At 35.0% G+C, this 56,719-nt stretch carries 73 protein-coding genes and 1 riboswitch (2 of these 74 only partly in view); of the genes, 14 read left to right on the plus strand and 59 right to left on the minus strand.

Translation table 11 applies throughout. The features are described from left to right. From Q2T76_RS00330 to Q2T76_RS00400, 15 genes are all read right to left on the minus strand, one after another. Window positions 1-467: the start of a glycoside hydrolase family 38 C-terminal domain-containing protein gene (locus Q2T76_RS00330; protein WP_302083013.1), read on the minus strand. The gene continues 2,161 nt to the left of window position 1, outside the view; 467 of the gene's 2,628 nt are visible here — the first part of the coding sequence; the start codon lies at window positions 465-467; its stop codon lies beyond the left edge, outside the window. A gap of 54 nt (window positions 468-521) precedes the next feature. Further along, entirely contained in the window at window positions 522-968 is a 447-nt protein-coding gene (locus Q2T76_RS00335) for a PTS sugar transporter subunit IIA (protein ID WP_302083015.1), read from the minus strand. Window positions 969-985: 17 nt separating this feature from the next. Then, window positions 986-2,479: a PTS fructose transporter subunit IIC gene (locus tag Q2T76_RS00340; protein WP_302083017.1), complete on the minus strand. Its 1,494-nt coding sequence runs from the start codon at window positions 2,477-2,479 to the stop codon at window positions 986-988. A 142-nt stretch (window positions 2,480-2,621) separates the two neighbouring features. After that, complete coding sequence (locus Q2T76_RS00345; RefSeq protein WP_302083019.1) at window positions 2,622-3,554, minus strand: LacI family DNA-binding transcriptional regulator; 933 nt, start codon at window positions 3,552-3,554, stop codon at window positions 2,622-2,624. A 16-nt stretch (window positions 3,555-3,570) separates the two neighbouring features. Next, on the minus strand, window positions 3,571-4,383 hold the full coding sequence (locus Q2T76_RS00350; protein WP_302083021.1) for a Cof-type HAD-IIB family hydrolase: 813 nt from the start codon (window positions 4,381-4,383) through the stop codon (window positions 3,571-3,573). A gap of 89 nt (window positions 4,384-4,472) precedes the next feature. Continuing rightward, entirely contained in the window at window positions 4,473-6,386 is a 1,914-nt protein-coding gene (locus tag Q2T76_RS00355; RefSeq protein ID WP_302083023.1) for a copper-translocating P-type ATPase, read from the minus strand. Beyond that, window positions 6,386-6,757: a cupredoxin domain-containing protein gene (locus Q2T76_RS00360; protein ID WP_302083025.1), complete on the minus strand. Its 372-nt coding sequence runs from the start codon at window positions 6,755-6,757 to the stop codon at window positions 6,386-6,388. The genes Q2T76_RS00355 and Q2T76_RS00360 overlap by 1 nt, the downstream gene beginning before the upstream one ends. Before the next feature lie 15 nt (window positions 6,758-6,772). Further along, complete coding sequence (locus Q2T76_RS00365) at window positions 6,773-7,192, minus strand: CopY/TcrY family copper transport repressor (protein ID WP_367881606.1); 420 nt, start codon at window positions 7,190-7,192, stop codon at window positions 6,773-6,775. A gap of 103 nt (window positions 7,193-7,295) precedes the next feature. Next, entirely contained in the window at window positions 7,296-8,813 is a 1,518-nt protein-coding gene (locus Q2T76_RS00370) for an ABC transporter permease/substrate-binding protein (protein ID WP_302083027.1), read from the minus strand. Further along, entirely contained in the window at window positions 8,813-9,742 is a 930-nt protein-coding gene (locus Q2T76_RS00375) for an ABC transporter ATP-binding protein (RefSeq protein ID WP_302083029.1), read from the minus strand. Before Q2T76_RS00375 ends, Q2T76_RS00370 begins: the two co-directional genes overlap by 1 nt. 121 nt (window positions 9,743-9,863) lie before the next feature. Further along, window positions 9,864-10,232, minus strand: coding sequence for a hypothetical protein (locus tag Q2T76_RS00380; RefSeq protein ID WP_302083031.1), 369 nt, complete (start codon window positions 10,230-10,232; stop codon window positions 9,864-9,866). After that, window positions 10,225-11,526, minus strand: a complete 1,302-nt coding sequence (locus Q2T76_RS00385; RefSeq protein WP_302083033.1) for a Y-family DNA polymerase — start codon at window positions 11,524-11,526, stop codon at window positions 10,225-10,227. The genes Q2T76_RS00380 and Q2T76_RS00385 overlap by 8 nt, the downstream gene beginning before the upstream one ends. A 106-nt stretch (window positions 11,527-11,632) precedes the next feature. Next, window positions 11,633-12,346 (minus strand): aspartate/glutamate racemase family protein, encoded by a 714-nt coding sequence (locus Q2T76_RS00390; protein ID WP_302083035.1) that lies wholly within the window; start codon window positions 12,344-12,346, stop codon window positions 11,633-11,635. Window positions 12,347-12,349: 3 nt separating this feature from the next. Further along, window positions 12,350-13,603 carry a carboxylate--amine ligase gene (locus Q2T76_RS00395; protein WP_302083036.1) on the minus strand — a complete coding sequence of 418 codons (1,254 nt, stop codon included), beginning with the start codon at window positions 13,601-13,603 and terminating at the stop codon, window positions 12,350-12,352. Window positions 13,604-13,707: 104 nt separating this feature from the next. After that, a complete protein-coding gene (locus Q2T76_RS00400; protein ID WP_302083038.1) occupies window positions 13,708-14,712 on the minus strand; it encodes an NADP-dependent oxidoreductase in 1,005 nt (334 codons plus the stop codon). Between the two features lie 124 nt (window positions 14,713-14,836). On the opposite strand from Q2T76_RS00400, the gene Q2T76_RS00405 reads away from it, so the two are divergent. The 3 genes from Q2T76_RS00405 (at window position 14,837) to Q2T76_RS00415 (ending at window position 18,264) form a co-directional block, all read left to right on the plus strand. Then, window positions 14,837-15,385 carry a TetR/AcrR family transcriptional regulator gene (locus Q2T76_RS00405; protein WP_302083040.1) on the plus strand — a complete coding sequence of 183 codons (549 nt, stop codon included), beginning with the start codon at window positions 14,837-14,839 and terminating at the stop codon, window positions 15,383-15,385. A gap of 130 nt (window positions 15,386-15,515) precedes the next feature. Then, window positions 15,516-17,750: an excinuclease ABC subunit UvrA gene (locus Q2T76_RS00410; protein ID WP_302083042.1), complete on the plus strand. Its 2,235-nt coding sequence runs from the start codon at window positions 15,516-15,518 to the stop codon at window positions 17,748-17,750. A gap of 64 nt (window positions 17,751-17,814) precedes the next feature. After that, window positions 17,815-18,264: a DUF1307 domain-containing protein gene (locus tag Q2T76_RS00415; protein WP_302083044.1), complete on the plus strand. Its 450-nt coding sequence runs from the start codon at window positions 17,815-17,817 to the stop codon at window positions 18,262-18,264. 29 nt (window positions 18,265-18,293) lie between these two features. On the opposite strand, the gene Q2T76_RS00420 is transcribed toward Q2T76_RS00415, so the two are convergent. Next, on the minus strand, window positions 18,294-19,532 hold the full coding sequence (locus Q2T76_RS00420) for a PTS sugar transporter subunit IIC (protein WP_302083046.1): 1,239 nt from the start codon (window positions 19,530-19,532) through the stop codon (window positions 18,294-18,296). Window positions 19,533-19,756: 224 nt separating this feature from the next. Between Q2T76_RS00420 and Q2T76_RS00425 the strand changes: the two genes are divergently transcribed. Then, entirely contained in the window at window positions 19,757-20,491 is a 735-nt protein-coding gene (locus tag Q2T76_RS00425; RefSeq protein WP_302083891.1) for a glucose 1-dehydrogenase, read from the plus strand. 40 nt (window positions 20,492-20,531) lie between these two features. On the opposite strand, the gene Q2T76_RS00430 is transcribed toward Q2T76_RS00425, so the two are convergent. Together Q2T76_RS00430 and Q2T76_RS00435 are read right to left on the minus strand one after the other, a co-directional pair. Beyond that, window positions 20,532-20,918: a DUF1801 domain-containing protein gene (locus Q2T76_RS00430; protein WP_302083047.1), complete on the minus strand. Its 387-nt coding sequence runs from the start codon at window positions 20,916-20,918 to the stop codon at window positions 20,532-20,534. Window positions 20,919-20,924: 6 nt separating this feature from the next. Continuing rightward, complete coding sequence (locus tag Q2T76_RS00435; protein ID WP_302083049.1) at window positions 20,925-21,257, minus strand: YrdB family protein; 333 nt, start codon at window positions 21,255-21,257, stop codon at window positions 20,925-20,927. Between the two features lie 121 nt (window positions 21,258-21,378). Here Q2T76_RS00435 and Q2T76_RS00440 point away from each other — a divergent pair, with 121 nt between their 5' ends. Together Q2T76_RS00440 and Q2T76_RS00445 are read left to right on the plus strand one after the other, a co-directional pair. Beyond that, a complete protein-coding gene (locus tag Q2T76_RS00440) occupies window positions 21,379-22,380 on the plus strand; it encodes a YeiH family protein (RefSeq protein WP_302083051.1) in 1,002 nt (333 codons plus the stop codon). A gap of 3 nt (window positions 22,381-22,383) precedes the next feature. Next, entirely contained in the window at window positions 22,384-24,240 is a 1,857-nt protein-coding gene (locus Q2T76_RS00445) for an FAD/NAD(P)-binding domain-containing protein (RefSeq protein ID WP_302083052.1), read from the plus strand. A gap of 43 nt (window positions 24,241-24,283) precedes the next feature. Here the strand turns inward: Q2T76_RS00445 and Q2T76_RS00450 are convergent, their stop codons facing one another. Further along, entirely contained in the window at window positions 24,284-25,024 is a 741-nt protein-coding gene (locus Q2T76_RS00450) for a TraX family protein (RefSeq protein ID WP_302083054.1), read from the minus strand. A gap of 252 nt (window positions 25,025-25,276) precedes the next feature. Between Q2T76_RS00450 and Q2T76_RS00455 the strand changes: the two genes are divergently transcribed. The 4 genes from Q2T76_RS00455 to Q2T76_RS00470 all read left to right on the plus strand — a co-directional run bounded on the left by Q2T76_RS00455 (window position 25,277) and on the right by Q2T76_RS00470 (window position 28,612). Beyond that, complete coding sequence (locus Q2T76_RS00455) at window positions 25,277-25,981, plus strand: response regulator transcription factor (protein WP_302083056.1); 705 nt, start codon at window positions 25,277-25,279, stop codon at window positions 25,979-25,981. Then, window positions 25,981-26,910 (plus strand): HAMP domain-containing sensor histidine kinase, encoded by a 930-nt coding sequence (locus Q2T76_RS00460; protein ID WP_302083057.1) that lies wholly within the window; start codon window positions 25,981-25,983, stop codon window positions 26,908-26,910. The genes Q2T76_RS00455 and Q2T76_RS00460 overlap by 1 nt, the downstream gene beginning before the upstream one ends. Before the next feature lie 95 nt (window positions 26,911-27,005). Next, complete coding sequence (locus tag Q2T76_RS00465; protein WP_302083059.1) at window positions 27,006-27,926, plus strand: ABC transporter ATP-binding protein; 921 nt, start codon at window positions 27,006-27,008, stop codon at window positions 27,924-27,926. After that, window positions 27,923-28,612 carry an ABC transporter permease gene (locus Q2T76_RS00470; RefSeq protein ID WP_302083061.1) on the plus strand — a complete coding sequence of 230 codons (690 nt, stop codon included), beginning with the start codon at window positions 27,923-27,925 and terminating at the stop codon, window positions 28,610-28,612. Before Q2T76_RS00465 ends, Q2T76_RS00470 begins: the two co-directional genes overlap by 4 nt. A gap of 326 nt (window positions 28,613-28,938) precedes the next feature. Here Q2T76_RS00470 and Q2T76_RS00475 read toward each other — a convergent pair whose 3' ends face one another. From Q2T76_RS00475 to rpsL, 40 genes are all read right to left on the minus strand, one after another. Further along, window positions 28,939-30,243, minus strand: coding sequence for a PIN-like domain-containing protein (locus tag Q2T76_RS00475; protein WP_302083063.1), 1,305 nt, complete (start codon window positions 30,241-30,243; stop codon window positions 28,939-28,941). A gap of 281 nt (window positions 30,244-30,524) precedes the next feature. Continuing rightward, the gene (rpsI, locus tag Q2T76_RS00480; RefSeq protein WP_302083065.1) at window positions 30,525-30,920 is read right to left on the minus strand and encodes a 30S ribosomal protein S9; all 396 of its coding nucleotides are present in this window, start codon (window positions 30,918-30,920) and stop codon (window positions 30,525-30,527) included. 14 nt (window positions 30,921-30,934) lie between these two features. Further along, window positions 30,935-31,378 (minus strand): 50S ribosomal protein L13, encoded by a 444-nt coding sequence (rplM, locus tag Q2T76_RS00485; RefSeq protein WP_302083067.1) that lies wholly within the window; start codon window positions 31,376-31,378, stop codon window positions 30,935-30,937. Between the two features lie 137 nt (window positions 31,379-31,515). Next, complete coding sequence (gene truA, locus Q2T76_RS00490) at window positions 31,516-32,259, minus strand: tRNA pseudouridine(38-40) synthase TruA (protein WP_302083068.1); 744 nt, start codon at window positions 32,257-32,259, stop codon at window positions 31,516-31,518. 1 nt (window position 32,260) lies between these two features. Beyond that, window positions 32,261-33,061 (minus strand): energy-coupling factor transporter transmembrane protein EcfT, encoded by an 801-nt coding sequence (locus Q2T76_RS00495; RefSeq protein ID WP_302083070.1) that lies wholly within the window; start codon window positions 33,059-33,061, stop codon window positions 32,261-32,263. A gap of 13 nt (window positions 33,062-33,074) precedes the next feature. Next, window positions 33,075-33,920: an energy-coupling factor ABC transporter ATP-binding protein gene (locus tag Q2T76_RS00500; RefSeq protein WP_302083072.1), complete on the minus strand. Its 846-nt coding sequence runs from the start codon at window positions 33,918-33,920 to the stop codon at window positions 33,075-33,077. Then, window positions 33,896-34,735, minus strand: a complete 840-nt coding sequence (locus Q2T76_RS00505; RefSeq protein ID WP_302083073.1) for an energy-coupling factor ABC transporter ATP-binding protein — start codon at window positions 34,733-34,735, stop codon at window positions 33,896-33,898. Before Q2T76_RS00505 ends, Q2T76_RS00500 begins: the two co-directional genes overlap by 25 nt. 57 nt (window positions 34,736-34,792) lie before the next feature. After that, a riboswitch (TPP riboswitch) is annotated at window positions 34,793-34,884 on the minus strand. A gap of 77 nt (window positions 34,885-34,961) precedes the next feature. Beyond that, complete coding sequence (locus Q2T76_RS00510) at window positions 34,962-35,477, minus strand: GNAT family N-acetyltransferase (protein ID WP_302083075.1); 516 nt, start codon at window positions 35,475-35,477, stop codon at window positions 34,962-34,964. Window positions 35,478-35,759: 282 nt separating this feature from the next. Beyond that, entirely contained in the window at window positions 35,760-36,146 is a 387-nt protein-coding gene (gene rplQ / locus Q2T76_RS00515) for a 50S ribosomal protein L17 (protein WP_302083077.1), read from the minus strand. Window positions 36,147-36,166: 20 nt separating this feature from the next. Further along, window positions 36,167-37,102, minus strand: coding sequence for a DNA-directed RNA polymerase subunit alpha (locus tag Q2T76_RS00520; protein WP_302083079.1), 936 nt, complete (start codon window positions 37,100-37,102; stop codon window positions 36,167-36,169). Window positions 37,103-37,148: 46 nt separating this feature from the next. Next, entirely contained in the window at window positions 37,149-37,535 is a 387-nt protein-coding gene (rpsK, locus tag Q2T76_RS00525) for a 30S ribosomal protein S11 (protein ID WP_302083081.1), read from the minus strand. Between the two features lie 15 nt (window positions 37,536-37,550). Next, window positions 37,551-37,919: a 30S ribosomal protein S13 gene (rpsM, locus tag Q2T76_RS00530; RefSeq protein ID WP_302083083.1), complete on the minus strand. Its 369-nt coding sequence runs from the start codon at window positions 37,917-37,919 to the stop codon at window positions 37,551-37,553. Window positions 37,920-37,943: 24 nt separating this feature from the next. Next, complete coding sequence (rpmJ, locus tag Q2T76_RS00535; protein ID WP_046315631.1) at window positions 37,944-38,060, minus strand: 50S ribosomal protein L36; 117 nt, start codon at window positions 38,058-38,060, stop codon at window positions 37,944-37,946. 42 nt (window positions 38,061-38,102) lie between these two features. Continuing rightward, complete coding sequence (gene infA / locus Q2T76_RS00540) at window positions 38,103-38,321, minus strand: translation initiation factor IF-1 (protein WP_302083089.1); 219 nt, start codon at window positions 38,319-38,321, stop codon at window positions 38,103-38,105. Between the two features lie 95 nt (window positions 38,322-38,416). After that, a complete protein-coding gene (locus tag Q2T76_RS00545) occupies window positions 38,417-39,070 on the minus strand; it encodes an adenylate kinase (RefSeq protein WP_302083091.1) in 654 nt (217 codons plus the stop codon). Window positions 39,071-39,097: 27 nt separating this feature from the next. Further along, window positions 39,098-40,393, minus strand: coding sequence for a preprotein translocase subunit SecY (gene secY / locus Q2T76_RS00550; protein WP_302083093.1), 1,296 nt, complete (start codon window positions 40,391-40,393; stop codon window positions 39,098-39,100). Next, complete coding sequence (rplO, locus tag Q2T76_RS00555; RefSeq protein WP_302083095.1) at window positions 40,393-40,833, minus strand: 50S ribosomal protein L15; 441 nt, start codon at window positions 40,831-40,833, stop codon at window positions 40,393-40,395. The genes secY and rplO overlap by 1 nt, the downstream gene beginning before the upstream one ends. Before the next feature lie 28 nt (window positions 40,834-40,861). Beyond that, entirely contained in the window at window positions 40,862-41,044 is a 183-nt protein-coding gene (gene rpmD / locus Q2T76_RS00560; protein WP_302083098.1) for a 50S ribosomal protein L30, read from the minus strand. 18 nt (window positions 41,045-41,062) lie between these two features. Continuing rightward, on the minus strand, window positions 41,063-41,563 hold the full coding sequence (gene rpsE, locus Q2T76_RS00565) for a 30S ribosomal protein S5 (RefSeq protein WP_302083102.1): 501 nt from the start codon (window positions 41,561-41,563) through the stop codon (window positions 41,063-41,065). 18 nt (window positions 41,564-41,581) lie between these two features. Further along, on the minus strand, window positions 41,582-41,938 hold the full coding sequence (gene rplR / locus Q2T76_RS00570; protein WP_302083104.1) for a 50S ribosomal protein L18: 357 nt from the start codon (window positions 41,936-41,938) through the stop codon (window positions 41,582-41,584). 26 nt (window positions 41,939-41,964) lie between these two features. Next, window positions 41,965-42,495, minus strand: coding sequence for a 50S ribosomal protein L6 (gene rplF / locus Q2T76_RS00575; protein WP_302083106.1), 531 nt, complete (start codon window positions 42,493-42,495; stop codon window positions 41,965-41,967). A 30-nt stretch (window positions 42,496-42,525) separates the two neighbouring features. Further along, entirely contained in the window at window positions 42,526-42,924 is a 399-nt protein-coding gene (rpsH, locus tag Q2T76_RS00580; protein ID WP_302083107.1) for a 30S ribosomal protein S8, read from the minus strand. A 30-nt stretch (window positions 42,925-42,954) separates the two neighbouring features. Next, window positions 42,955-43,140, minus strand: a complete 186-nt coding sequence (locus Q2T76_RS00585; protein WP_302083109.1) for a type Z 30S ribosomal protein S14 — start codon at window positions 43,138-43,140, stop codon at window positions 42,955-42,957. Between the two features lie 17 nt (window positions 43,141-43,157). After that, complete coding sequence (gene rplE / locus Q2T76_RS00590; protein WP_302083111.1) at window positions 43,158-43,700, minus strand: 50S ribosomal protein L5; 543 nt, start codon at window positions 43,698-43,700, stop codon at window positions 43,158-43,160. 20 nt (window positions 43,701-43,720) lie between these two features. Beyond that, on the minus strand, window positions 43,721-44,125 hold the full coding sequence (rplX, locus tag Q2T76_RS00595; RefSeq protein WP_302083112.1) for a 50S ribosomal protein L24: 405 nt from the start codon (window positions 44,123-44,125) through the stop codon (window positions 43,721-43,723). Between the two features lie 53 nt (window positions 44,126-44,178). Further along, window positions 44,179-44,547, minus strand: coding sequence for a 50S ribosomal protein L14 (gene rplN / locus Q2T76_RS00600; RefSeq protein ID WP_302083114.1), 369 nt, complete (start codon window positions 44,545-44,547; stop codon window positions 44,179-44,181). Between the two features lie 39 nt (window positions 44,548-44,586). Continuing rightward, window positions 44,587-44,859, minus strand: a complete 273-nt coding sequence (rpsQ, locus tag Q2T76_RS00605) for a 30S ribosomal protein S17 (protein WP_302083116.1) — start codon at window positions 44,857-44,859, stop codon at window positions 44,587-44,589. 22 nt (window positions 44,860-44,881) lie between these two features. Then, window positions 44,882-45,073: a 50S ribosomal protein L29 gene (gene rpmC / locus Q2T76_RS00610; RefSeq protein WP_302083118.1), complete on the minus strand. Its 192-nt coding sequence runs from the start codon at window positions 45,071-45,073 to the stop codon at window positions 44,882-44,884. Further along, complete coding sequence (rplP, locus tag Q2T76_RS00615; protein ID WP_302083120.1) at window positions 45,063-45,497, minus strand: 50S ribosomal protein L16; 435 nt, start codon at window positions 45,495-45,497, stop codon at window positions 45,063-45,065. The genes rpmC and rplP overlap by 11 nt, the downstream gene beginning before the upstream one ends. Window positions 45,498-45,500: 3 nt before the next feature. Then, entirely contained in the window at window positions 45,501-46,181 is a 681-nt protein-coding gene (gene rpsC / locus Q2T76_RS00620) for a 30S ribosomal protein S3 (RefSeq protein WP_302083122.1), read from the minus strand. 16 nt (window positions 46,182-46,197) lie between these two features. Then, on the minus strand, window positions 46,198-46,548 hold the full coding sequence (gene rplV / locus Q2T76_RS00625; RefSeq protein ID WP_302083125.1) for a 50S ribosomal protein L22: 351 nt from the start codon (window positions 46,546-46,548) through the stop codon (window positions 46,198-46,200). Between the two features lie 31 nt (window positions 46,549-46,579). Beyond that, entirely contained in the window at window positions 46,580-46,855 is a 276-nt protein-coding gene (rpsS, locus tag Q2T76_RS00630; protein WP_302083127.1) for a 30S ribosomal protein S19, read from the minus strand. Window positions 46,856-46,894: 39 nt separating this feature from the next. Then, a complete protein-coding gene (rplB, locus tag Q2T76_RS00635) occupies window positions 46,895-47,728 on the minus strand; it encodes a 50S ribosomal protein L2 (protein ID WP_302083129.1) in 834 nt (277 codons plus the stop codon). Between the two features lie 28 nt (window positions 47,729-47,756). Continuing rightward, window positions 47,757-48,041, minus strand: coding sequence for a 50S ribosomal protein L23 (gene rplW / locus Q2T76_RS00640; RefSeq protein ID WP_302083131.1), 285 nt, complete (start codon window positions 48,039-48,041; stop codon window positions 47,757-47,759). Continuing rightward, window positions 48,041-48,664 (minus strand): 50S ribosomal protein L4, encoded by a 624-nt coding sequence (gene rplD / locus Q2T76_RS00645; protein ID WP_302083133.1) that lies wholly within the window; start codon window positions 48,662-48,664, stop codon window positions 48,041-48,043. The genes rplW and rplD overlap by 1 nt, the downstream gene beginning before the upstream one ends. A 15-nt stretch (window positions 48,665-48,679) precedes the next feature. Next, window positions 48,680-49,327, minus strand: coding sequence for a 50S ribosomal protein L3 (rplC, locus tag Q2T76_RS00650; RefSeq protein ID WP_302083135.1), 648 nt, complete (start codon window positions 49,325-49,327; stop codon window positions 48,680-48,682). Between the two features lie 30 nt (window positions 49,328-49,357). Continuing rightward, the gene (gene rpsJ / locus Q2T76_RS00655; protein ID WP_302083137.1) at window positions 49,358-49,666 is read right to left on the minus strand and encodes a 30S ribosomal protein S10; all 309 of its coding nucleotides are present in this window, start codon (window positions 49,664-49,666) and stop codon (window positions 49,358-49,360) included. A 435-nt stretch (window positions 49,667-50,101) separates the two neighbouring features. Next, complete coding sequence (gene fusA / locus Q2T76_RS00660; RefSeq protein WP_302083139.1) at window positions 50,102-52,210, minus strand: elongation factor G; 2,109 nt, start codon at window positions 52,208-52,210, stop codon at window positions 50,102-50,104. Between the two features lie 43 nt (window positions 52,211-52,253). Then, complete coding sequence (gene rpsG / locus Q2T76_RS00665; protein WP_302083141.1) at window positions 52,254-52,724, minus strand: 30S ribosomal protein S7; 471 nt, start codon at window positions 52,722-52,724, stop codon at window positions 52,254-52,256. A 36-nt stretch (window positions 52,725-52,760) separates the two neighbouring features. After that, entirely contained in the window at window positions 52,761-53,174 is a 414-nt protein-coding gene (gene rpsL, locus Q2T76_RS00670; protein WP_302083143.1) for a 30S ribosomal protein S12, read from the minus strand. A gap of 220 nt (window positions 53,175-53,394) precedes the next feature. On the opposite strand from rpsL, the gene Q2T76_RS00675 reads away from it, so the two are divergent. The 4 genes from Q2T76_RS00675 to Q2T76_RS00690 form a co-directional block, all read left to right on the plus strand. Continuing rightward, window positions 53,395-54,060, plus strand: coding sequence for an A24 family peptidase (locus Q2T76_RS00675; protein ID WP_302083145.1), 666 nt, complete (start codon window positions 53,395-53,397; stop codon window positions 54,058-54,060). An 87-nt stretch (window positions 54,061-54,147) separates the two neighbouring features. After that, complete coding sequence (locus Q2T76_RS00680; RefSeq protein ID WP_302083147.1) at window positions 54,148-55,164, plus strand: LacI family DNA-binding transcriptional regulator; 1,017 nt, start codon at window positions 54,148-54,150, stop codon at window positions 55,162-55,164. A 131-nt stretch (window positions 55,165-55,295) separates the two neighbouring features. Beyond that, complete coding sequence (locus Q2T76_RS00685; RefSeq protein ID WP_302083151.1) at window positions 55,296-56,045, plus strand: glutamine amidotransferase; 750 nt, start codon at window positions 55,296-55,298, stop codon at window positions 56,043-56,045. A 36-nt stretch (window positions 56,046-56,081) separates the two neighbouring features. Continuing rightward, window positions 56,082-56,719, plus strand: partial view of a DMT family transporter gene (locus tag Q2T76_RS00690; RefSeq protein ID WP_302083153.1) — the 5' portion only. It continues 343 nt past the right edge of the window; 638 of the gene's 981 nt are visible here — the first part of the coding sequence; its start codon is at window positions 56,082-56,084; its stop codon lies off the right edge, out of view.

Genomic DNA, 56,719 nt, shown 5'->3' on the forward strand with positions numbered 1-56,719 from the left:
GTTAATCTACTTGGTAAACCACGCCAAAATAACGCTCTTGTGATGTTGAGACCGTTATATATTTTGGGCATATCTTGGCCTTGCCCAAAAGAATCAGGTAAGTACCCAATGTTCATATACCCACCTATTTTATCAGCCAATTTCATTCCTAACTGCAAATTTCTTATAATAGATTCACCTGAAACTATTAACTCATCAGTTTGTGTATACCATGGTCCTACAAATAGTTTTCCAGACTCAATATTTTTTTTGAATAGCGGTTCTTTTTCCGGACACATTTCTAAATAATCATCAATTATCGACATTTGTCCATCAATTAAATAGTATTCTAAAACATTATCTTCTAACGCTTTAAAAACTTCATCCATATTATGAACAAACTGGATCATGGCATCATATCGGCTAAAATACCATTCAAAATCCCAATGTGTATGTGGAACAACATTTACTTTAACTTTTTCTGACATGTGTACTACTCCTTAAAAATAGAGAGGATATATTTATCCTCTCTATGTTAGAACTTATATCTCATTTATTAATTCAACTATTTTTTTAATATCTGTTTCTTCTTTTAATGAATTAGTAAATTCCTCATCCATTAATTTTCTAGCCACAGAACTAAGAATTTTCAAGTGTTCTTTCCCACCATTTTTCGGAATTGATAGTGCTAATGCAGTATCAACAGGCTTTTTATCCAAAGCATTCCACTCAATTGGATTAGAGAACTTAATAAAGAATAATCCTGTTTTTAAAACACTATCATCATTACTATGAGGAATAGCAATCCCATTTTTAAATCCAGTAGTAGTCTCCAATTCTCTATTCTTTAAACCTTCATAAAACTCATCTGCTGAAGTTGCGTAGTCGTTGCCTGCAACGAGTTCAGCAATGCTTTTAAAGGCTTGATCTTGTGTAGTACTTGTTGAATCAATTAAAATATTTTTTTCATTGAATATATCTTTTTCCATTAATTAATAACTCCAGTTTATAATTGAACTTCGTTCGCTGCTTCAGTAACCTTTGGTGATCTAGTAAATCCAATAATCATTGCAGTTACCAAGATTCCTACACTGACACTGAAAATCCATGTTACAAATGGAACTGGTTGGTCAATATAACCGATAAATGTTCCTAGTGGAGAGCCAATACCTCCATAAAATTTGCATCCAAAGCCTGCTGCCAATGCTCCTGCAACACCAGATCCAATAACATTAGCAATAATCATACGTACAGGATCAGCTGCAACGAAAGGAATAGCTCCCTCAGTAACACCAACTAATCCCATTCCTAAAGTAGCACTTGCTGCAACTTGCTCATCATGACTAAATTTATTTTTGAAAATAAGTGTAGCTAACCAAACACCAAGAGGTGCAACTGAAATTGCAGCCTGAGCAGCAGTTTGAGGAACAAAGTTAGCTCCTTGAACACCAAACTTCGTCATTGTATCAGTAAATACTGCAGTTCCAAAAATCAAAGCAGTCTTATTAACGGGACCACCTAAGTCAAATCCCATCATGGCTCCTATAATAGCTCCAATAATAAATGGAGCACTTGTATATGTCTTGGTTATCCAAGTTAGCCAACTATATAACCCATCCATCATACTTCCTAATGGTTGTCCAATTACATAGAATACAATCACAGAAATTAAAAATGTTGTAACTACTGGAATAATCATAATTGGAACAATAGGTTGAATAATTTTTGGCCATTTAATTTTTTTGAAGTACTTAACAAAATAACCAACTAATAAGGCAACCACAAGTGCCCCAATGAATCCACCACCAGATTTAGTATGTAATAAATCTGGATCATTAACGATGTAAGCACCTATCATTGCTGGTGCAATTGCGGGTTTGTCTGCAATTGAATTAGCAACAAATCCTGCAAATAAAGGAATCATTAATTTAAATCCAACTTGACCAACTTGGAACATGTTTGACATAAACATTCCCATTGGAGTTTTTAAATCAAATCCCCATTTAACAATTCTTCCCAAATCATCTTTTTGGAAAGCATAAACATTAGCAATAGCTAGAATAAGACCTGCAGCAATAACCATAGGTACCATATATGAGATACCACTCATAATATGGGTAAAAATATTTGTTTTTTCAGAATTATTACCTATTTGAACTTTACCAACTTTTGATCCTTTTTTACCAAAAACTGTAGCCTCTTTATCAGCTTTTTCAATCAATGCTTTTGCATCATCAATAGCAGCATTAGAATCAGTTGTATATAATTTTTTACCAGTAAAGCGAATTGGATCTATCTTGATATCTGATGCAATGATAACTAAATCAGCATCATCAATTTCTTGAGGAGTAATTTCATTCTCCACACCAATAGCGCCATTGGTTTCTACTTTTACATCCCAACCTTTTTCCTTCGCAGCTTTTTCAATAGCTTCTGCAGCCATATAAGTGTGTGCTATACCTGCAGCACAAGCAGTAACAGCAACTAGTTTTTTTGTCATACTTTTTTCCTCCACTTCTATTATTCATTAAATCATAAAAAAAATCTGCAGAAAGCGTTTTCTACAAAACTGGTATTTTTTTCATTTTTACAAACATCTTTGAAAATATTTTTATACTAAAAAACCTAGCATTTCTGTTAGGTTATTTTCTTTCAATAAATTCTGCACCAAAAGATTTTCTCTGTTTTTGTTTTGACTTTGCCATTTTAAACGCTGTTTGTCCCATTTCAAAATAGTGATGATTAATTGTGGGAATATTGATTAATTGACTAGATAATTCATTTTCTTGTCCATATAGTATTGGAACCTTCAAATCATTATCTAAGTAATACTGTCTGATTCCAGCCGCCACATCATCACTAGTTGCAAAGAAACAATCAGCTTTAGTACCAACTTTTTTTGCGGCCTCATAACCATCTTCATAAGTTATGACATCAAAGACGGTTAAATCTTTATCAGGATCTTTTTCAAATACATGTTGATAAGAACAAAGAATCTCCGAACCAGTTACACTGACAGTAAAATCTCGACTAAGAGTTACAGCAATATTTTTCGCGCCGGTTTTCTTGATGCTTTTAAATGCTTCAATGAATGAAGGCATTCGATTGCAATATACCGCCGATAAATCATTTTCTCCTGGGTCTTCGAAACAAACGATACGTCCATATTTCGAATACTTAATAAGTTCATTAATATCAATTTTTCTCGTTGTAAAAATTAGTGAGGAGAAAGTCTTAGAACGTAGTTTTTCTAGATAAGACATTTCCATCTCTTGATCGTATTCAGATGGCAAAAGTACCACTTGGTATCCTGATTCAAATGCCTCAGTCAGAATTCCATTAATAATTTGTGTGAAATATGGAGTTTTAACATGCGGCAAAACCACTCCAATATTACGGTTTTCTCCTCGACTTAAGTCCCTAGCTATTGCATTAGGAACATAATCTAGGTCCTTCATAGTTTTTTCAATATCTTGCTTAGCTTTAACTGAAACATAATGCCGGTTGTTAAGTACTCTTGAGACAGTGGTGATAGAGTAGCCACTTTTTTCTGCTATATCTCTGATTGTAGTCATAGTTCCCCCCGAAAGATTAATCTATCTTATTTAAGTACTCTTTAATTCCATAACTAATTCCTTCTTGGATATTAGATTTCGTAATAAATTTCGCATGTTGTTTTACTTCATCTGGAGCATTATCCATAGCAATAGGATAAGCTACTCTTTCAAACATTGGCAAGTCATTATGGCCATCTCCAAAAGCTGCCAATTCATTCTTCTTCAAGTTTTCTTTTTCTATAATGTAATCAATTCCGTGTGATTTTTTTGCTTGTTTACTGGTTATTTCTAAATATAGCGGATTAGAACGCTGAATGTTAATGTCACTAATTTGCAAGTTTTCTAAGAATTCCTTCAAAGCTAATATTTCAGATTCCGTTTCACCAATCAGCATTATTTTTAACAGTTCTTCTGTTTTGTCAGACAGCACTTCTTCCACACTTATTAAATCTGGTTGTAAATGTACAATGTCTGCTTCCACTTCAATTCCATGATTAATTTCATCAGTATACCAATGTGTTAGGTCGTAATAACTGACTGAAACTTTAGGAAACTCAGATTTAATAGCTTGGATTAAAATTCTTGCAACGTCTGCTTTCAAAGGATGTTCTTCTAAGATTTTTTGTTGTTGATTTATTTCTTGGAAAATTAATCCTCCATTAAAGGCAATTTGTGGCTCGGTCAACTCGAGACGGTTGATAACTTCGGACATTTCAATTGGTGCACGGGCTGAAACTAGAGTCACTGGGATTTCAGTTTCTTTGATAGTCTTTACACTTTCATCAGTAATGTAGCCATCATCATCTAAGATTGTGCCATCCATATCAAAAAAAATATATTTAATCATCTGATACTCCCTCACTTTATAATCATTAATTCATTATAAACTATGAAACGCCTTCCTTGTCAAAATAAAAAAGAACTCCCAAGAGTTCTTTAATCATCAGCAATTTTTGTTTTGTTTAATAGCAAGGACGATCCCACAACTGAAATAGAACTAAAGGCCATGGCTAATCCTGCTAGTTCTGGACTCAAAGTAATTCCCCAGACACTGAATAATCCAGCAGCGACGGGAATTCCAATTACGTTATAAATCAAAGCCCAGAAAAGATTTAGCTTGATTCGATTGAATGTTTTTTTACTCATATCAATCGCACGAACTACTCCCATCAAGTCGTTTTGAACTAATACAATCCCTCCCGACTCAATTGCAATGTCAGTTCCTGAACCCATCGCAATTCCGACATCTGCGGTACTCAATGCCGGTGCATCATTAATTCCGTCACCAACAAAAGCAACTTTGTTTTGGGCTTGTAACGAGCTAATCTGATCAGCCTTATCTTGCGGCAAAACATCCGCAATAACTTGACTAATACCTACTTCTTGACCGATAGCATCCGCAACTAATTGATTATCACCAGTTAACATTACCGGTTGTAAATCTCTTTTCTTCAAGGCGTTCATTGCCTTGAAAGCATTCTTTTTTGGTGCATCTTGAATAGCTATTAAGCCAATTATTTTTTGAGCTTTACCAACTAAAACAACTGTCTTGGCTTCAGCTTGCCAAGTATTCATTTGCTTTTTCATTTCATCAGTTATTTGATAGTTTTCAATTAGTTTGTTATTACCAACAATTATTTCTTGCCCAGCTACTGTAGCTCTCACACCTTTTCCTTCAATAGCCGTGAATCCTTCAACTGATTGAGTTTTAATAGCTAACTCTTTAGCTTTTTTGGTAATTGCTAGAGCCAGTGGATGCTCAGAGACTGCTTCTAAACTAGCGGCTACAGTTAGTACTTCTTTTTCATCACCATCTACGTTAGTAACCTTGGGTATACCTTCAGTAATGGTCCCTGTTTTGTCAAAGACAACAGTTTTTACATCATTAATGACTTCCAAGACCTCACCATTTTTAATTAGAACACCCATTTTGGCACTACGAGCAGTTCCAACCATAATAGCCGTTGGTGTTGCTAGACCTAGAGCACATGGACAGGCAATTACAATAACTGAAGTTGCATACAAGAGCGCATTAACAAACGTGTCGCCAACCAAAACATACCAAACGATAAAAGTTACTATCGCAATAATTAACACGGCTGGAACGAAAATATTAGATATTTTGTCAGTTAGTTTTTGAATTGGTGCATGACTTGTTTGAGCTTTTTTTACTAATTCAACGATTTGAGAAAGCATTGTCTCTGAACCAATTTTTTCTACTTTGAAAACGAAAGTCCCATTCTTATTAATAGTTGATCCAATGACCTTATCGCCCATCGATTTCGTTACTGGCATACTTTCACCGGTCACCATTGACTCATCAATAGTCGAACTACCTTCAGAAATCTCACCATCAACGGCAACTTTTTCTCCCGGTTTAACTCTCACCATGTCGCCAATTTTTATTTCTTCAAGTGGTACTTTTACAAATTCATTATTGCGAAGAACTTCGGCATCTTTGACTTGTAAATCCAGGAGCTTCTCGACTGCACTTGATGCATTATTCCGCATCTTTTCTTCTAACACCTGTCCCAATAAAACAAAGACGGTAATAAAAGCCGCACTTTCAAAAAAGACAGCCCGATGAGTAAACATTGCAAAGACACTATAGAAATAAGCTACCGCCGTTCCAATAGCAATCAAGGTATCCATGTTGGCGTTATGATTCTTGAAAGCTGCCCAACCACTCTTCCAGAAAGGAAAGGCACCAAAAATCATAATGATTGTTGTGGCAATAAAAGCTATCCAGTTATGTCCGGGCATCATCCAATTAAACAACATTCCAATCATTTGAATCATCATTGGAATCGACATAATTAGTGATAACCAAAATCTCTTTGTGTATGACATTACTTAACAATAACCTTTCCGTGGAACATGTTCATTCCACATGCATAGTTGTATTCTCCAGCTTTACTGGTATCAATTTTGATAGCCGTCTTTTGCTTCTCAGGTAAGAATTGATTAATTCCAAAATCCTCAAAAACAACTTTTTCAAGACAGTTTGAAGGATCTTTGCGATCAAAAATCACTTCTGCCGGAACGTCTTTTTTCAAAACCACCGTATTGGGTGAATAACCACCATCGACCGTTACTGTTACTTTTTGCATATTATCATTCATTGTTGCATCCACTTCTTTTTGTTCACGCTTGCCAAAGAACCACCAAGCGATGAAACCAATTAATAGAACAGCGATAATTACAGTTATTATTTTTATCATTTTTTTATCCCCTTTTTAATTTTTAGGTAAACAATTACATGCTACTGTTTCCGGAGCAGTTTTAATTTTCTCATTCAAAACTGTCTGCAATTCCTGAATATCAGCCTTACTCATAGGAACTTGCTTAGCTAAATCGATAACCAAACTTCCTTTTTTCATGTCGCAAATACTGGCAAAAACATCACTGGCAGCATTTTCTGTCATCTGATCTTCTGAAACAGTTGCCTGATATAAATATTTATTTTGAACTTTTTTGGTCATCAATAAGTTCTTTTTTACCAAACGTCCCAACAAAGTCTTGATAGTTGAATCACCCCAGGACTTCTTCTTCTGTAATAGTTCAATCACTTGATTACTATAGGCTTCTTGCAGTGTCCAAACAATACGCATTACTTCCCACTCGGAGGGAGAAATATTAGTTTTTACGGTTGTCAAAATGCCACCTCAGCTTTCGTTTACATTTGTAACTTTAACCATATAGTAATCTCTACGTTTACATTTGTCAACGAAAAAGCAATAAAAAAAACTAGACTCGAGTCTAGTTATCTTTTAAAAGTCCATGTTTAATCAAGTATTCACGTGCCACAACCGCGGCAGATTTATGCTTAACAGTTACTTCGTAATTCATTTCTTGCATGTCTTTAGTTGAAATTTTATTAGCCAGTTTATTCAAACTTTTAACAATCTTAGGATACTTGGTAGCAAAACTGGTCTTCATTAATGGAGCTCCTTGATAAGGAGGAAAGAATGAGTCAGCATCTTTTAGAACGACTAGTCCATATTTCTTAATTTGAGCATCAGTTGTATAAGAGTTGGTAACATCAACATGACCATTATTTACAGCTTCATATCTTAATGATGGTTCCATGACTTTAACGTCTGCAAAATTAAAATGATATTTCTGATTTAGCCCAGCATATCCATCCGATTGCTTTAAGAAATCAGCATCAAAGGCCGCACGAAACTGCGGATGCTTAATTAAATCTGCGATATTTTTGAGACCATATCTTTGGGCTGTTTCTTTAGTTACAGCAAGTCCATAACCATTTTGATAACTCATTGGTTTGAGATAAGTCATCTTATATTCAATTCCCAAATCTTTTTTTGCATCACGATAAGCAGCTTCTTTATCATGGTTAACAGTTGAGTTCCCACTAATTAATGATTCCAAAACTGTTCCTGTAAATTCAGGATAGATATCAATATTTCCTTTTTGTAGTGCTCTAAATAAGAACGTTGTTCCACCAAAGTTATTTTTTAGCTCTACTTTGATATCAGGATCTTCTTGATTAATCAAATCTTTGTACATATTAATGAGAATTTCTGGTTCACTACCCATTTTCCCAGCGATTGTAATTGTTTCTTTATCATTTTCACGCCAAACTTGATAACTGGTAAATCCACCAACTAATATCATTAGCGTTGCTAGCCCTAAGAGTAATTTCTTGATGGAAACTTTTGATAATAAATCAATTAAGAAACTTGCAATCAATGCGAGAGCAGCTGATAACAGTGCCCCGGTGAGTAGAGCATTATTATCGTTTGTCTGAATCCCTAAGATTATGTAAGTTCCTAATCCTCCACCACCAATCAAAGCGGCTAAAGTTGCAGTCCCAATTATCATAACTGCAGCAATTCGAATTCCCGAAATAATCATTGGCATAGCAAGCGGTAATTGAATCTTAAAAAGTTTGAACCGGCGAGATAAGCCAAATGCATCTGCCGCTTCATTTAGCAATGGGTCAATTTCTTGGAATCCAGAATACGTATTTTGAAAAACTGGCATAATTGCATACATAACCAATGCAATTATTGCTGGAACTTTACCAATTCCTACAAAAGGAATCAATATTCCTAAAATTGCTAAACTTGGAATCGTTTGGATCATTCCTGCAACTTGTAGAACACCTTTGCCGATTCCGGGATGATCCATCAAAATAATTGCTAAAGGAATAGCAATTAGCATTGTAATCATCATTGCCAATAAAGAGGTTTGAATATGTTGCCATAATGCACTAATAATTTCGTTACTATTTTCATTTAAATAATTAATCATTATTCAACCTCCTTTAATGAGGCTAAATAAACGACTAGATCTTCTGACGTTAAGATATGGCCTTCGACGTTAATTAACTTCTCAGAATCAAGCTTAATTCGATCAGCCCATTGGAAGATAGTGTCGGTTGTCTGCATAACTTCCGCATCAACCGTATACACTTCACCAAATCCTTTAGCCAAAACACTCCCTAGAAAATGAGCTTGTTCATGGTCATCTTCAAAGAACTTCTTCACGAATTCATTTTCAGGATTAGCCAAGATTTCTCTAGTAGTGCCAACTTGTTGCAGCTGACCATTATGAATGATTGCCATTCGATCAGCAATCTTAATGGCTTCTTGCATATCATGAGTCACAAAAACAAATGTTGTTCCCAACTCTTTATGCAACTTCAATACTAGATCCTGTAATTGTCGCTTAGAGATTGGATCTAGTGCACTAAAAGGCTCATCCATCAAAACGATATCAGGACTCGAACAGAGTGCTCTGACAATTCCAATTCTTTGAGCTTCGCCGCCGGATAATTCACTAGGCATTTTATGTAGGCAAATATCCGGATTTAATCCAACTAACTTCATTAATTCTGATACTCTGGCAGTTCTTTTATCCAAATCCCAGCCCTGTGCTTCTAATTGAATGGCAGCATTTTGTGCAACTGTCATATTAGGAAATAGCGCGCTATCTTGTAAAACATAGCCAATATTCTGTCGACTCTTTTGAATGTCCATTTGACGAATGTCGACACCATCAATTTCAACGGTTCCTTGACTCGGATCATTTAACCGATTAATCATTTTTAATAGTGTTGTTTTTCCCGAACCAGAAGGTCCAACCAACACAAAAAGCTCACCAGATTCGATGGTGAGATTAAGGTTTTTTAAAGCTAAATTATCCGCATAGCGCTTGGTAATATCGTTAAAGCGTATCAAACTACTTCCCCTTACATCCCTCAAAATTCTATCTAAGTTCTTTGATTGTAACCTTTAGCAAAATCTTACACAAGATTAACGAATTATTGTCAACATTTAGAAATATATTATTCATTTTTGACTAATTCATTTTAATTGAATGTATCTTACTAAAGGCTACATAGTCATTCTCAAGATACATTCCTTTATTGTCATAACTTAAAATATGTCCACTAACAGGTGTAGGAACTATTCGATTATTATCAAGATCTTTTAATTCTACTGTAACAATTACTTGTTTCTTTATAGCTTCGGCAATTGTTTTTGAGATTTCTAGTTCATTCATCTCACGATTGCGCACGTAATTAATCAGTTCATCTTCAATCTGATATTTTTTGGCTACGGCAACAGTATGATCTGACAAATAAAATCCCTGCCACTTCATCATGCCACGATCCTGGTATTCCTTAAAAAACCGAACTACCAAATTAGGATCATACTCATCATTCATAAGCATTTCCCCCTGCATGTCCACCAACTAAGCCAGCTCTTTTAATAGCAGTAGCGCCTTTTTGCTTACTTGCCAATTTCACTACCGAAGTAAAGCCATATTTCTTTCGAATTTCATCAACCGTCGTATCCAAAATTTTTAATTTGTGATTGTTATTATCTTGATCGAACAAATCTAGTTGCTCATATTTATCCGGTGATAAATTCCCACATGATAAATTAAGATAACGAATCGGATCTTTTTGCCATTTTTCTTCAAATATCTGAATAACGTATCGTTTAAGATCACTATTTCGATTAGTTGGATCAATCTTCATAGTTTTTTGAAATCCCGAAGTACTCTTTTGACCATGATTTTGTGCATTATAAACTCCTAAACTGACACTTCCAGCTAAAACATGATGTGAACGTAATCTAGCAGCTACTTGCTCTGCCAACTCTTTGATTACAATTTCAATTTCTTTCTTGTTACGGTATGTCTTTGGTAACACTTGGCTATTGCCGTATGACTTATCCTTTGGTTGATATTTATTCTTGATAATTGAACGGTCAATTCCCCAAGATAATGCAAACAGCTGTGAACCCATTTTGCCGAATTTCTGCTTCAACAAATAGGGATTATAGTGGGCCAAATCATAAATCGAATTCATTCCTAAGTTTTGTAATTTTTCCGCCGTTCTATGACCAATTGACCAGACGGAAGATAAATCTGTGACTGGCCACAATTTATCTGGAACATCTTCATAGTGCCATTGAGCGATTAAACTATGATTGTGTTTAGCTTCCAAATCTAATGCCAATTTAGCTAGCATTGGATTATCGCCAATCCCCACTGTCAAATAGATTCCTGTTTCTTTTCGAACTTCAATTTGAATCTTTCGAGCCACTTCATAAGGATTATCACCAAATAATTTCCAACTACTAGTCAGATCCAACATTGACTCATCAATTGAATACGGATGAATATCGATTGGTGCAACATACTTTTCAAAAATATCTTTAATTTGTAAATTAACTTTGATATACAAGTTCATTCGTGGTGGAACTACCATCAGACGATCATCGTCAATCGGAACATCTTTAGCTCTCGAAACATTACTAATACCAAATAGTTTTTTCGCCATGGGGCTGGCTGCTAGTACTAAACCACTCCCCGTATTATCTGTCGCTGACATCACCACTAAAATCGTTGTCAATGGGTTTTTGCCTCTGACAGCACATTCAACCGACGCAAAAAAGCTTTTACTGTCAATCATAAAAACTACTCTTCTTGGTTCGTGTCGATAATCATACATTGCTAAATCTCCCACAATTTATTGACTCTAATTATACGAACATACGTTCGTGATTGTCAATAAAAATTATTAGCAAAATAAAAAAATCTCAACTAAATTGTTGAGATTAAATCTTTTGTGTTTGTTTAATTGTGGCGTTAACTAATTCCGCTTGGGCATCAATGATAGGAATTCCTAACTCATCATTACCCAGAGGTTCACGCTGCTGTGCTAATGATAATTCAGTACATCCCAAAATAATTGCATCGCAGTCAGTTTGTTGTTTCATTTCCTGTAAAATATGATGATATTTTTGAGCAGGAACTTGATTTTTACCTTTAATATCTTGGAAAATTAAATCCATTGTTTGCTCTTGAATCTGACTAGTAGGTTTTACTACTTCATAACCTAACTCTTCTAACTCTCGATCATAAATACCGTCGGTAACAGTCCCATTAGTTCCTAAAATTCCAACTTTTTTAACCCTTGGATATTGTTTTTGAATACTTTGAACCGTTAATCTTGGCATATGTAAAATTGGAATATCAGTTTCTTTTTGTAAGTCTTCATAGAAATAGTGGGCCGTATTACAAGCAATGACAAAGAAATCAGGTTTCAACAAACTCTGTTGCTGAATATCTTCAACTAAATCATTCAATGGACTAGGTTGATTGTGATCCATTAAATACGCTGAACGATCCGGAATACTAGCATGATTCACTATAATGTAATTCAAATAATCCTGGTCTTTTTTGGCCGGAGTTTTCTCATTTAACAACTGTACAAAACTCTCTGTAGCAGCAGTACCCATACCGCCTAAAACGGTGAAAAAGTTCTTCATAACCTATCCTTTATTTTCTTTGAAATAACGTGCGAAACTCTTGCGATAATTGTACAACATCCAATTCATTAATAGCCAACGTTTGAAATTATGATCTTTGTCGTAATCAAAAGTTGTTCCATAACGTTTTTGTTCAATTAGTTCTAGAGCTTTTTTCTTGTCATCATTTTCACGAGTATATTTCTTGAATGTTCCAGTTGAAACACCTAACCATAGCTTAATTTTATCTTCATCACGATTTGCATAAACGACTTCTTGATCTTTTAATTCATCAGTCACATAGTCTTTGACAACCCATTGAGCCAAATTATAACCAGTTAAAGTAACAAAGAAACTACTTCTACCTTGACGTAAATTAATTTCAAATAATTTAAAAGTCTGATCACGTTCGTCATATTTCATATCAAAATTAGCATAACCAGTAAATTTGATATCTTCCAAGAACTCTTGGATTTGTTGATAAAGTTTTTCATTATATTCAGGCAAAATAGCCACATAATTACCAATTGCAGCTGGTGCCGGATCTTCTAGTAATGGATGACCTAAGCACATCATTTTTACTTTATGGTTCTTGTCAACATAAGCATTTAGCACTCTCATGTTGCTGTCATCGCCGGGAATAAAATCTTGTAAAATCAAATCTGAAGTATAGCCATTGTCATAAATCTTATTGAGAATTTCACCAAACTCAGTAGCTGATTGAATTCGAAATGCTTTTTTACGACCCTCAAAATGAACGTCAAGCCACTCAACTGAATCCGTGGGTTTCAAGGCCACAGGATAATCAAATGGTTGGATAACTTTATCTTCTTCAACCATTTGCTTAGTAATTATTTGAGTTTTAGGATATGGCAAGTTGTACTTGTCGCAAACTTGATAAAAATTCTCTTTATTATTCAGTTGCTTCAACAAGTCATAATCGATATATGGACAAACAAAAGCTTCTTGTAGAACTTCTTTATGCTTAGCAATTAATTCAGCATAACCATCTCCACAACCAATCAGAATCACTGGTTCTTCGTGATTCTTATATTCTTCAACTAGTTTTTTCATTTCATCAAAAAAGACCGGATCTTCACTAAACCCAGGAATAAGATGAACATCAACAATTTTAGTAAATCTAGTTGGTGCTAGTTCTTGTGCAGCATAGGCAGTTACTGGTTGACCATAGAGTTCATAAAATGAACGTGCCATTCCATAAACATTAAAGTCACTACCTAATAAAATTGGTGTAAATTTCGGAGTTGTTTCTGACATACTAAACCTCTTGAACATAGAATTGCTTTTATTGTACCACTGTTAAATTACGTATTTTAGAGGTTGTAAGAAAAAATAAAAAAAGCTTCACTTCTTTGAAGCCTTTATTGAACAGTAATTACAACTTTTCCTTGTGTTTTTCCTGACTTTCCATAAGCAATAGCTTCATTTACTTGGTCTAATGTAAAAACTGTGGGATCAATAGCTGGTACTATGTGATTATCATCAATAATTTTTGATAATTCATTTAATTGTTGACCATCACTTTTAACAAAAATGAAATTATATTCAATATTTTTTTCAGCTGCTTGCTTATCATATTTTTTTCCCGCAGCTGAAAATAGTATTCTCTTCCAAAATGGTATTTTGTTAGTAAGAGCAAATTTTTTATTAGGTCCCGTAATCAAAGACAACATTTTTCCACCTTGTTGCAAAACTGATAGTTCATGTTCAAATTCACTAGGCCCTCTAGTATCAATTAGATAATCAATATTCGATAATAGTTCCCAATAATTTTCTGTTTTAAAGTTCAAATATTGATCAGCTCCGGCTTTCAGAGTGCGCTCCTTTGCTTCTGGACTTCCCGTAACGATAACTTTTAACCCCAAACTTTTAGCCACCGGTATTGCCATTTGTCCAAACGAGCCAGAACCACCAGGAATTAAAATTGTTCTTCCAGATTTAACTTTTAAAATTTCTATCATCCCTTGAATTGCCGTTAATCCTGTTAATGGTGCGGCAACAGCCTCTTTCAATTTTAGTGTTTTCGGGATTAATGCAATTTCACTTGCCTTTACAGCAATATACTCTGCAAAACCACCAATATTATTCAATGGTAACCTTCCATAAATCTCATCTTCTAATTTAAATTGAGAAACATTTTTACCAACTTTTTTGATAACCCCTGATATCTCATTTCCCATAGTTTGCGGTAATTTATAGTTTTGAATTAACTTGATATTACCGGTTCCTATCAAACTATCCAATGGATTAACAGCCGAATATTTAATTGCAACTAAGACTTCATCGTCATTGATTTCTGGAATATTTATCTCATTAATTTGTAGTTTAAAATTTTTCTCATATTTTTTTAATTGTGCGGCTTTCATATCAATTCTCCTTGGTAACATTTTTCATTTTTTGTAACTGGAAACAAATATAACATCAAAAGTTACAAAAATCAATAAAAGTAACTAATGTATGTTATTATTTAAACAACGGAGGATATGACCAATGCCAGTCTTAACTAAGAACATAATTATGAATGTTGCTGAAGAATTAGTAATCAAAAATCATTCGACTAATATTCGAATTGAACAAATTTCTTCAGAGTTAGCAGTGACTCACGCAGCAATTTATAAACATTTCAAAAATCGACATGACTTATGGCTATCTGTTTCAATTAGATGGTTTCACAAGTCTATTCTAAAAAATATTACTTTGAAAACCGCATACTCAACACCTGAGGAAGAACTTCATGATTGGCTATGGCAGTTTGTGACTGCGAAAAAGAAAGCTTCAAGTAATCAACCTGAAATGTTTGAATTACATATGATTTATCTGGACAATCATCCTGATGAATTACAGAAAGTCCTTGCTCCCTGCTATGAATACATTGATTTGTTATTAAATTATCGCGACAATGATTATGAACGTGCAAAAGCTATTATGTCTTGTTTCTCAGTTTTTACCCTACCAGCATTTAAAGAAACCTGGTTCCAGCCTGACTATCAACAACGCTTCGAAAATATTTGGAATCTAATAAAAAAAGGCCTTAACTAAGACCTTTTATTTGTTTACAAAAAGCAAATTGTAACTATATTCAATCGTATTAGTCAAAAATTGACTCTATTTTTTAACTCCGATATAGTGACTACACGACATCAAATTGCTGAGTGAGAGGTAACTATTTATGACCAATTATATTGAAATTAAAAATGCTAACACCAATAATTTGAACAATATTTCATTGAATATTCCTAAGCACAAAATAACCGTGGTTACGGGTGTTTCTGGTTCAGGAAAATCTTCATTAGTATTTAATACATTAGCTGCCGAGTCGCAACGTTTATTAAACGATACTTATTCCAGCTATATTCAACAATTATTACCTCACTATGCTCAGCCTAATGTTGAATCAATCAAGAATTTGCCTGTTTCGATTGTAATTGACCAAAAGAAAATTGGTGGCAATGCACGTTCAACTGTAGGAACGATTACCGATATTTATACCAGCTTGCGACTACTCTTTTCAAGAATTGCTGAGCCTTTCATCGGCTACTCGATGATTTATTCTTTCAATAATCCGCAAGGAATGTGTCCAACTTGTAAGGGAATTGGTGAAACTAACACTATCAATATTGAGAAATTGTTAGACCTCGACAAATCATTAAATGAAGGTGCCATCGATTTCCCATCATTTCATCCAGGTGAATGGCGGTTACGTCGCTACGTCGAATCGGGAAACTTTGATAATGATAAGAAATTAAGAGACTATACTGAAAAAGAACTCAAGCGCCTTTTATATGATGAAGGAAGCAAACCCGATCACCCAACTGATCAGTGGCCAAAAACTGCTGATTATATTGGCGTTGTTCCGCGCATAACTAAGAATTATATTGAAAAAGAAGAAAAACGACATGCTAAAGAAATCAGTCGAGTGATTGAAAAATCAACATGCCCGAACTGCCATGGAACTCGTGTTAATGAAACTGTACGTTCTGCCAAAATTAACGGAAAATCAATCGCCGATTGTGTTGAAATGAATATTTTTGATTTGTTAAATTTCATTCAAGCAATCGATGCTACTAATGTGCAAATCATCTTAGATGATTTAATTAAGAAATTAAAAAGTCTCCAAATTGTTGGTCTAAGCTATTTATTCTTGAATCGCCCAACTACCACACTGTCTGGTGGTGAATCGCAACGAATTAAGATTATCAAACATTTAAATAGTGCATTAAGTGATGTGATGTATATCTTCGACGAACCAAGCGTTGGTCTCCATCCTCAAGATATTTTAGGAATGAACGCTATTATTGAGGACTTACGAGATAAAGGTAACACCGTCGTATTAGTTGATCACGATCCTGATATTATCAAAATTGCTGACCACATTATTGATATTGGACCAGGTGCGGGTGTTCATGGTGGAAAAGTAATGTTTGAAGGAACTTACCCAGAACTTCTTGCTTCAGGTACTTTAACTGGTAAGGCACTCAATCTACCCCATCACATTAATATCTCTAAACCAAACTTTACTGAATACTATCATTTGGATAATGTTTTCTTACATAATGTGAAGAACGCCTCTATTAAAATTCCAAAGCAAGCATTAACTTTAATAACTGGAGTAGCCGGTTCAGGAAAGAGTACTCTAATTAGACATCTGTTCACCAAAAAATATCCCGAAGCTCAAATCTTAGATCAAAGCCCTATTCGTGGCAGCAATCGTTCTAATGTGCTGACTTATCTGGATATGTTTGACGAAATTCGAGCAGTTTTTGCCAAAGCCTCCGGTCAGAGTAAATCGTTATTCAGCTATAACGGACAAGGTGGCTGCCCTGTTTGTAAAGGACGCGGTTATATTAAATTAGATTTGGCATTCATGGGTGATGTTGAACAAGTCTGTGAAAAATGCCAAGGCAAACGCTACAACGATGAGGCACTATCCTATACTTGGAATGGCTTGAATATTTATGAATTGTTGCAATTAACGGTTGAGGAAGCCGCTGATTTACTCGACCAACCAATTATTAAAAATCTGATTGATGTCAATTTAGGTTATGTCAAACTCGGGCAATCATTGGATACTTTTTCTGGTGGTGAATTACAACGAGTAAAAATCGCTAAAATTCTTGATAATCAAGCTAGCAATTTATTAATTCTGGACGAACCAAGTACTGGTTTGCACGAAGCGGATGTTCAAAAATTAATTACTTTATTAAATAATTTGGTTAAAAAACAAAAAACATTAATTGTTTTGGAACACAATCTACAGTTAATCAGTCAAGCTCAATGGATTATTGATATGGGACTTGGTGGTGGAAGTCTCGGTGGTAAAGTTTTGTTCCAGGGCTATCCTGTCGATTTGCTAAATAATCACGAATCATATACTGCTGAGCACCTAAAAAAATATGTTAAGTAACCTTGAAATGAAGATACTTATTATGTCATAATTAATTGTTTCAAAATTTTAGGGGGAATTATTTATGAAAAATTTTAAGAGAATTATCTCAGCAATGCTTTTCATGGTTGTTGCTGTAGTTGTTCTAGCAGGATGTCAGCAAGATCAGACTAGGACTTTCACACGTACGAAAGACGATAACACTGTCACAAATACGCTCTATGCACATGGGGACGATGTTTATAAAATAAGGTCAATTGACAAAATAAAACTTGATGAAAACTCATCTTCAGCCTTTAACATGATAAAGAAAAGCATCGAAAAAAATAATAAGGGTAAGGGAATCACTATTAAGGTTACCCAAGACAAAAAGAATAAAGAAATTGTCGTTACACAAACTATTGATTTCGATAAAATCTCAAGCAAGAATTTAAATAAATATTTTGACGTCGATCTTAAGAATAAGAAAAAAGACTTAAAAATTAAAAAGATGATTAAGAATCTAAAAGATCAAGGCTACAAAGAAGTGAAATAAAAAGCATCTACTTAAAAGTAGATGCTTTTTTATTTAGACTCAGTATTTTCATGACTAATCATTTGTTTTTCTGCAACTTTAAAAAATGGATAGTATATAGCTCCAGCAATAACCAATTCCATTAACGACCAAATTGCAGCACGCCAATCCCAGCTGGTCGCCATTAAAGGTCCAATAATTGGAGGCATTGTCCAAGGGACCATTGCTACGGGAGCAGAAATCCAACCAAGTGATATCAGACTGTAGGACCCTATCGTCAAAATCAGTGGCACAATAATGAATGGAATCATTGTTAAAGCATTCATGACAATAGGAAATCCAAAAATTACTGGTTCGTTAATTTCAAATAATGCACTTGGAAAGGCAACCTTTCCTAAATCACGATAAGTTTTGCTCTTAGAAAATAACATCAGCGCAACTAAGGTAATAGTTGCTCCAGTCCCTCCAACATTTACATATAAATTAGAAAATCCATACGCAGTAATATAAGGTAGTGGTTGATGATGAGCCAAAGCTGTTCCATTAGCCGCTAGAAATTGTAAGAAGATCGGATCAGAAATCCCTTGAAGAGTCATATCTCCATGAATACCACAAACCCAAAGCAAACTTACCAATAATGTATAAATCATAATTCCAGGTAAAGTATTCATTGCAAATAATAATGGGTGAAAAATACTTTGAACAACTTGATTTATATCAATACCTAAAGGCATTCTAATAACCCAGAAAAATAATAGAATTATAAATCCCGGAAATAATGCTACAAATGAGCTCGAAACTGCATCTGGTACGCCTGAAGGTAATTTAATAACAATATTTTTATCAACAAAGAATTTAAATATTGTAATTGAAATAAATGCTGTAACAATAGCGGTAAACAAACCTGAGGACCCAAAATTATCTACATTCAATTTGAAATTTGATCCAAATGAACTGATGATGAAAGCCATGGTCGATAATCCTGCTCCAGAAAGTGGGTCAACTCCCACCGATTTTCCTAATTCAAATCCAATTCCAATTACTGCTAATAACGAAATAATACCAAAAGAACCATTAACAGCTACACCTATCACATTCATATATGGTTTAATAAAATGAGTCCATGCAGGTATTGGAATATTACCTAAAATCAAGAATACACTCCCACTGATAATAGCTGGTAATGTTAAAACTAAACCATTACGAACTGAAACTAGATACTTATTATTTCCAATTTTTGCCATAGGAGGCATCAAACTGTTTTGTAACCAATCCATGAATCGCTTCATGTTATTCGCCTTCCTTCTTTAGATCAGTATACATTTGTATATATACTCCTATTCTTTCCATATGTAAACATCAACTTAATTAAATTAATTTATTGATATAAAAAAAATTATGTTGAAGTTAATCATTAAAATCACCTTATTGTCAAACCTCCGATAGCGCTTTCGTGATATACTTTAAGGAGGAATTGGATAATAGAACACAGACCAGAAAAGAGGATGCAGATATGTTTAATCTAGACGGAAAAGTTGCTATTGTTACAGGTGCTGCTCAAGGAATGGGAGAATCACATGCTCGAAAATTAATTGGCCAAGGGGCAAAAGTTGTTCTCACCGACTTGAACGAGGAAAAAGGAAGCCAAGTGGCTAAGGAATTGGGCGATAACGCTTTATTCATCAAACATGACGTTACTGATGAAGATGGCTGGAAAAAAGTTGTCTCAGAAACTTTAGCTAAGTGGGGCAAAATTGATGTTTTAGTCAACAATGCCGGAATTACGGTCACAAAATCAATTGATGACACCACCGAAGCCGATTATTTGAAAGTATTTCAAATCAATCAATTATCGGTCTTTCTAGGAATGAAATATGTATCGCCAGAAATGATTAAGAACAAACAAGGTTCTATCATTAATATTTCATCTATCAACGGATTGGTCGGAGCAAAGATTGGTTATACCGATACTAAGTTTGCCGTTCGTGGAATGACTAAAGCGGCAGCTTTGGAGCTAGCTCAATACAATATCCGAGTTAACTCAATTCATCCCGGAGCTATCGCCACTCCAATGGTTATGCAAGAAGATACCCGTGCTGCTGTTGAGCAATTTGCGAAGATGATTCCTTTAGGTCGTTTAGCCGAACCTGAAGAAGTTTCCGGAATGGTTGTTTATCTTGCTTCTGATGAATCGAGATATTCAACTGGATCAGAGTTTGTCGTTGATGGCGGAATTACTGCTCAATAATTCGAGCAATAAAAAACCTCTACATAAAAGTAGAGGTTTTTTATTTTACTTCAGAAACAATTTCTTTAAGCACATCATGATATTTATCAAGAAAATTCATATTCTTAATATTAATACATCCCTTGCTGACTGCTGATTTTGGAAATTCATCTGCGTATTTCTCGACGACATCCCCACTCCAAATATACAAGCCAACAAAGTTCTTCTGGCTGGTAATATTTATGATTCCGGCATCAGCGTAATCATAATTCTTCTTACCTAAGTTACCGAGTCTTCCATAGGCAATTGAACTAAACGTTCTCCCATTATCAAAATAGTGACGTTCTAATTTCGTATTTTCAGTCACTAGTTCATCGACTTTTTTCATAATATCTGAATACGGTGACTTGCTTATTAAATCTTCAATTGAATTTGCTTTAGTGTACATAATATATTAATTCCCTTGCAGTCTAAAAACATACATCAAGACTAAATCTGCTACAACCACGTCAGTATAGATTGCGCCAACTTGATTACCAAATAGACGATAAAACATGAATATTCCAATTCCATAAACAACAATTTCTAATACTAATTTAGCAACACCAGTCAACGCATGGTTTGAATTGGGTGCACCATATCGTACCCAAACTAAGAAAATGGCAACTCCCACAACTAGATAAAATATCTTGTTCCAGATACCGTTGCTGAGCCATACACCACTGAGTATTCCTAAAACAGTAATCATCTCTAATAAAAATCGAACAAATAATATGATTGATTTCATAGATTCATCCTGACCGTTAATTTATTTGATATATGCTTATAATACCATGGCAATAAACTATCCCCTTAACAATTTCTCTTCAAAACAAGTATAATGGTTTTTATGTATGAAAGGAATTGTTATGAGTACTTGGATTAAAAAGATTCTACCAGGATTTAGCCTATCCCTGATTGTCGCTATAGTTGCCAAATTTCTTGGCACACTGGTTCCTAGTTTAGGAGCGGCTACAATTGCCATTTTATTAGGAATATTATTGGGAAACACCTTCTTCAAGCAACCAGCTCTACAAACTGGAACTAAATTCTCTGAAAGTCGCTTACTAGAATACTCAGTGGTAATGCTAGGATTCACTGTCACTTTTCAAACTATTCAAAAGATGGGCATCAATGGATTGATTTTTGTATTACTGATGATGACTATCGTTATTATTAGTGCCTATCTTATTGGTCGTCGCTTAGGTTTCAGCGAGAAAATGTCTTTAATGTTTGCCGGTGGAAATGCTGTCTGTGGATCTTCTGCTATCGGAGCTATCGCACCAGCGATTGATGCTGACGATGAAGAAAAAGGTCAAACCATCACCCTTGTTAACCTTTTAGGAACAGTAATGATGTTGACCTTGCCTTTCTTAGGAATGGCAATCTTTGGCAGTAATCTTCTTGCTAATTCAGCCTTACTTGGTGGAACTTTACAATCCGTTGCTCAAGTGGTGGCTGGTTCAAGTTTAATCAATTCTGAAACAGTACAATTTGCCATGCTCTTCAAAATTACGCGAATTATTTTATTAGTAGTGGTTGTTTATATTTTTGAACAAAAAGTTAAAAAATCTACTGGTATAATAAAACAAAAGCAATCTGAATTTAAATTACCAATTCCATGGTATGTGCTATTATTTTTAATATTTTGCTTATTGAATAGTACAATTAATTTACCAGAGTTCTTCAATACAACTGCTCACTTCTTGAGTAGCTGGTTTGAAACAATTGCCTTAGCTGCTATTGGCTTGAGACTAGACTTCCGTAAGTTCATAAAAGAAGGACCACGATTCTTACTTTATGGAGTTTCAGTCGGTGCAGTACAGACAGTTACTGCAATTATACTTATTATTCTGTTACGAATTAGATAAAAAATGGATGGAAAGAATATGAGAATCGCTATCATTGGGGCCGGTCCTAGAGGAATGCTGGCTCTAGAACGAATACTTTCTTGGAACGAAATACAACCTGTTCAAGAAAAGCTAGAAATTAACATCTTCGACCCTTATTCAATTGGTGGTCGTGTTTGGACTGTTGATCAACCACATGAATTAATTATGAATACTGCCGCTCAAGATATCACATTGTTCACTGACCAGAGTGTTGTTATGTCAGGAGTAGTCAATATGGGACCCAGTTTGGCACAGTGGAGCGCCAATTATGCTCATAATTATTTAGTAGAAAATAACTATTCAGAAATTTTTCTTGATGAAATCAAACAAATCACACCTAATAGTTATACTTCACGCGCTCTATATGGTATCTACATCCAATGGTTCTACGATGAACAGCTCAAACGACTTAATGATGATATTACAGTGAATTTATACTCTGAAGAAGTCACAAATATTACTCAACAAGACGACAAATTCGTTCTTGATTTAGCCAATGAAAAACTTACTAGTAATATCGTAGTCGCTGCACTTGGTAACTTGTTCAATGAACCAACTCCACTTGAAGCAGAACTCACTGAATTCGCTAACAAAAATAATCTTACTTACGTGCGACCAAATTTTGCCGGTGAAGTTGAACTGGACAATATTACCGCAGACATGACCTTGGCAATTAAGGGACTAGGTCTGAACTTCTATGACTTAATGGCTCGCTTAACTTATGGACGTGGGGGTAAGTTTGAGCCACTAAAAAATGGTGAACTAACTTATCATCCAAGCGGTAAAGAGCCAAGAATAATTGCTGGATCATTACACGGTCTGCCTAATCATTCTAAAGGTCGCAAACAAAAAGCTCCTGGTGAAGAATACATCCCTAACTTCCTAAATATCGCAACTCTACAGAGATATGACAAAGGAACTCTTAGTTACAACGAATTCTGGACCATGTTAGAAAACGAAATGAGCTTTGTTTACTATTCCAACCTCATTGATGAAAAGTATGCTGGAAAAATTGACAAAGCGGCCTTTCAAAGCGACTTCTTGCAGGACCCTGAAACAACACTTAATAATCTTAAAATTGATGCTGATGATTTTATTAATTGGGAGAGTTTCATCTATCCAGTTGAAGCAAGTACTGCCAAAGGCTTTGATACTTTCGTAGAAAACTTCGTTAAAAAAGATTTCCAAGAAGCAGCTAAAGGAACCAAAACTGGACCACTAACAAGTGCTTTAGAAGTTCTTCGAGATATCCGTGCAACCATCAGATATGTGATTGAAAATGAATTACTCTCAAGAAATGAATTCGTTGATAAATTCATGCATCAGTTTAACTCAATCAACAATTTACTATCAATGGGACCACCAGCTTCTCGACTACAAGAATTACACGCGTTATTAAAAGCTGGAATTATCAAAATTGTTCCTGGTGAAATGCAGGTAACTACTGGCGAAGATAAATATATCGTTTCAAGTAAAACTGGAGACTGCCCTGAATATCCAGCAGAAGCCTTGATTGAAGCACGAATTCCTAAGATTTCATTGAGTGACACTACCAGCGAACTAATGAATAATTTGGTTAAGAATGGCATGGTTAAAAACTGGCAATTCCAACGTGAAGATGGCAAAGAGTTTGTCAGTGGCGCTGTCGGCTTTGACAGAACTGCTAACCAATTAGTTGATGCTAACGGTAAACTAATTAATAATTTCTACTTCTGGGGTGTTCCCACCGAAGGTAAGAATTGGTTGACTACTGCTAGCCCTCGGCCATTTATCAATGATCCCAGCTTACGAACAGTTGATAAAATTGTGAGTGATATTTGGAAAAAGAATGTGAAATAAAAAGACACCCTAATGGATGTCTTTTTTAGTTCTTTTATTAATTTTAAAGATATACATATTTAATAATCTCAAGTACTGTTAGATGTAGAGGATAGAATAAGTAAAATCCCCATTTTATCCACTGTGGTGCGTATCCACGTTTTCCGTTGTAATTTAGAAGTAAATATCCGACCGCCAAAAATCCAAGTGCAGAGAACATTTCTGCAACATATGCACCAGTATTCTTAGCGGCAAAAAACCCAATTATAGCCAAAATTTCGAAAATCACAAAGTAAATAAGCATTGTAAATTTGATGCCTTTTTCGTCATGAAATTGATAAAATGCCCATATAAGAATAATTCCAAAAATATTCCAATCTGACAGAATGGTCAACCCTATGAACAGTAATACAAGGAATAATTTCCCTACAACATTCTTTATTTTGACATAAAATGTCAACATTATTAGTCCCATTAACAATGTGAAGAAAATATTATTAGGAATATCAGTAATAGAAAAGGCATAATCTGGATTATGTAATAGATAAAATGGATAGATGGACACTACCCAGAAAAAGACCATTCTTAAAATATACTTCCTAATGTTTCGTGTATAGTGAAAACCTTCCACTAATAAATACGCCATAATCGGAAAAGTAAATCTACCTACAAATTCAGAAATTGCAAAAAATGGCAATGTTTGACTACTATGACTCCATTCAAACAGAATACCTATATGATTAATCAACATCCCAATGATTGCAATTAATTTCAAATGAAAACTATCAAATTTTTTCTCTACCAATTGATCAACCTCCACAAAATAATATTATATTCATCTTATCATTTCAATAATTAAAGTTTAATGAATATTATTAGTTTTTATTGTGAATATTATTTGTTGAATTATTTAATAGTGAATACCCTATGAAAAAAGACATCCAAATGGATGTCTTTTTGTTTTGTTATAATTAAAGTAATATGAAAATTCATATTTTTTACTTACGATGATGATTCACTGAAAACATCAACTGACTAAATCGGAGCGTGCCTATTTATGGATAAAAAATATAAAGTCGCAATAATAGAAGATGATAAAGATATTCAACAACTCATAGTGAAAGAACTTAACAAACAAGAATATGAAGTTGTTTTTGAAAGTGACGGTTTAAAGGCACTGAATCTCTTGCAAGAAGATGCGGAGTTGGACTTGGTCATTATTGACTTAATGTTACCAAATAGAGATGGAATCTCGATCATACAAGAAGTCAGGAAAGAAAGCACTGTCCCTATTTTGATAATTTCTGCGAAAGATACAGAATTTGATAAAATTGTTGGGCTTGAAAATGGTGCGGATGATTACTTAGTAAAGCCTTTTTCTGTTTATGAGCTGTTAGCAAGAGTGAAGTCAATTCTCAGGCGCTATAGTGAATATAATATTCCCGAAAAGAAGTTGATTGACAACAAGATATTTGATTTCACTTTATTACCTGAAGAATATGCCATCTTAAAAAGCGGAGAAAGAATTCAATTAACCAACAAAGAATATAAACTATTGCAATTTTTCATTAAGAACCCCAAAAAGATTTTTACAAAATTTCAGATATATAAAGAAGTGTGGGATGACGAATTTTTGAATGACGACAATGTATTAAATGTAACTATGCGAAGATTAAGAAAGAAAATTGAAGATGATCCATCAAACCCTAAATATATTATTACCATTTGGGGAATAGGTTATAAGTTAGGAGATGATGCGTAATGTTAATTATTCTAATCATGATCTTAGCTGTTTTAGCACTATACTTTTTTTATAAATATAAAAGCCTGAATAATACAATTGAAAAAATCTGCCAAAGCATTTCTAAAAATTCAGCTAATTATAATCAACCAATTACAGAAATTTCAAATCAAAGATCAATTCAACATCTTCTTATAGAAATTAATTCTTTTGTTGATAAACACAGAGAAATGGACAGAATTAACCAACGTATTAGACAAGGAATGAAAAATACGGTAACTAACTTATCACATGATTTGAAGACTCCATTGACAGTAATATTAGGATATACAGAAGTCACAAAAGAAAATATTGAAGATGTTAGCCAAGAAGAACTAATTCAAAGTTTGAACAAGATTGAGTGGCAATCCAAAAAACTGGTTAAAGTGATTAATGGTTATTTTGACTTGAATAAGTTAAATGCAGACGAAATGAAACTTGATGAAAAACCAATTGACGCTTCTGAAATTCTAAGAGAAGAAGTTCTAAGTCATTACCTAGATGTTGAAAAAGCAAATATTAATTTAGAAATTGATATTTCAAAAGAAAAAACCACTATTTTAGGTGATAAACAGGCTTTAACTCGTATTTATGGAAATCTGATAAGTAACGCCATCCAATATGGACAAGATGGTAAGTATTTGTCGGTAAAATCTTGGATATCCGAAAAACGAGTATTTATTGAAATAACGGATAATGGAAAAGGAATCCAAGAAGAGAACCAAAAGAAAATTTTTGAACGCTTATCCACCTTAGAAGATGCCTCCGATAAAAACTACGGTGGTAGTGGTTTGGGTCTCGCCATTACCAAGAAATTAACTGAGGAGTTAAACGGAAAAATTTCTTTATATAGTAAACCTCATGCTCGCACCTCATTTACTCTGGAATTCCCATTATATTTAGATAATTAATTATGAAAGAAACGTTTCAGAGAAAAGTAAGAAACATGTCATAAACAAACTCAGTTATTCGATATGATTGGAATATGGTAAAGGAGGAGCCTTTTATGACAACAATATTTAAACTGACAGATATAACCTGTGTCAGGAATAATCAAACAATTCTGGATGAAATAAACTTGGAAGTTCAAAAAGGAACAATTTATGGATTTTTAGGTCCGAATGGGGCTGGAAAAACAACTCTGATGAAAGTTCTTTTAAATCTACTTCAACCTAATAAAGGAACAATTGAAGTGATGAACGAATCAATTATTTCTAAGTCTTACGAATATTTAAACCAAATAGGAAGTATCATCGAAAATCCGGTTTTCTATAATAAATTAACGGTTAAAGAAAATTTAGCACTTCATTGTAATTATTTAGGAATATATGACCTTGAAAAAATTGATCAAAAATTAAAATTGGTCAAGATGTATGAAGCAAGAGATAAAAAAGTTAAAAATCTATCTCTAGGAATGAAGCAGCGACTTGCAATCGCAAGAGCCTTGATTTCCGAGCCAGAATTACTTGTTTTGGATGAACCAATCAATGGACTGGATCCTTTTGGGATCAAAGAAATTCGAGAGTTATTAATTCAAATTAATCGAGAATTAGGAACAACAATATTTATTTCTAGTCATATTATCTCTGAAATTGAAATGATGTGTGATGTCATTGGATTCATTCAAAATGGACGAATTGTTAGAGAAATGACCACTCAAGAAATAAAAAATGAATCGAAAAAATATATTGAGTTAACCGTATCCAATGTAAAAAAAGCCGTGCAAGCTATTGACTCAAAATTGGAAATTGAAAATTTCAAGGTGATTGACGATAAAAGTATTCGCATCTATGACGATACAGTTTCTCAAAAACAAATCATGGAAGTGTTTATTTCTAATGATATAGGATTACTATCAATAGAAGAAAAGACCGGTAGTTTAGAAGAATACTTTGTTAAATTAATCAACGAGGGGGCAAAAATATGATTCAATTATTAAGTTTGGAACTCAAAAAAATATCACTCTGGAAATATTTGCTAGGAATATTCATTGCGTCACTAACAATTCTCTTTCTTGTAATTTCTCCTGCATATATGATTGAAGAAGTAGAAGTCATTTATCGAACACCTCTAGATTTTTTGGCGAGTGGATCAGTATTACTACGATTAGTGTTTACTATATTCACAGGTATTTTAATTGCAAACATGATAGTCAAAGAATACGAAACTGGAACAATTCTGAATTTATTCTTATATCCAATTCCTAAGAAAAAAATTCTAATGAGCAAACTAGTATTAATTATACTAATAAGTTTTTTGACAATGTTTGTATCTTATTTAGTCGTTATGGGATTCATCAGTTACTTCAATAATACATACCAGATGGTCTCCGGAACAATTAATCTCAATCAATTTATAGAATTCATGCTATCATCAGTTTTCCTTATGATATGTACGATTGCAACAAGTATGATTTCTCTATTGGTAGGATTAAAAATGAAATCAAGCGTAGCGACAATTGTTACTTCTATCGTGATAGGATTACTACTCAACGGGCAAATCGGAACTACTACTGATTTCTCAACAAATATAATATTATTATCAAATCTTGCAGCAATCGGATGTATTGTAGTTTATATGAGCATCAGAAAAGTTAATAAGGAAGATATTTAGCGGGACAACATTTCTAAATTCGTCTTGTAGTAAATATTGATTAAATAAAAAATACACCCACTGGATTGGGTGTGTTTTTGTATATTCCAAATTGTAATCTGTTGATTAACGTTTTGAGAATTGTGATGCTTTACGAGCTTTCCTAAGACCTGGTTCATTTATTCGATAATTGAATAGATGTCAAAACGCTTATATTAGTCTTTTTCAATTTTTAACTACACTATAGTTTGAATGGATTTCAATACATTTTAAATGAATGGTGTCAATTTCATAAAATATGCCAGCCGAAATCAACTGGTCCATTAACATTATTTTTACATATTCTTTTATTTATCATCGTTAGTATCAAAACCAGAAAAATCAAATTCATCAATTATTTTACTAAATTTATTATGATGAAGTTCCATATCTAGTGCTTCATTTTCGTTATATAGTCTTCTGATTTCATTATTCAAAAATTTAATCTCATTTTTATTACTCAATTCATCTTCTTCATCAAGTGTCATATGATTAAGACGATTCTCTATCATTTTTATTTCTCTTAAGTTTATTCTTCTTTTAACCGATATCTCTTTTTCCCTATGACGTAATTCACTCAATGAATCTTCACTTAATTTCCCCATTTCATCATATTCATGAATCAGTTTATTAATTTTCTTATTTCGGTTTAAGTCTCTAATATTAAGATTCTCATATAGTTGAGACAATTCCTCCATTTCTCTGAATTCTTTTTCCGTCAGTGCATTAATAAGTCTAATAAACCTCAAATTCGAAAGTACGTATAGTTCTTTATCAGCCTCTTTATTCATTTCATTTAATAAATGAATTTTGGGACCAACCGTTTTGTTGCCAACCTTAAATAACAAATCATTTTTTTTGCTAGATTTACCATCATCCGTAACATATATTACTTTTTTTCCATGATATTGAGAATTATCTTTCGCAAATCTAATAATATCTTTCCAGATTATTAAGTCACCATATTTTGTATGATAGCAAATATTTCCATAAGTCCTTACATCATTATCTCCATCTTCTTTTCCTGAATCATTATATCCTGGTGGTAATCCTTTGCTGTATCGCTCATCACCATCTTTTTCAACTTCATCTATCCACTCTTGGGTATAAGGATCGCCAACTCTATCGCTAATAACTTCTATTAAATCGTCATATATTGAACTCTCTTCATTAGTAATTGTAGATTTTATTTTTTCATCAATAGTTTGATTTAATTTAGCTCTATCCGCTTCTATTTCTGATACCATGTTCTCATAAAATTTATCTTTATCATTATTTATATTTATTAGGGAAGTATTTTCAATACTTTGCTTTATCTTGTCAAAAGAATTATCTATTCCCATTTTATATTTTTCAATATTCATTTCTCTTCTACGTTTGATGGGACTTTTGTTAAAGTTAAATTCAAGTGCAACTAAATAAGGTATATAAATACTATCTTTTGCTTTCACTAACGCTTTTATGTAATTTTTAGCAACTTCTGTAGGTAGTTGAATTACATCAAGTAAAAAATTGGTGTCCAAAACTATAATATTATCAACATCTTTACTAAGATCATCACTTTTCAATTCATCACGATAGAACTCAGGAAATAATTCTTTTAAATTGTTCAATGTATATCCCCCTGTATTTGTAAATTAACTTAATTATATCATTAGTGCATTCTATACTACCAACAAGTAATTTTATTGATATTACGATGGTCTATTAAAAATAAATCTTTGATATATATTTTTCTAAATTTTATTTACTATAATTATATGAGAGTATTTTGTATATCTTTGGTTCATCTATTCGATAATTGAATAGATGTCAAAGTAGTGTCAGCTCCACAAAAAAACACTTCACAAGGCTGTTTGTGAAGTGTTCCAAAATACTGATATATAAACATATATTAACGTTTTGAGAATTGTGATGCTTTACGAGCTTTCTTAAGACCTGGTTTCTTTCTTTCCTTCATACGTGGGTCACGTGTTAAGAATCCAGCACGTTTCAAAACTCCACGGAAATCAGGATCTACTTCTAGTAGTGCACGAGAGATACCATGTCTGATAGCTCCTGCTTGTCCTGTAAATCCACCACCATTAACGTTAACTAAAACATCGTAGCTTCCTTTAGTTTCTGTTGCTTCTAGTGGTTGAACCATATCTGCAATCAAACTATCAAAAGGGATGTAGTCTTTAACATCACGTTTGTTGATTGTGATTGCGCCGTTACCTGGTACTAAACGTACACGGGCTACAGAGTTTTTACGACGACCTGTTCCAGCATATACTGCTTGTTCTGCCAAAATTATTTCCTCCCTTAGATTAGTTTATTGATATCCAATAGTTCTGGTTTTTGTGCTTGTTGTTCATGTTCTGGACCAGCATATACATGAAGTTTCATAAATTGGCTATGTCCTAATGAGTTCTTAGGAAGCATCCCTTTAATTGAATTTTCAATTAGTCTGGTTGGTTTGTTTTGTTTTAATTCACCGGCTGTAACCATTTTTAATCCACCAGGGTAGTCACTGTGGCGGTAATAAATTTTGTCTGATTCTTTTTTACCAGTTAATTTAATTTTTTCGGCGTTGATAACAATCACGTTATCACCTGTATCTACGTTTGGTGTGAATTGTGGTTTGTTCTTTCCACGTAGGATTGAAGCCACAACAGTTGATAGACGTCCTAATGCAACATCAGTAGCATCAACTACATACCATTTACGTTCAACTTCGCCTGCTTTAGCAAAAGGTGTTGTACGCACAATAAATTCCTCCATTATCATTTCACATGTTTGACACTCAATAAGTTTCCGGGGCTTATCGTGGGGCAAACAATACCAAAGTTCATAATACTTGGATTTGCCCTCAAAGTCAATATAAATCAGGACATTTCTGCCCATTAATAGTAAACTTTTTTCAAATATAAACCACTAGCTGGAGCGGTTAATCGTGCTTCTTGTCGATCTTTAACTTCAAACAATCTCAAGATGTCATGGACATCCCTTTTGCCGTTTCCAATCTCTAATAACACGGCCACCATAATTCGCACCATATTGTATAAGAAACCATCTCCATAGAACTCAAAGATTAATTCATTATTAGTCTCATCAAATTCCACCGTAGCTTCATAAATCGTTCTCACTTTATCTTTCACAACTCCATCACTAGCAGCAAAACTAGTGAAATCGTGCGTGCCAATTAGATCATTAATAGCCACTTCAATTTTTTCAATATCTAGCTTATAAGGATAATGCCCGGTGTAGTTTCGCTTGAATGGATCGGTATATTTGCCTAAGGCCGTGCGATATAAATATCTCTTTCCTGTTGTAGAAAATCGTGCGTGAAACTCAGCATCAACAATCTCACAATCAAGAAATAAAATATCAAGTGGCATTAAGCTATTCAAAGCTCGAAGCATATTTCCTGCAGGAATCTCCCCCGGGTACTCGAAGTTAATAACTTGTCCCAAGGCATGAACACCAGCATCTGTGCGACCAGAACCAACAATATCAACTACTTGTCCCTTAGTCATTTTTAACAAAGCCGCTTCGACTACACCTTGAACTGTTCGCAATTCATTTTGTCTTTGATAACCATGGAATTTGGTTCCATCATATTTCATTGTTAACTTGTAATTTGTCATCTTAAATTCCAAACCTTAAATATGCTAGTAACAAAGTAATCAGTACAAATGTTACCACCATCAATGTATCGTTTCGCTGCCAAATTAATTCACGATATTTCGTTCGATTCTCGCCACCTTGATACCCACGTGACTCCATGGCTATCGATAAATCATAGGCAATTGAGAAGCTACTAACAAATAACGGAATTAGTAACGGAATGAAGCTCTTAATTCGTTTCATAATTGAGCCAGTACCAAAATCAACTCCACGTGCACGTTGAGCATTCATAATTTTAGTGGTTTGATCCATTAATTGTGGTACAAATCGTAGTGCAATTGACAACATCAAGGCAACTTGAGTAACTGGAAATCTCACTACTTTCAAAGGTTTCATCACTGCTTCAATCGCATCAGAAAGTTCCACTGGCGTTGTGGTCAAGGTTAGTAATGTCGAGAAAAAGACAATTAACACGAATCTAACAAAGATATAAGTTCCATTAATTATACTTTGCCACGATAACGAAAAAATCCACCACTGCCAAAATATTTGCTCTCCTGGCGTGAAGAAAACTTGTAGTATCACAGTAAATAAGATTAACCACATCAGAGGCCTTAATCCCTTGAAGAAGAACGACATCGGTACATTGGAAAGTTTCAAAGCAAATAGAACAAACAAAAATAAAGGCAAGTATGTGTACCAACTATTTGCCAAAAAAATGATTCCAATAAAATAAAATGTCCCAATGAATTTCGCACGGGGATCTAAGTTATGAATAATTGAGTTACCTGGAATATATCTACCAACAATTAACTTATTCAAAAAATCATTCCTCTTATATATTTTTGTCTATTGCATTTACTAAATCATCAATTACTAAAGGATTTTCATCGGCTTTTAAGCCCTTATTCTTTAAGCGATTCATCAATTCTGAACTTCTAGGAAGTTCGAGATTATTATCAAGTACCCATTGTTCATCAGCAAAGATTTCGGCAGGAGTTCCTTGTTTAGCAACTTCTCCATGATTAAAGACAACCACATCGTCGGCATAATTTGCCACATCTTCCATTTGATGAGTTACAAGAATAATGGTTTTACCATCTTGATGAAGCTGATTAAACATCGTCATCATTTCTAGACGTCCCTTAGGATCTAGTCCAGCAGTGGGTTCATCTAATATCAGAATGTCAGGATTACTTGCCAAGACGCCAGCAATTGCCACACGGCGCATCTGTCCACCAGACAAATCAAACGGTGATTTCTCTAGAAATTCTTCACTTAAACCAACTTGTTTCAAGGCAGTTCTTGCCATTTGCTTAGCTTGTTCTTCTTCAACCCCAAAATTCATTGGTCCAAACATAATATCTTTTTCGACTGTTTCTTCAAACAATTGACTCTCAGGAAACTGAAAAACCATCCCAACTTTTTGACGTAGCGGTTTTAAGTTCTTATTGTTAGTTGTTGGTTCAATCACTCTGTCATCAACAATTACTTTGCCAGCACTTGGTTTAAGCAAAGCATTAACATGTTGAACAAACGTCGACTTGCCACTACCAGTGTGTCCAATCAACGCTGTGTAACTATGGTCTTTAATCGTAACATTAATATCCTTAAGCCCGATACTTTCCATTGGTGTATTGGGTTGATAAATATAATTTACTTTTTCAAATGATATTGCCAAAGTTCGTCCACCAATTCCTTTTCGTTTCGCCAATTATCACTAATCTTCACTCCGTGTTCAATCAACCTCTGTTGAACCTCTCGAATGAATGGTAACTCTAATCCTGCCTTAGTTAATAAAGCTTGGTTAGTAAATACTTTTTCTGGAGTGTCTTGATCCAATAATTCACCATTAGTCAACACCACCACATCATCAGCTAATGTCACTTCATCAACATCATGAGTAATTGATAAAACTGTTAGGTTTAATTCTTCTTTTAATTGTTGAATGGTTTGAATAATTTCTAATCGGCCGCTTGGATCTAACATGCTAGTAGCTTCATCCAGAATAATAATTTCTGGTTCTAACGCAATTACTCCAGCGATTGCCACACGTTGTTTTTGTCCACCAGACAAACTCTGCGGATCACGTGTTAAAAAATCTGACATATTGACCTTAGCAAGTGCTTCTTTAACTTTAACTCGCATTTGTCCAGGGTCCATACTTTGATTCTCTAATCCAAAAGCAACGTCATCTTCTACCGTAGCTCCAACAAATTGATTATCTGGATTTTGAAAAACAATTCCCATTTTCTTACGAATATTCCAAACTGTCTCTGGAGTTAAGACTTCATCATCAACTTTAATAGTGCCATGTTCTGCTTGGAGAATCCCATTCAACAACTTGGCCAATGTACTTTTACCACTACCGTTTTGACCAACAATTGCTGTCCATGAATTCTTCATAATCTGCAAAGAAACATCTGACAATGCCAGTTGCGTATTTTCTTCGTATTGATAATTTAAGTTGTTGATTTCAATGATTGGCGTTGCCATATTTTATCCCAATTCCACCAGAGTAAAAGCCCCTTCAAAATCGAAGGAGCTTTTAAGAAACATACCTAATTATCTCCCCGTATCAGCATTAACTGTCTCAGGTTCAATGGGTATAATCTCAGCTATAATCAGCACCCCAGTTATTCAATTACCAATATCATAACATATTTGGTATTTTTAAATGCAATCGAAATTTGCTCATCCCGAATATAAAAATATGGATAAACTATTCTGTATAACGTTTCATAAATAAATAATGAGGAATGTTTGTTCCTGAATAAATCTTTGTGAATCTTTCTTTTATGGTCATGCCATTTTTTATTGCAACATTCATTGAGGAAATATTAGTGTCTCGAACAATTGATACAACTTCGGTTTTTTTAAAGATTTCAAAGGCAGCTTTTTTTGTAGCCTGTGCAGCCTCAATGGCATATCCTTGGTGCCAATAGTCAAACATAAGGTGATATCCAATTTCAGCGTATACAACTCCATTGATTGTCTGATCAGTAATTCCGCATTCACCGATTATTTTATTATCATATTTTCTTTCTATTGCCCATAGGCCATAACCATTTTCTTTATAGGAATTCAAGTTCCAATGTAACCATTCTCTTATCTCTTTTTCATTAAACGGTTGATTGTAAGCATACATTACACGACTGTCGCCAAGAATTTTGTCTAAATCATTTTCCTCGTTACTTTTCCATTCGCGTAATATTAGACGATTAGTTTCGATAACCATAATATATTCTCCTTACAAGCAAATTAAATAAGACTAATATATAACATTATATAAACCTGAATTTAAAGTCAAGAAAATCTCCTAATATAGAAATTTGAATTATCATTACTACTCAATTGCTCACAAACTTTCTCACACTCTTTTTTTGCATAAAAAAATCATTCGATGAAGTTAGTGTCCTTTTGTTACAAAGGATCTTAGAGCTAGACTTGGAAAAACTTCCAACATCATAACACTCACTAAAATCACGAATGACTGATTTTAAATAGATTGATGTAATAATTAAACTAATTCAATTATTGCCATTGGTGCAGCATCTCCACGACGTGGAGCTGTCTTCATAATTCTTGTGTATCCACCGTTTCTATCTTTGTATCTTGGTGCGATATCACTAAATAGTTTTTGAAGAGCAGATTGAACAACAACTGCATCATCTTCTTCAGTAATGTTAGCAACTTCGTTTCTTAAAAACTTAGCAGCTTGTCTTCTTGCTTGTAGATTGTCAGTACCTTTTTTACCAAGGGTGATCATCTTTTCAGCTGTACGACGAACTTCTTTAGCACGAGTTTCAGTTGTAACAATACGTTCGTTGATGATTAAATCTGTTGTCAAGTCACGTAACATTGCTAGTCTTTGATCTGTTGCACGTCCTAGTTTACGGTAACCCATAAAAACGTCCTCCTTACCTATTAGTCATCTTGTCTAAGTGATAAACCTAGATTGTTTAATTTAACTTTAACTTCTTCTAATGACTTACGTCCTAGATTACGAACCTTCATCATATCAGCTTCGCTCTTATCAGTAAGTTCTTGAACAGTATTAATACCTGCTCTCTTGAGACAATTATATGAACGAACTGATAAATCAAGTTCTTCAATAGTCATTTCAAGTTTCTTTTCTTTTTGGGTCTCTTCTTTTTCAACCATCATGTCAGCATTTTTAGCTTCTTCAGTTAGGTTAACGAAACTGTTTAAGTGTTCAGTTAATACCTTAGCTGCTAAACTAATTGCTTCTTTGGGGTTGATTGATCCATTTGTCCAAACATCTAGAGTTAATTTGTCGAAATCACTTCTCTTACCAACACGAGCACTTTCAACTTGATAATTAACTTTTGAAACAGGAGTGAAAATTGAATCAATTGGCAAAACGCCGATTGGTGTTGCATCAGTCTTGTTTTGATCAGCTGGAGTGTATCCACGACCAGTTTTAACTGTCATTTGCATGTTAACTTCGCCGCCTTTGGCAACAGTACAGATATATTGTTCTGGATCTAGAATCTCTAAATCGTCATCACTAATAATATCAGCTGCTGTTACAGTAGCTGGGCCTTTAACATTGATTTCAACTTTCTTTTCTTCGCCATGTAGCTTCAAAGAAAGTTTCTTAATATTTAAGATAATTTGTGTTACGTCTTCTACGACACCTTCAACTGTTGAAAATTCATGAAGAACTCCATCAATTCGTACATCAGTAACTGCTGTACCAGGTAGAGAAGCTAGTAAAACACGTCTCAATGAGTTACCTAAAGTAGTACCGTAACCTCTTTCTAAAGGCTCAATTACATACTTACCGTAATCATTTGTTTCTTCAACTTTTATGATACTTGGCTTTTCGAATTCAATCATTCAGCTTCGCCCCTTTCATCTAATTGCGTTAGTTTCAAAGAACTTACTATACACGACGACGTTTTGGTGGACGAGAACCATTATGAGGAACTGGTGTAACATCGCGAATTGCTGTAACGTCAAGACCTGTAGCTTGTAAAGAACGGATTGCTGCTTCACGTCCAGAACCTGGACCTTTAACAGAAACTTCTACGGTTTTCATACCGTGTTCCATTGCTTCTTTGGCTGCTGTTTCACCGGCCATTTGTGCGGCGAAAGGAGTAGACTTACGACTACCTTTAAATCCTAAGGCACCTGCTGATGACCATGCAACAGCATTACCATTAACGTCAGTAATCATTACTAATGTATTATTAAATGTTGAATGAATGTGAGCAACGCCAGATTCAATATGTTTCTTTACACGACGTTTACGACTTTTGTTTACTGCCATGAATTTACCTCCTTATTAGTCTTTCTTCTTACCTGCAATAGTAACTTTTTTACCTTTGCGAGTACGTGCATTGTTTTTTGTGTTTTGACCACGAACTGGTAATCCACGACGATGGCGAATTCCACGGTATGAACCGATTTCTTGTAGTCTCTTGATATCCATGCTTACTGAACGACGTAAGTCACCTTCTACAGGGAACTTGTCAATCTCAGCTCTGATCTTGTCTTCTTGGTCGGGAGTTAAATCACGTGTTCTGACATCTTCAGAAACTCCGGCGGCTTTTAAGACTTTAATTGCTGTTGAATTACCAACACCAAATACATATGTAAGTGCCACAACAATTCTCTTATCACGTGGCAAATCAACACCTGCTATACGAGCCATTGAGGTATCCTCCTTGTTTAATTATTAACCTTGTCTTTGTTTGTGTTTTGGATCTGCTGAACAAATTACCATTACGCGACCTTTGCGTTTGATAACTTTGCAGTGTTCACACATTGGTTTTACAGATGGTCTTACTTTCATATTCTGTGAACCTCCATTATTTTAAAAAACATAAAACTAACTTTATCTATATCTATAAGTGATACGTCCCTTACTTAAATCGTATGGTGATAGTTCTACAGTCACTTTGTCACCAGGCAAAATCTTAATATAGTGCATTCTAATCTTGCCGGAAACATGCGCTAGAATTTCAGCGTCATTTTCCAGTTTTACTTTAAACATTGCCTTAGGTAAATTTTCTACAACTGTACCTTCGATCTCAATAACATCGTCTTTGGCCAAACTTCAACCCTCCTCGAATTTGTAAGGTAATAACTATAACTACATATACCGAAAAATAATATCACTAATTTGACAAAAAGTAAATTTATCAAGTTCTAGAAGTCCTTGATTACTGATTGTACATCTTTATATACATCTTCGATATCTTGATCTCCATTAATTTTATGTAGCAGACCTTTATTTTCATAAAAATCAATCAATGGAGTATTCATTTTAATATTTACATCTAATCTATTTTTTACAGCCTCAGGTTTATCATCATCTCTTTGATAGAATTCATGAGCACCACAGACATCACAAGTTCCTTCTACCTTTGGTAAGTGGAAGACCTTATGATATGTAGCTCCACAATTCTTACAAATGAAACGTCCTGATAATCTCTCTACCAATTTTTCAACTGGTACATCGATATATAAGACACCTGAAATTGGTTCATTTAATTCTGAAGCAATTTCGTCTAGTGCCTCTGCTTGAGCAATTGTTCTTGGAAAACCGTCAAGCATGTAACCTGATTTTTGAACATCTTCTTTTGCTAATCTTTCTTTCACAAGGGCAGAAGTTACATCATCTGAAACTAAATTCCCTTGATCCATAATCGATTTAACTTTAATACCAATTTCAGTTTGTTGAGCCATAGCTTCTCTGAACATATCTCCAGTAGAGATATGAACAACATGATATTGTTCAACAATTGTTTCGGCTTGAGTACCTTTACCAGCACCTGGCAAGCCCATAAGTATTAAATTCATATTTAATTCTCCCAACTTAATTTTATATTATCTAATAAAACCAACGTATTCACGTTTCATCAATAATCCTTTAAGTTGACGATCGCTTTCTAATGCAACCCCGATAACAATCAATAAACTTGTTCCACCCAATCCAATTGATTGAGGTAATCCAAAGATATTAGATGCTAATTGAGGTAGCAATGCAACAAGTCCTAAGAATAATGCCCCGACTGTTGAAAGTCTCATTAAGATACCTGAAACAAATTTGATTGTTCCATTTCCTGGCCAAATACCAGGGATGTAAGCACCTTGTTTTTGAAGATTTTCAGCAAGTTTTTCGGGATTAACTTGAACGAATGCATAGAAGAAAGTGAATAAAATAATCAATAGGGTGTATAGAAGAGCTCCCGTTGTTGTTTGCATGTTAAAGATATTACTTAATACCTGATACCAATTATCATCACCATGACTAGCTTGGAATGCAACCAAGATTGTTTGTGGTGTAACGATAAATGAACTTGCAAAGATAACTGGGATAACACCCGCAACGTTAACTTTTAAAGGTAAGAAACTCTCGCTTCCGCCTGAAGTTGCACGTCTTGTGTACTGAATTGGGATTCTTCTGACTGCTTGCTGAACATAAGTAACGAATACTGTGACTATCAAAATTAGTAATAGAATACCTGCAAAAATTGCACCTTCTTTTACTAAGTCTGATTTTGAAGCACTCATTATTAGTTCTTTATATAGCTCATACATTCCGTTAGGTAATCGAGCAATGATACCCGCAAAGATAATCATTGAAACACCATTACCTAAACCTTTATCGGTGATTTGCTCACCCATCCAGGTTAGTAGCATGGTTCCACCAGTTAAAATCAAACCAATAGTCAAAAATGTTGCAATACTTGGTTTCTTAACTAATCCCATACCACTTAAGGCGTTAAAACCAGCGGTGATACCGATCGATTGAACGAATCCAAGTGCAATCGTTAGATAACGAGTAACTTGGTTCAATTTACGACGACCAACTTCACCTTGCTTACTCCATTCAACAAAACGAGGAACAATATCCATTTGCAATAATTGAACAACAATTTGTGCAGTAATGAATGGTGAAACCCCCATTGAGAAAATAGAGTAGTTAGCCAAGCCACCACCAGAAACAGTATCCAATAAAGGTACTAATCCGGTTGCACTGATTTTATTCATTGCAGCGGCGTTAACACCAGGCACGGCAATATATGACCCCAATCTATATATAGCTAAAATCATCAAAGTGAAGAAAATTTTCTTTCTTATTTCTTTGACCTTTAATGCAGCCTTGATTGTTTTAAACATTAAATCACCTCGACAGAACCACCTGCAGCTTCAATTGCTTTTTGAGCAGCACTTGAGCACTTAGCAACCTTAACTGTAAGTTTAGCTTTAACCTCACCATTAGCAAGTAACTTAACACCAGAAAGTTCTTTTTTGATGATACCAGCTTCTTTTAATGTTTCTACAGAAACTTCGCTACCATCTTTAAACTTAGCTAGATCACTTAAGTTAACGACAGCGTATTCCTTGCGGTTAATGTTATTAAATCCGCGTTTAGGCATACGACGGAACAAAGGCATTTGTCCACCTTCAAAACCAATACGTGTTTTACCACCTGATCTTGCTAGTTGACCTTTTTGTCCACGACCTGCAGTTTTACCTGTACCTGATGAAGTACCTCTGCCGACACGTTTTCTAGAACTTCTTGAACCAGTACTTGGTTTAAGATTATGTAATTCCATGAAAAGGTACCTCCTTGTTTATTTGTATTTATTTAACTTCTTCAACATTTACTAGATGCGCAATTTTCACAATTGCTCCGCGTGTAGCTGGATCATCATTTTTAACAACTGAGCTGTTAATGCGACCCAAGCCTAGCTCTTTAACGATTGTGCGTTGAGCTGGAAGACGATGTGCAGCACTTCTAATAAGAGTAATTTTTAATTTAGCCATTATTTACGACACACCTTTCTAGTTAAGCAAATCTTGAGCTGCAACACCACGTAATGATGAAACACCTTCTGCTGTTTTTAGTCTACTTAAACCGTCGATTGTTGCACGAATAACATTAATTGGAGTGTTACTACGCAACATTTGACCTGTAATATCAGCAATTCCAGCTAATTCAACAACTGAACGAACTGAACCACCAGCAGCAATTCCTGAACCTTCAGCAGCAGGTTTTAATAAAATTTCACCAGCGCCGAATTTTCCGATTATTTCATGAGGAATGGTTGTACCAACCATTGGTACTTCAATCAAGTTCTTTTTAGCATCTTCAACTGCTTTTCTGATAGCTTCTGGAACTTCTTGAGCTTTACCAGTACCAAAACCTACATGACCGTTTTTGTCTCCCACAACAACAATAGCAGCAAAACGTAGACGACGTCCACCTTTAACAACTTTTGTAACTCTGTTAATAGCAACAACACGATCTTCTAATTCGAATTGATTTGGATCGATAAATGTCATACTTAGGTATCCTCCTTCTTAAAATTTTAGTCCATTTTCACGAGCGGCTTCTGCCAATGCTTGTACACGGCCATGATAGATGTAACCACCACGGTCAAAAACAACATCAACAATCTTCTTAGCTTTAGCACGTTTAGCAACTAATTCACCAACAGCTGCAGCCATTTCAGTTTTTGAACCACTTTTTATTTCTTTATCAACACTTGAGGCACTAACTAGCGTTACACCCGCTACGTCATCAATCACTTGAGCGTAGATGTTTGCGTTCGAACGGAACACATTTAAGCGAGGGCGCTTTGCAGTACCAGAGATTTTTCCACGGACACGCTTATGACGTTTTTGACGTATCTTATTCTTATCTGGTTTAGAAATCATTTTTTCACCTCATATTATTTGGAAGACTATTTACCAGTCTTACCTTCTTTACGACGAACATATTCATCAACGTAACGAATACCTTTACCTTTATATGGTTCTGGTGGTCTTACGTCTCTGATTTCAGCAGCAAATTGACCAACAACTTGTTTGCTGATACCTGAAATATTAATTTCAGTATTTGAAGGAACTTCAATTTTGATACCTTCTGGGGCATCCATTAATACTGGATGTGAATATCCAACATTAAGTTCTAATTGACTACCTTTAAGTTGTGCACGGTAACCAACACCAATTAGTTGAAGTTTCTTTTCGAATCCATTCACAACACCTTGAACCATGTTGTTCAAGTTTGCGCGCATTGTTCCGTGTAATGCTTTATCATTTTCGCTTTCGCGTTCAAATCTAACTACATTATCTTCTTGAACAAATTTAATTTTTGGGCTGAATTCTCTTGATAATTCACCCTTAGGACCTTTAACAGTAATCGTGTTATCTTTTTTAGTAACAGTTACTTCTGCAGGTACTTCGATTGTTTTTAATCCAATACGACTCAAAGTTATGACCTCCTTTTTTAATTCTTATTCTTACCAAACGTATGCAATTACTTCGCCACCAATTTTCTTAGCGCGAGCTTCTTTATCGGTGATAACACCTTCAGAAGTAGAAATAATAGCAATTCCCAATCCGTTAAGAACCTTTGGTACTTCTTCAGAGTTTACGTAACTTCTTAGACCTGGTCTTGAGATACGTTTCAAACCTGTTAATACACGTTGATTGTCTTGACCGAATTTAAGTGTGATGTTGATCATACCTTGTTTGTTGTCTTCAACAACTTCGTAATCTTTAATGAAACCTTCACGTTTCAAAATTTCAGAAATGCTTTTCTTCATGTTTGAAGCGGGAACGGATACAGATGTATGTCTAACCATATTAGCGTTACGAATACGAGTTAGGTAATCTGCAATAGGATCTGTCATTACCATTCTATTTACCTCCTGTAATTAATTTTATTTTTACCAACTAGCTTTCTTCATACCAGGAATTTGGCCCTTGTGAGCTAATTCGCGAAGGCAAACACGGCAAAGTTTGAATTTGCGATAAACAGAATGTGGACGACCACAGCGTTCACAACGAGTATATTCTTGAACTTTATACTTTGCTGGACGATGGTTCTTTGCAATTTGAGATTTCTTAGCCAATTATTTGACCTCCTTTATTATTTAGCAAATGGCATACCGATTTCTGAAAGCAATTCTTTTGCTTCTTCGTCAGTATTTGCTGTTGTAACGATAACGATATCTAAACCACGGATGCGGCTGATCATATCATAGTCAACTTCTGGGAAAATCAATTGTTCCTTGATACCTAAAGTATAGTTACCACGACCATCAAATGATTTTTCGCTAACACCTCTAAAATCACGCACACGAGGAAGAGCAATGTTGATTAATTTGTACAAGAAATCATACATTTTTTCACCACGTAGAGTAACTTTAGCACCAATTGACATACCTTCACGTAAACGGAAACCAGCGATTGATTTCTTAGCTTTGGTAATGATTGGCTTTTGACCTGCAATAAGTGTTAATTCTTCAACAGCGTCATCTAAGTTTTTTGAATTTGATACGGCATCACCAACACCCATATTCAAAACAATTTTTTCAATCTTAGGTGTTTGCATTACTGAACTGTAGTCAAATTTTTTAACTAGAGCTGGAGTAATTTCTTCAACGTATCTTTTCTTTAAGTTACTTACCATTTATTGACTCCTTTCTTCCACTATTTATCATCTTTTTTAGTAGTTGATTTGGTTGTTGTTTTCTTGGCTGTTGTAGCCTTCTTTGTTGTTGATTTTGCTGCTGTTGTTTTCTTTGTAGTTGTAGCTTTCTTTGCGGTTGTCTTCTTAGCTGCTGGTTTCTTTGCTGCTGTTGACTTAGTTGTAGTCTTCTTAGCAGCTGCTTTTTTAGCTTTAGCTAAAGCAACATTTGAAACAGCGATTGGCATTTCAGCATCAATTACGCCACCATTTGGTTCGTCATTGGTTGGTTTTTGATGTTTCTTTGCAACATTTACGCCTTCAACAACTACTTTGTTAGCCTTAGGAAGAACTTTAAGGACTTTTCCTTCTTTGCCTTTGTCACTTCCTGAAATCACTTTGACATTATCTCCAGTTTTTACAAACACAGATCAGCACCTCCTTATTTAATCTTTTCAATCTGTAGATCATAAACTATTTTTTATAATACTTCGGGTGCCAATGAAACGATCTTCATGAAATCATTGTCACGCAATTCACGAGCTACTGGTCCAAAGATACGAGTGCCTCGAGGTGTCTTGTCGGCGTTAATAATAACGGCCGCATTTTCATCAAATCTGATATATGAACCATCTGGACGATGTGAACCTGAAACAGTTCTGACGATAACAGCTTTGACAACATCACCTTTTTTAACAACGCCACCTGGTGTTGCTTGTTTAACAGTTGCAACAATAATATCACCAATATTGGCTGTCTTACGGTTTGAACCACCAAGTACTTTAATAGTTAAAATTTCTCTAGCTCCTGAGTTATCAGCAACTTTCAAACGACTTTCTTGTTGAATCACTGTGTTGGTCCTCCTCTCGTTTAAACTTTATAGAAGTTTTTAAATAATAACCGCTTTTTCAACGATTTCTAATAAACGGAAGCGCTTTGTACGTGATAATGGTCTAGTTGCCATGATACGAACAATATCGCCAACTTTTGCTTCATTCTTATCATCTTGTGCATAATACTTCTTTGAATATTTAACACGTTTACCGTATACAGGATGAGTTTTGTAAGTTTCAACAACTACAGTGATAGTTTGATCATTCTTATCAGAAACTACACGACCTTGATATACTTTACGACGATTTCTTTCATTTAATTCGCTCAAGTTTAGTACTCCTTCCTATTTATTATTTACTTTCTGCTTGTTGTAACACTGTTTTAATGCGAGCAATATTCTTTCTAACTTTTTTCAATCTAGCAGTATTTTCTAACTGACCAGTTGCTTGTTGGAAACGAAGGTTGAATAATTCTTCCTTATATTGCTTTTCTTTATCTAGCATTTGAGCAGTGGTTAATTCTTTAATTTCTTTAGTTTTCATCAGATTCGCCACCTACTTCCTCGCGTTTAACGAATTTGGTTCTAACTGGTAATTTGTGTGATGCAAGTCTTAGAGCTTCACGAGCTACTTCTTCAGATACCCCGTCAATTTCAAACATGATTTTTTCACGTTTTACTGGAGCTACCCAACCTGCTGGTGCACCTTTACCATTACCCATACGAACTCCAACACCTTTTGCAGTGTATGATTTATGAGGGAAAATTTTGATCCAAACTTTACCACCACGTTTCATATAACGAGTCATCGCAATACGAGCAGCTTCAATTTGTCTATTTGAAATCCAATGTGAATCAAGTGCACGTAGACCATACTTACCAAAAGCTAATTCTTTTCCACCTTTAGCAGCTCCACGCATCTTTCCACGAAATTCACGACGGTGTTTTACACGTTTTGGCACTAGCATTGGCTATTTCCCTCCTTTCGCATCCTGATTGTTATCTTTAGTTGCATTTGCTTTAGTTGGTAGCACTTCACCACGATAAATCCAAGTTTTAACACCTAAGTTACCGTATGTTGTTGCTGCTTCAACCCAAGCATAATCGATATCAGCTCTTAAGGTATGCAATGGAACAGTTCCTTCTGTATGCCATTCACGACGAGACATATCTGCACCGTTTAAACGACCAGAAATTTGTGTTTTGATACCTTTTGCACCGGCACGACGAGTACGTTGTGTAGCTTGTCTTTGTGCACGACGGAAAGCGATACGAGCTTCAAGTTGACGAGCGATACTTTCACCAACTAGTTTTGCATCTAAATCAGGTTTTTTAATTTCAACGATATTAATGTGTACATTCTTACCAGTTAAGTTGTTAAGTTGCTTACGCAAGTTATCAACTTCAGCTCCACCCTTACCAATAACCATTCCTGGTTTTGCAGTATGGATTGAAACATTAATACGTTTTGCTGCACGTTCAATTTCAATACGTGAAACTGAAGCATCAGCTAATTTTTGTTCAATAAATTTACGTATTCTTAGATCTTCGTGTAAATAATTGGCGAAATCTTTGTTGTCTGCATACCATTTGGCATCCCAGTCACGGATAACACCAACACGAAATCCAATAGGATTAATTTTTTGACCCACTAGTTTTCCTCCTATACTATTCTTTTTCTGAAACAACCACTGTAATATGTGATGTTCTCTTGTTAATTGGTGAAGCTGATCCTTTAGCACGAGGACGGAAACGTTTTAAAGTTGGTCCTTCGTCAACGAATGCTTCACTGATATATAAGTTTTGTGCATCTAAATCAAAATTATGTTCTGCATTAGCAATTGCAGACTTCACAACTTTTGTAACCACTGGAGCACCAGCGTTAGGTGTGAATTGCAAAATTGCTAGAGCCTCTGCAACGTTCTTGCCACGAACAAGGTCAATAACAAGACGAAGCTTACGAGGGGCAATGCGAACTGTCTTAGCTTTTGCTACTGCTGAAGTAATTTGCTCAGCCATCTGACATTCTCCCTTCAATTAGTAAGTTTTATTACTTAGTTTTTTTATCGTCTGCTCCATGACCGTGGAAAGTACGTGTAGGAACGAATTCACCTAACTTGTGACCAACCATGTCTTCTTGAATGAATACTGGAACATGCTTTCTTCCATCATGTACAGCAATAGTTGCGCCTACAAAATTAGGAAAAATTGTTGAACGACGAGACCAAGTTTTAATTACTGATTTTTTATCTTGATCTTCTTGTGCTTGGACTTTTTTCATCAAATAATCATCGACGAAAGGTCCTTTTTTAAGACTACGAGTCATCTTGTTGCCTCCTTCTTTAAAATAAATTCAAGTATCAGATTATTTACCTTTTCTATGACGAATAATAAGTTTCTCTGATTTGGCATGTGATGATCGTGTTTTCTTACCAAGAGTCTTCTTACCCCATGGTGATAATGGAGATGGACGACCGATAGGTGCTTTACCTTCACCACCACCGTGAGGGTGATCGTTAGGGTTCATTACAGAACCACGAACTGTTGGGCGGATACCCATCCATCTTTTACGACCAGCTTTACCAATGTTAATCAATTCATGTTGTTCATTTCCGACTTCACCGATTGTTGCGCGGCAAGCAGAAAGAATTAATCTAACTTCACCTGATGACAATCTAACTTGTGTGTACTTACCATCACGACCAAGTACTTGAGCTGATGTACCAGCTGAACGAGCAAGTTGTCCACCTTTTCCAGGTTTCATTTCAATATTATGAATGATTGAACCGACTGGAATGTTTTCAAGTGGTAATGCGTTACCTACTTTAATATCTGATGCAGGACCTGATTCAATAACAGTTCCAACAGCAAGATCTTTAGGAGCTAAAATGTATGATTTAACACCATCTTCATAATGTAGTAAGGCAATATTTGCTGTTCTATTTGGATCATATTCAATTGCTTTAACAACTGCTTTTGTATCATCTTTAATACGTTTGAAATCGATGATACGGTATTTTTGTTTATGTCCACCACCACGGTGTCTAACTGTAATGTGACCGTATGAGTTACGACCAGCTGTGTGACTTTGAGATGAAGTTAAACTTTTTTCTGGTTTAGTCTTTGTAATCTCTTCGAAGTCCAAAGCAGTCATATTACGACGACCGTTTGTAGTTGGCTTGTATTTAATAATACCCATAACAAAATTCCTCCTTCTTATTTAATTATTAGTCTTCAAAAATTTTGATTTCTTTAGAGTCATCTGTAAGGGTAACAATAGCCTTACGACGTTTTTTAGTCATACCTTCGTATCTACCAACACGTTTCTTGTGACCTTTAACGTTCATGATATTTACTGATTTGACTTTTACATCAAAGATTTCTTCGATTGCTTGACGTACTTGGATTTTGTTCACGTCAACAGCAACATCGAATGTGTACTTCTTGTCGTCCATAACAGCCATTGATTGTTCTGTTACTAAAGGACGTAATATGATATCACGTGCATTCATTATCCAAGCACCTCCTCAATATTTGAAAGTGCAGCTTTTGTAATTACCAATTTTTCATTGTTAATAACATCTAAAACATTAATTTTTCTAGAAGCAACAACGGTTACTTTTTCTAAGTTTCTTGCTGATAAAGCAACGTTTTCGTTTTCTTCTTCAACAACAACTAATGTCTTACCTGTTGACTTAACTTTGTCTAGTAATTGAGCAAACACTTTTGTTTTTGGTTCTTTGTAATTGATTGAATCAATCACGATGATGTTTCCATCTTTAGCTTTTTGTGAAAGAACTGATTTCAAAGCTAAACGACTAACTTTTCTAGGAATATGATATGAGTATGATCTTGGTGTAGGACCGAAGACAACTCCACCACCTACCCATTGAGGTGATCTGATTGAACCTTGACGAGCTCTACCAGTACCTTTTTGGCGCCATGGTTTTCTACCACCACCGCGAACTTCTGAACGGTTCTTAACAGCATGAGTACCTTGTCTCATTGATGCGCGTTGCATGACAACTGCATCGAAGATGACATTGTCATTTGGTTCAATATCAAAAATTGAACTGTTCAATTCAACGGCTGAACCTTTGGTTCCATTTTCTTTGAATGATGTAACTTTAGTCATTATGCTCCTCCTTTCCTATTTTTCTTTTGTATCTGCCAAAGCTTTGATACCTGATTGAACTTTTACAAGTGAGTTCTTAGCACCAGGAACGTTACCTTTGATCATAATTACATTTTTTTCTACATCAATTTTTGCAATTGATAAGTTTTGTGTTGTAACAGTCTTGTTACCCATACGTCCAGGCAATTTCTTACCTTTGAACACACGGTTGATAACAGCACCCATTGAACCGGGAATTCTGTGATAACGAGAACCGTGAGTTTCAGGTCCACGTGATTGACCGTCTTTTTTAATGTTACCTTGGAAACCGTGACCCTTTGTAATACCAGTTACGTCTACGATTTCGTTTTCAGCAAAAGTATCAACTTTTACTTCGCCGCCTAATTCAAAACTTCCCATATCTACATCGCGGAATTCGCGAATGAAGCGTTTAGGAGTTGATTTAGATTTTTCAGCATGACCTTTAGCTGGTTTGTTACTTAAAACTTCACGCAAATCTTCAAAACCAAGTTGTACAGCATCGTAACCGTCGTTTTCGACTGTCTTGAGTTGCATAACTACGTTTGGAGTTGCTTCAATAACTGTAACGGGAATCAATTCACCGTTGTCAGTAAAGATTTGAGTCATTCCAACTTTTCTACCGAGAATACCTTTTCTGGCCATGTCTACACCTCCGTTAATTTATTTTTGTTATTAAAGTTTAATTTCAATATCCACACCACTTGGTAAATCTAATTTCATCAAAGAATCTACTGTCTTTTCTGATGGATTTACGATGTCGATAAGTCTTTTATGTGTACGCATTTCGAATTGTTCACGAGAATCTTTGTGCTTATGTGGTGAACGAATCACTGTATATAATGAACGTTCTGTTGGCAAAGGAATTGGACCTGAAATTTCGGCACCAGTTCTTTTTGCTGTTTCTACAATCTTGTCAGCTGACTGATCAAGAATGCGATGTTCATAAGCTTTCAAACGAATACGAATCTTTTGACTTGCCATGGGGTTACCTCCTTCTTGTCTTTAAAATGACCGGTTCAGTGGAAACTACCGCCACACTTGCCGTGGCAAAGCGGCCGGGTGTGTCGCAACCTCCCACTTCTTCACCGAGAGTATCTATAAAATACCCATTTGAGCATACTTGTCCCTTGGACAATCAGCACGAGTTATATACTACTAGAAATCCCTATCAATATCAAGGCTTTTTCGCACTTTTTTGACCTTTTTTTGAGATAAAAAAAGAACCCGAACTTTCGAGTTCAAAAAGTGAAATTTTTGAGTAAAAAATAAAAAATTAACAAAATTTAAAACTTTTTTGTCAGATTTTAAAATACATTCTAAAACTCAACATACTTCACCCAAATAAAAACGAGAAGAACTTCTTACGAAGTTACTTCTCGTTTTTCATTACTCGATATTTGAGTTTTTATATTTTATTTATTCGTCTTCAGGGTTAACCATCTTACCACCATTTTCCTTGATGATATCCTCTTGGATACTCTTAGGAACTGGTTCGTAATGGTCCATAACCATGGTAAATGTACCACGACCTTGTGTTGCTGAACGAAGTGTTGTGGCATATCCAAACATTTCTGAAAGTGGCACATAAGCGTTAACTAGTTGTGCGTTACCACGAGCTTCCATTCCTTCAACACGACCACGTCTAGCTGTAACGTGTCCCATAACATCACCTAAGTAATCTTCTGGAGCAACAATTTCAACTTTCATGATTGGTTCAAGAATAACAGCACCAGCTGATTTAGCAGCATTTCTAAGTGCTAATGAAGCAGCAATCTTGAAGGCAGCTTCTGATGAATCGACATCATGGTAACTACCATCATATAACTTAGCCTTAACATCGATTAATGGGAATCCAGCAAGGACACCATTCTTCATTGCTTCTTTAAGACCTTGTTCTACTGAAGGAATATATTCACGAGGAACAACACCACCGACGATAGCATCTTCGAATTCGAAGCCTGCTCCTTCTTCATTAGGTGTAAATTCTACCCAAACGTCACCATATTGACCTTTACCACCAGATTGACGAACAAATTTACCTTGTGCTTGTGTTGACTTAGTGAATGTTTCACGGTAAGCAACTTGAGGAGCACCAATTTGAGCTTCAACTTTAAATTCACGGCGTAGACGATCAACTTGAATATCTAAATGAAGTTCACCCATTCCTGAGATAAGAGTTTCACCTGTTTCAGGGTTTGTCTCAGCTCTAAATGTAGGATCTTCTTCAGCTAGTTTTTGCAAACCAACATCCAATTTATCACGGTCTTCTTTTGATTTAGGCTCAATAGAAACTTGGATAACTGGTTCTGGAATCTCTAATGATTCAAGAATCAATGGATGTGCTGGATCAGTTAGTGAATCACCAGTTGTAGTATCTTTTAGTCCGATAGCTGCGGCGATATCACCAGAGAACACTTCAGGAATTTCGTTTCTGTGGTTAGAATGCATTTGTAGCAAACGACCAACACGTTCACGTTTTTCTTTAGTAGCGTTCAATACGTATGAACCTGATTCCAAAGTACCAGTGTACACACGGAAGAATGTCAAACGACCAACGAATGGGTCAGTGGCAATCTTAAATGCAAGTCCAGCAAATGGTTTGTCATCATCAGCCATAAGTGCAACTTCTGAATCGTCTGCAGGATCTGTAGCATTGTATGGTTTAACGTCAAGTGGTGATGGTAGGTAATCAACAACCGCATCCATCAACATTTGAACACCTTTATTCTTGAAAGCTGAACCAGCTAACACTGGGTAGAATTCAAGGTTAATTGTTGCTTTTCTGATAGCATCTTTAAGTTCTTGTTTAGAGATTTCTTCTCCTTCAAGATACTTGCCCATGATGTCATCATCAACATCAGCAACAGCTTCGATCAATTCTTGACGACGTTTTTCAGCATCTTCTTTGTATTGATCAGGGATTTCAACTGTATCCCATTTTGAACCTAATTCATCTTCATCATAGATATCGGCAACCATTTCGATTAAGTCAATAACACCTTCGAATTGGTCTTCAGCACCGATAGGCATTTGGATAGCATGAGCGTTAGCTTGTAATCTATCTTCCAAAGTACTTACAGAGTAGTCAAAGTCAGCACCGATTTTATCCATTTTGTTAACAAAAACGATTCTTGGAACTGAATATGTTGTAGCTTGACGCCAAACGTTTTCAGTTTGTGGTTCAACACCTGATTGAGCATCAAGAACTGTAATAGCTCCATCTAAAACACGAAGTGAACGTTCAACTTCGATAGTGAAGTCCACGTGTCCTGGGGTATCAATGATGTTGATACGGTTCTTTTTCCATTCAGCAGTTGTAGCAGCTGAAGTGATTGTAATACCACGTTCTTGTTCTTGTTCCATCCAGTCCATTTGTGAAGCACCTTCATGGGTTTCACCGATTTTGTGGATTTTACCTGTATAGTACAAGATACGTTCTGTTGTAGTTGTTTTACCAGCATCAATATGAGCCATGATACCGATATTACGTGTATCTTCTAACGGGAATTCACGTTTATTAGCCATTAATTATGTTTCTCCTCTCGATTTTATCGACTAAACGATTTGACTACCAACGGTAATGTGCAAAGGCACGGTTAGCATCAGCCATCTTATGAGTGTCTTCACGTTTCTTAACAGCAGCACCAGTATTGTTAGCTGCGTCCATAATTTCATTAGCTAGTCTGTCAACCATTGTATGTTCACCACGTAGACGAGCATAGTTTGTCAACCAACGTAATCCAAGTGTTGTACGACGTTCTGGTCTAACTTCAATTGGAATTTGATAGTTTGAACCACCAATACGACGAGCCTTAACTTCTAAGACCGGCATAATGTTGTTCATAGCTTCTTCAAATACTTCTGTAGGTTCATTCCCTGTAGTTTCTTTGATCTTATCAAATGCAGCATAAATAATTTTTGATGATGTACCACGTTTACCATCTTTCATCACATGGTTAATCAAACGTGTTACTAATTTTGAGTTATAAATTGGATCAGGCAAAACATCACGTTTTGCTACGTTACCTTTTCTAGGCATCAGATTACCTCCGGATATTTTCTAATAGTTTTTAAATTATTTCTTAGGTCTTTTTGCACCATATTTTGAACGGCTTTGCATACGGCCATCAACACCGGCAGTATCTAAAGCACCACGGATAACGTGATAACGAACACCAGGTAGATCTTTTACACGACCACCACGGATAAGAACAACACTATGTTCTTGTAAGTTATGACCTTCACCAGGAATATATGCTGTAACTTCAATCAAGTTTGACAAACGTACACGAGCATATTTACGTAAAGCTGAGTTAGGTTTCTTAGGTGTCATTGTTCCAACACGAGTTGCAACTCCACGCTTTTGAGGAGCTGGTGTGTCAGTCAATGATTTTTTCATACTATTGTAACCAAAGTTCAAAGCAGGTGAATCTGACTTTGACTTCTGTGATTTACGACCTTTACGGACCAATTGGTTAATTGTTGGCATTAAAAGGTTCCTCCTATGTAATTTATTATGGTTTAAATACACACATCCAGGCGTTTCATTTTTGATTAAAATAAAATACCACCGACGTGGTTTGATGGCTTATCTTCACAAGACAGAGTCCTGTCGCTACTAAAAAGCACATTTATTAATTTACCACCGATTCAGGGTAGTTGTCAATATAATTCTGTATTGATTTGCGTAATTATTATTGAGGTGAATTATGTTTATTTTATATGTTTTTTTAATTTTTATTTTAAGTGCTTGCTGCTGTTCGTTTTTAAATTTAGTTGCCATGCGTCTGCCTAAAAATGAAAGTATTGTTTCTCCCCGCTCCCATTGCGATTACTGCTCCACTCAATTGAAATGGTTTGAACTAATTCCTATCTTAGGCTATGCGATAAATCGCACTCGTTGCCGTTATTGTAACTTGCGAATATCGCTGTATTTTCCTCTAACAGAATTAGTTTTTGGATTGTCGACTACTTATATTTATTTCACTCAAGAACTAGTGGTTGAGAAAATTGTACTATTAAGTCTACTGCTCTTCTTTGCTTGCATGGATTATTGTTACCAAGTCGTAATGCCATTCTTCTTTGCCCCTGCACTTTTACTAATGTTCTATTATCCATTTTCAATAGCCCATTTTGCAATATTTTTTGTCTGTCTCTTTAGTTTCTCTCGTCTGACTCATGGTTTAGGAATGGGCGACGTTGAAGTTCTTTCTTTTTTAGCTCTATTTCTTCCTATTATTTCATGTTTGTGGATTATCGTTCTTGCCAGTTTCTTATGTCTGGTACTCGAATTATGTTACAAGGTTAGATTCAAAAAAATCAGTTTCGTTCCTTATATATATTTTGCTACGGTTTTAGTCACAATATTAGAATAATGTTTACATCTTCTTTTTAGTAATCGCTTTGTTTGTTGACTGAATTAATATATTATAAAGAAAACAACTCATTGAGCAGGAAAAATAATGAAATATACAATGAAAGATATTGCTAAAAAAGCAAACGTCTCCGTGACAACGGTCTCTTTAGTTTTAAACAATCGGATTTCTAGAATATCAGAATCCAAAAAAAGAGAAATAAAAAATATTGCTAAAGAAATGAATTACCATCCTAATTCAGCTGCTGTTTCATTAAGCAGACAAGTTAGCTATAACATTGCACTCATTGTTCCCGATATCACTAACCCTTTTTTCTCGAGTTTAGTAAAACAAGTTAGTATTGATTTATATTCTAAAGGTTACAATGTTTTGCTTTTTAATAGTGATAATTCATATGAATTAGAAAGAAAAGCTATTCAACGGTTTGATTATCAAGGAGTTGATGGAATTTTGCTAGTTCCTTCTAATGAATTTTTCTCTCAAAAAAAACAAACCTTAAATAACCTTATAAGTAGCACAGAAAAGCCAATTATCTTATTAAACGCTGAAACTGACTTACAAATGAGTTATGTCAATTTCGATAATTTTAAAGGCGCACAAATGGCAACACAATTGTTGATAGACAACAATATTGAAAAAATTGCTTTTATTCGAGGTGGGAATAACTTCGTAAATGCCAATCAACGACTCCTTGGCTATGAAGAAACTATGAAGCAAAATGAGAAAAAAGTTGATAAGAATCTCATTTTTCAAGGCGACTACTCAATGGCTTGCGGATATAAATTAGCATCAAAAATACTATCAAACTCTGACATTAAAGGGATAGTTAGTTCAAATGATTTAATGTTATTCGGAATAATTAAATGGGCTAAAGAAAATGACAAAGATATTTTCAATCTATTAGCAATGGTCAGTTTTGATAACACGCCTTATTCAGAAATTCTGGAAAAACCACTTACTACAATAGATCAAGATACTCAAAAAATGGCCTCAGAAGCTGTCGAGGTACTACTCGAATCAATTAATTCAAACAAAAAGAATATCCAAAAAATCATTATCGACCCTCATTTGATCGTAAGAAAATCAGATAAATTACATAATTAATTGACAACAATCATCAGCATGATATATATTGTACACAAGGTAATGAAATCGCTTACAGAATTAGTAAGCTTTTTTTTACCAAAATGATAAACCGGTTTATCAATTAATAACAAGGAGATTTTAGTTTTACTATGATAAAAATTTTATTAGCTGGAGAGTCTTGGATTTCTACAACAACTGAATACAAAGGATACGATTCATTTACCAATACTAAGTTAGAGATTGGCTGTACAGCTCTTCTTAAAGAATTTGAGAATTTGAACTATCAAGTTACTCACATACTGGCCCATGATGTTCCCGAAAAATTCCCATGGTCTATTGATGAACTAAATCAATACGATGTAGTTATCTTATCTGACATCGGGTCAAACTCTTTGGCACTTTCTCAAAAAGTGTTCGATTCTGGTCGGCCAACTATTAATCGAATGGAATTACTTAAAAACTGGGTAATGGATGGTGGATCACTCATGATGGCAGGTGGGTACTTGTCTTTTGGTGGTTTTGAAGGAAAAGGACATTATCATCACACTCCTATCGAAGATGTTCTACCAGTCAACGTTCTGCCTTATGATGATCGAATTGAAGTGCCTGACGGCCGTATTCCACAAACAAGTAAAGCCAACTCTATTAGTAGTGATTTAGGTGATTTTCCACCTGTTCTTGGCTATCAAGAAACATCAGTTAAGGAAAGCAGCGAAATACTAATGACTATTGATGAAACTCCACTTTTGGTTATTGGAAAGTCTGGAAAAGGTAGAAGTTTAGTTTACACAAGTGATATTGCTCCACACTGGGCATCTCAGGAATTTATGAGCTGGTCACATTATGGCGAATTCTTTTCACGATGCATCAAATGGTTAGCAAATGATCTTGAAGTTTAAGCAGATTATGTCTATTTTGAAAAGGAGACAATTAATATGAATGCAAAAGGTAACTCAGAAAAAACAGTAGTTGTTCCTCTATTGGTAATTGCAACAATACTCGCGGGTATGCTTTCTCCAATGCAATCCGCAGTTAATGGTCAAGTTGGAAAAGTTATGAATGACGGAAACGCTTCTGCAGTTGTTTCATTTGGATCCGGTTTAGTTGTTATGGCAATTATTATTTTGGCAAGAAAATCAACCCGAAAACAATTTGCTTCTATTCCTAAGAAAATTTCATCACACAGTATTCCATGGTGGAATTGGTTAGCAGGTAGTTGTGGAGCTATGATTGTTTTCTCTGAAGGTGCTACAGCTTCTATTCTGGGAGTAGCCACTTTTCAGACCACATTAATTTCAGGTATGGTTATTTCAGGTCTAATTTGCGATCGACTAGGTATCGGTGTTGAAGAAAAGCAACCGTTCAATTTTGCGAGAATTATGGGAGCTTTACTGGCTATTGTTGCTACAATATTAGTTGTTATGCCTAATTGGCACGCTCCTAAAGTTGTTGCACTAGCTGTTCTTCCCTTTATTGGTGGATTGCTAGCAGGTTGGCAACCGGCTGGGAATTCTGCTGTTGCTCATGAAACTGGTTCAATGCTTGTATCAATTACATGGAACTTTATTATCGG

Origin of the sequence: Lactobacillus sp. YT155, assembly GCF_030504545.1 — a bacterium.
Classification (GTDB): Bacteria; Bacillota; Bacilli; order Lactobacillales; family Lactobacillaceae; genus BQUT01.

Excerpts from the sequence above, each read along its gene's own strand:
- Q2T76_RS00335 (WP_302083015.1), bottom strand. The coding sequence starts at position 968 with ATGGAAAAAGATATATTCAATGAAAAAAATATTTTAATTGATTCAACA.
- Q2T76_RS00340 (WP_302083017.1), bottom strand. The coding sequence starts at position 2,479 with ATGACAAAAAAACTAGTTGCTGTTACTGCTTGTGCTGCAGGTATAGCA.
- Q2T76_RS00345 (WP_302083019.1), bottom strand. The coding sequence starts at position 3,554 with ATGACTACAATCAGAGATATAGCAGAAAAAAGTGGCTACTCTATCACC.
- Q2T76_RS00350 (WP_302083021.1), bottom strand. The coding sequence starts at position 4,383 with ATGATTAAATATATTTTTTTTGATATGGATGGCACAATCTTAGATGAT.
- Q2T76_RS00355 (WP_302083023.1), bottom strand. The coding sequence starts at position 6,386 with ATGTCATACACAAAGAGATTTTGGTTATCACTAATTATGTCGATTCCA.
- Q2T76_RS00360 (WP_302083025.1), bottom strand. The coding sequence starts at position 6,757 with ATGATAAAAATAATAACTGTAATTATCGCTGTTCTATTAATTGGTTTC.
- Q2T76_RS00370 (WP_302083027.1), bottom strand. The coding sequence starts at position 8,813 with ATGATTAATTATTTAAATGAAAATAGTAACGAAATTATTAGTGCATTA.
- Q2T76_RS00380 (WP_302083031.1), bottom strand. The coding sequence starts at position 10,232 with ATGAATGATGAGTATGATCCTAATTTGGTAGTTCGGTTTTTTAAGGAA.
- Q2T76_RS00385 (WP_302083033.1), bottom strand. The coding sequence starts at position 11,526 with ATGTATGATTATCGACACGAACCAAGAAGAGTAGTTTTTATGATTGAC.
- Q2T76_RS00390 (WP_302083035.1), bottom strand. The coding sequence starts at position 12,346 with ATGAAGAACTTTTTCACCGTTTTAGGCGGTATGGGTACTGCTGCTACA.
- Q2T76_RS00395 (WP_302083036.1), bottom strand. The coding sequence starts at position 13,603 with ATGTCAGAAACAACTCCGAAATTTACACCAATTTTATTAGGTAGTGAC.
- Q2T76_RS00400 (WP_302083038.1), bottom strand. The coding sequence starts at position 14,712 with ATGAAAGCCGCACAATTAAAAAAATATGAGAAAAATTTTAAACTACAA.
- Q2T76_RS00405 (WP_302083040.1), top strand. The coding sequence starts at position 14,837 with ATGCCAGTCTTAACTAAGAACATAATTATGAATGTTGCTGAAGAATTA.
- Q2T76_RS00410 (WP_302083042.1), top strand. The coding sequence starts at position 15,516 with ATGACCAATTATATTGAAATTAAAAATGCTAACACCAATAATTTGAAC.
- Q2T76_RS00415 (WP_302083044.1), top strand. The coding sequence starts at position 17,815 with ATGAAAAATTTTAAGAGAATTATCTCAGCAATGCTTTTCATGGTTGTT.
- Q2T76_RS00420 (WP_302083046.1), bottom strand. The coding sequence starts at position 19,532 with ATGAAGCGATTCATGGATTGGTTACAAAACAGTTTGATGCCTCCTATG.
- Q2T76_RS00425 (WP_302083891.1), top strand. The coding sequence starts at position 19,757 with ATGTTTAATCTAGACGGAAAAGTTGCTATTGTTACAGGTGCTGCTCAA.
- Q2T76_RS00430 (WP_302083047.1), bottom strand. The coding sequence starts at position 20,918 with ATGTACACTAAAGCAAATTCAATTGAAGATTTAATAAGCAAGTCACCG.
- Q2T76_RS00435 (WP_302083049.1), bottom strand. The coding sequence starts at position 21,257 with ATGAAATCAATCATATTATTTGTTCGATTTTTATTAGAGATGATTACT.
- Q2T76_RS00440 (WP_302083051.1), top strand. The coding sequence starts at position 21,379 with ATGAGTACTTGGATTAAAAAGATTCTACCAGGATTTAGCCTATCCCTG.
- Q2T76_RS00445 (WP_302083052.1), top strand. The coding sequence starts at position 22,384 with ATGGATGGAAAGAATATGAGAATCGCTATCATTGGGGCCGGTCCTAGA.
- Q2T76_RS00455 (WP_302083056.1), top strand. The coding sequence starts at position 25,277 with ATGGATAAAAAATATAAAGTCGCAATAATAGAAGATGATAAAGATATT.
- Q2T76_RS00460 (WP_302083057.1), top strand. The coding sequence starts at position 25,981 with ATGTTAATTATTCTAATCATGATCTTAGCTGTTTTAGCACTATACTTT.
- Q2T76_RS00465 (WP_302083059.1), top strand. The coding sequence starts at position 27,006 with ATGACAACAATATTTAAACTGACAGATATAACCTGTGTCAGGAATAAT.
- Q2T76_RS00470 (WP_302083061.1), top strand. The coding sequence starts at position 27,923 with ATGATTCAATTATTAAGTTTGGAACTCAAAAAAATATCACTCTGGAAA.
- truA (WP_302083068.1), bottom strand. The coding sequence starts at position 32,259 with ATGACAAATTACAAGTTAACAATGAAATATGATGGAACCAAATTCCAT.
- Q2T76_RS00505 (WP_302083073.1), bottom strand. The coding sequence starts at position 34,735 with ATGGCAACGCCAATCATTGAAATCAACAACTTAAATTATCAATACGAA.
- Q2T76_RS00510 (WP_302083075.1), bottom strand. The coding sequence starts at position 35,477 with ATGGTTATCGAAACTAATCGTCTAATATTACGCGAATGGAAAAGTAAC.
- rplQ (WP_302083077.1), bottom strand. The coding sequence starts at position 36,146 with ATGGGTTACCGTAAACTAGGACGTGCAACAGATCAAAGACTAGCAATG.
- Q2T76_RS00520 (WP_302083079.1), bottom strand. The coding sequence starts at position 37,102 with ATGATTGAATTCGAAAAGCCAAGTATCATAAAAGTTGAAGAAACAAAT.
- rpsK (WP_302083081.1), bottom strand. The coding sequence starts at position 37,535 with ATGGCAGTAAACAAAAGTCGTAAACGTCGTGTAAAGAAACATATTGAA.
- rpsM (WP_302083083.1), bottom strand. The coding sequence starts at position 37,919 with ATGGCTCGTATAGCAGGTGTTGATTTGCCACGTGATAAGAGAATTGTT.
- rpmJ (WP_046315631.1), bottom strand. The coding sequence starts at position 38,060 with ATGAAAGTAAGACCATCTGTAAAACCAATGTGTGAACACTGCAAAGTT.
- Q2T76_RS00545 (WP_302083091.1), bottom strand. The coding sequence starts at position 39,070 with ATGAATTTAATACTTATGGGCTTGCCAGGTGCTGGTAAAGGTACTCAA.
- secY (WP_302083093.1), bottom strand. The coding sequence starts at position 40,393 with ATGTTTAAAACAATCAAGGCTGCATTAAAGGTCAAAGAAATAAGAAAG.
- rplO (WP_302083095.1), bottom strand. The coding sequence starts at position 40,833 with ATGGAATTACATAATCTTAAACCAAGTACTGGTTCAAGAAGTTCTAGA.
- rpmD (WP_302083098.1), bottom strand. The coding sequence starts at position 41,044 with ATGGCTAAATTAAAAATTACTCTTATTAGAAGTGCTGCACATCGTCTT.
- rpsE (WP_302083102.1), bottom strand. The coding sequence starts at position 41,563 with ATGACATTTATCGATCCAAATCAATTCGAATTAGAAGATCGTGTTGTT.
- rplR (WP_302083104.1), bottom strand. The coding sequence starts at position 41,938 with ATGATTTCTAAACCAGATAAGAATAAGATACGTCAAAAACGTCATAAG.
- rpsH (WP_302083107.1), bottom strand. The coding sequence starts at position 42,924 with ATGGTAATGACAGATCCTATTGCAGATTACCTAACTCGTATTCGTAAC.
- rplE (WP_302083111.1), bottom strand. The coding sequence starts at position 43,700 with ATGGTAAGTAACTTAAAGAAAAGATACGTTGAAGAAATTACTCCAGCT.
- rpmC (WP_302083118.1), bottom strand. The coding sequence starts at position 45,073 with ATGAAAACTAAAGAAATTAAAGAATTAACCACTGCTCAAATGCTAGAT.
- rplP (WP_302083120.1), bottom strand. The coding sequence starts at position 45,497 with ATGCTAGTGCCAAAACGTGTAAAACACCGTCGTGAATTTCGTGGAAAG.
- rplV (WP_302083125.1), bottom strand. The coding sequence starts at position 46,548 with ATGGCTGAGCAAATTACTTCAGCAGTAGCAAAAGCTAAGACAGTTCGC.
- rpsS (WP_302083127.1), bottom strand. The coding sequence starts at position 46,855 with ATGACTCGTAGTCTTAAAAAAGGACCTTTCGTCGATGATTATTTGATG.
- rplB (WP_302083129.1), bottom strand. The coding sequence starts at position 47,728 with ATGGGTATTATTAAATACAAGCCAACTACAAACGGTCGTCGTAATATG.
- rplW (WP_302083131.1), bottom strand. The coding sequence starts at position 48,041 with ATGAATGCACGTGATATCATATTACGTCCTTTAGTAACAGAACAATCA.
- rplD (WP_302083133.1), bottom strand. The coding sequence starts at position 48,664 with ATGACTAAAGTTACATCATTCAAAGAAAATGGAACCAAAGGTTCAGCC.
- rplC (WP_302083135.1), bottom strand. The coding sequence starts at position 49,327 with ATGGCCAGAAAAGGTATTCTCGGTAGAAAAGTTGGAATGACTCAAATC.
- rpsJ (WP_302083137.1), bottom strand. The coding sequence starts at position 49,666 with ATGGCAAGTCAAAAGATTCGTATTCGTTTGAAAGCTTATGAACATCGC.
- fusA (WP_302083139.1), bottom strand. The coding sequence starts at position 52,210 with ATGGCTAATAAACGTGAATTCCCGTTAGAAGATACACGTAATATCGGT.
- rpsG (WP_302083141.1), bottom strand. The coding sequence starts at position 52,724 with ATGCCTAGAAAAGGTAACGTAGCAAAACGTGATGTTTTGCCTGATCCA.
- rpsL (WP_302083143.1), bottom strand. The coding sequence starts at position 53,174 with ATGCCAACAATTAACCAATTGGTCCGTAAAGGTCGTAAATCACAGAAG.
- Q2T76_RS00675 (WP_302083145.1), top strand. The coding sequence starts at position 53,395 with ATGTTTATTTTATATGTTTTTTTAATTTTTATTTTAAGTGCTTGCTGC.
- Q2T76_RS00680 (WP_302083147.1), top strand. The coding sequence starts at position 54,148 with ATGAAATATACAATGAAAGATATTGCTAAAAAAGCAAACGTCTCCGTG.
- Q2T76_RS00685 (WP_302083151.1), top strand. The coding sequence starts at position 55,296 with ATGATAAAAATTTTATTAGCTGGAGAGTCTTGGATTTCTACAACAACT.